The 44,436-nt window shown below is 64.7% G+C and carries 39 protein-coding genes and 1 tRNA gene (1 of these 40 cut by a window edge); 18 read left to right on the plus strand and 22 right to left on the minus strand.

The window, feature by feature from the left end; all coding sequences use genetic code 11:
- From Mspo_RS09910 to Mspo_RS09935, 6 genes are all read right to left on the minus strand, one after another.
- Nucleotides 1-401, minus strand: partial view of a glycosyltransferase gene (locus Mspo_RS09910; protein ID WP_159729278.1) — the beginning only. The gene continues 2,326 nt to the left of window position 1, outside the view; 401 of the gene's 2,727 nt are visible here — the first part of the coding sequence; it begins with the start codon at nucleotides 399-401; its stop codon lies off the left edge, out of view.
- A gap of 2 nt (nucleotides 402-403) precedes the next feature.
- Complete coding sequence (locus Mspo_RS09915) at nucleotides 404-2,647, minus strand: glycosyltransferase family 1 protein (protein ID WP_159729280.1); 2,244 nt, start codon at nucleotides 2,645-2,647, stop codon at nucleotides 404-406.
- A gap of 266 nt (nucleotides 2,648-2,913) precedes the next feature.
- Nucleotides 2,914-3,870, minus strand: coding sequence for a GDP-L-fucose synthase (locus Mspo_RS09920; protein WP_159729282.1), 957 nt, complete (start codon nucleotides 3,868-3,870; stop codon nucleotides 2,914-2,916).
- Nucleotides 3,871-4,009: 139 nt separating this feature from the next.
- Nucleotides 4,010-4,086: transfer RNA gene (locus tag Mspo_RS09925), tRNA-Arg, on the minus strand.
- Between the two features lie 52 nt (nucleotides 4,087-4,138).
- A complete protein-coding gene (locus Mspo_RS09930) occupies nucleotides 4,139-4,504 on the minus strand; it encodes a 4a-hydroxytetrahydrobiopterin dehydratase (RefSeq protein ID WP_159729284.1) in 366 nt (121 codons plus the stop codon).
- Nucleotides 4,505-4,563: 59 nt separating this feature from the next.
- On the minus strand, nucleotides 4,564-5,784 hold the full coding sequence (locus Mspo_RS09935; protein ID WP_159729286.1) for an NADH-quinone oxidoreductase subunit D: 1,221 nt from the start codon (nucleotides 5,782-5,784) through the stop codon (nucleotides 4,564-4,566).
- A 78-nt stretch (nucleotides 5,785-5,862) separates the two neighbouring features.
- On the opposite strand from Mspo_RS09935, the gene Mspo_RS09940 reads away from it, so the two are divergent.
- The 7 genes from Mspo_RS09940 (at nucleotide 5,863) to Mspo_RS09970 (ending at nucleotide 11,422) form a co-directional block, all read left to right on the plus strand.
- Nucleotides 5,863-6,039 carry a DUF1328 domain-containing protein gene (locus tag Mspo_RS09940; RefSeq protein ID WP_159729288.1) on the plus strand — a complete coding sequence of 59 codons (177 nt, stop codon included), beginning with the start codon at nucleotides 5,863-5,865 and terminating at the stop codon, nucleotides 6,037-6,039.
- Nucleotides 6,040-6,188: 149 nt separating this feature from the next.
- Entirely contained in the window at nucleotides 6,189-7,088 is a 900-nt protein-coding gene (locus Mspo_RS09945) for a YihY/virulence factor BrkB family protein (protein WP_159729290.1), read from the plus strand.
- 28 nt (nucleotides 7,089-7,116) lie between these two features.
- Nucleotides 7,117-8,004: a Ku protein gene (locus Mspo_RS09950; protein WP_244613299.1), complete on the plus strand. Its 888-nt coding sequence runs from the start codon at nucleotides 7,117-7,119 to the stop codon at nucleotides 8,002-8,004.
- Nucleotides 8,005-8,023: 19 nt separating this feature from the next.
- Nucleotides 8,024-9,637 carry a non-homologous end-joining DNA ligase gene (ligD, locus tag Mspo_RS09955; RefSeq protein ID WP_159729294.1) on the plus strand — a complete coding sequence of 538 codons (1,614 nt, stop codon included), beginning with the start codon at nucleotides 8,024-8,026 and terminating at the stop codon, nucleotides 9,635-9,637.
- Nucleotides 9,634-10,521: a non-homologous end-joining DNA ligase gene (ligD, locus tag Mspo_RS09960; protein WP_159729296.1), complete on the plus strand. Its 888-nt coding sequence runs from the start codon at nucleotides 9,634-9,636 to the stop codon at nucleotides 10,519-10,521. The genes ligD (Mspo_RS09955) and ligD (Mspo_RS09960) overlap by 4 nt, the downstream gene beginning before the upstream one ends.
- A gap of 167 nt (nucleotides 10,522-10,688) precedes the next feature.
- A complete protein-coding gene (locus Mspo_RS09965; RefSeq protein ID WP_159729352.1) occupies nucleotides 10,689-11,132 on the plus strand; it encodes a CBS domain-containing protein in 444 nt (147 codons plus the stop codon).
- Nucleotides 11,129-11,422, plus strand: coding sequence for a DUF3175 domain-containing protein (locus Mspo_RS09970; protein WP_244613300.1), 294 nt, complete (start codon nucleotides 11,129-11,131; stop codon nucleotides 11,420-11,422). The genes Mspo_RS09965 and Mspo_RS09970 overlap by 4 nt, the downstream gene beginning before the upstream one ends.
- Nucleotides 11,423-11,505: 83 nt before the next feature.
- Here the strand turns inward: Mspo_RS09970 and Mspo_RS09975 are convergent, their stop codons facing one another.
- The 5 genes from Mspo_RS09975 to rpmG all read right to left on the minus strand — a co-directional run bounded on the left by Mspo_RS09975 (nucleotide 11,506) and on the right by rpmG (nucleotide 14,967).
- Nucleotides 11,506-11,940: an HIT family protein gene (locus tag Mspo_RS09975; protein WP_159729300.1), complete on the minus strand. Its 435-nt coding sequence runs from the start codon at nucleotides 11,938-11,940 to the stop codon at nucleotides 11,506-11,508.
- A 20-nt stretch (nucleotides 11,941-11,960) separates the two neighbouring features.
- Entirely contained in the window at nucleotides 11,961-12,830 is an 870-nt protein-coding gene (locus tag Mspo_RS09980; RefSeq protein ID WP_159729302.1) for a prephenate dehydratase, read from the minus strand.
- Nucleotides 12,827-13,573 carry a 3-deoxy-manno-octulosonate cytidylyltransferase gene (locus Mspo_RS09985; RefSeq protein ID WP_159729304.1) on the minus strand — a complete coding sequence of 249 codons (747 nt, stop codon included), beginning with the start codon at nucleotides 13,571-13,573 and terminating at the stop codon, nucleotides 12,827-12,829. The genes Mspo_RS09980 and Mspo_RS09985 overlap by 4 nt, the downstream gene beginning before the upstream one ends.
- Before the next feature lie 145 nt (nucleotides 13,574-13,718).
- Nucleotides 13,719-14,126: a hypothetical protein gene (locus tag Mspo_RS09990; protein ID WP_159729306.1), complete on the minus strand. Its 408-nt coding sequence runs from the start codon at nucleotides 14,124-14,126 to the stop codon at nucleotides 13,719-13,721.
- A gap of 673 nt (nucleotides 14,127-14,799) precedes the next feature.
- On the minus strand, nucleotides 14,800-14,967 hold the full coding sequence (gene rpmG, locus Mspo_RS09995; protein ID WP_003612885.1) for a 50S ribosomal protein L33: 168 nt from the start codon (nucleotides 14,965-14,967) through the stop codon (nucleotides 14,800-14,802).
- A 362-nt stretch (nucleotides 14,968-15,329) separates the two neighbouring features.
- Here rpmG and Mspo_RS10000 point away from each other — a divergent pair, with 362 nt between their 5' ends.
- Nucleotides 15,330-16,424 carry an aminotransferase class III-fold pyridoxal phosphate-dependent enzyme gene (locus tag Mspo_RS10000; RefSeq protein ID WP_159729308.1) on the plus strand — a complete coding sequence of 365 codons (1,095 nt, stop codon included), beginning with the start codon at nucleotides 15,330-15,332 and terminating at the stop codon, nucleotides 16,422-16,424.
- 182 nt (nucleotides 16,425-16,606) lie between these two features.
- On the opposite strand, the gene Mspo_RS10005 is transcribed toward Mspo_RS10000, so the two are convergent.
- From Mspo_RS10005 to rnr, 3 genes are all read right to left on the minus strand, one after another.
- The gene (locus Mspo_RS10005) at nucleotides 16,607-17,395 is read right to left on the minus strand and encodes a hypothetical protein (RefSeq protein ID WP_159729310.1); all 789 of its coding nucleotides are present in this window, start codon (nucleotides 17,393-17,395) and stop codon (nucleotides 16,607-16,609) included.
- The gene (locus tag Mspo_RS10010) at nucleotides 17,392-18,471 is read right to left on the minus strand and encodes a GSCFA domain-containing protein (protein WP_201281669.1); all 1,080 of its coding nucleotides are present in this window, start codon (nucleotides 18,469-18,471) and stop codon (nucleotides 17,392-17,394) included. Before Mspo_RS10010 ends, Mspo_RS10005 begins: the two co-directional genes overlap by 4 nt.
- A 384-nt stretch (nucleotides 18,472-18,855) precedes the next feature.
- Nucleotides 18,856-21,069 (minus strand): ribonuclease R, encoded by a 2,214-nt coding sequence (gene rnr / locus Mspo_RS10015; protein WP_244613308.1) that lies wholly within the window; start codon nucleotides 21,067-21,069, stop codon nucleotides 18,856-18,858.
- A 357-nt stretch (nucleotides 21,070-21,426) separates the two neighbouring features.
- On the opposite strand from rnr, the gene Mspo_RS10020 reads away from it, so the two are divergent.
- The gene (locus tag Mspo_RS10020) at nucleotides 21,427-23,139 is read left to right on the plus strand and encodes a TadE/TadG family type IV pilus assembly protein (RefSeq protein ID WP_159729314.1); all 1,713 of its coding nucleotides are present in this window, start codon (nucleotides 21,427-21,429) and stop codon (nucleotides 23,137-23,139) included.
- Nucleotides 23,140-23,146: 7 nt separating this feature from the next.
- Here Mspo_RS10020 and Mspo_RS10025 read toward each other — a convergent pair whose 3' ends face one another.
- The 3 genes from Mspo_RS10025 to topA all read right to left on the minus strand — a co-directional run bounded on the left by Mspo_RS10025 (nucleotide 23,147) and on the right by topA (nucleotide 28,096).
- Nucleotides 23,147-23,803 (minus strand): RloB family protein, encoded by a 657-nt coding sequence (locus Mspo_RS10025; RefSeq protein WP_159729316.1) that lies wholly within the window; start codon nucleotides 23,801-23,803, stop codon nucleotides 23,147-23,149.
- Nucleotides 23,804-23,806: 3 nt separating this feature from the next.
- Nucleotides 23,807-25,090: an ATP/GTP-binding protein gene (locus tag Mspo_RS10030; protein WP_159729318.1), complete on the minus strand. Its 1,284-nt coding sequence runs from the start codon at nucleotides 25,088-25,090 to the stop codon at nucleotides 23,807-23,809.
- Between the two features lie 111 nt (nucleotides 25,091-25,201).
- On the minus strand, nucleotides 25,202-28,096 hold the full coding sequence (gene topA / locus Mspo_RS10035) for a type I DNA topoisomerase (RefSeq protein WP_159729320.1): 2,895 nt from the start codon (nucleotides 28,094-28,096) through the stop codon (nucleotides 25,202-25,204).
- Nucleotides 28,097-28,398: 302 nt separating this feature from the next.
- Here topA and Mspo_RS10040 point away from each other — a divergent pair, with 302 nt between their 5' ends.
- Together Mspo_RS10040 and Mspo_RS10045 are read left to right on the plus strand one after the other, a co-directional pair.
- Nucleotides 28,399-29,463 (plus strand): hypothetical protein, encoded by a 1,065-nt coding sequence (locus Mspo_RS10040; protein WP_159729322.1) that lies wholly within the window; start codon nucleotides 28,399-28,401, stop codon nucleotides 29,461-29,463.
- A gap of 150 nt (nucleotides 29,464-29,613) precedes the next feature.
- The gene (locus tag Mspo_RS10045) at nucleotides 29,614-30,327 is read left to right on the plus strand and encodes a DUF1013 domain-containing protein (RefSeq protein WP_159729324.1); all 714 of its coding nucleotides are present in this window, start codon (nucleotides 29,614-29,616) and stop codon (nucleotides 30,325-30,327) included.
- Between the two features lie 221 nt (nucleotides 30,328-30,548).
- Here Mspo_RS10045 and Mspo_RS19605 read toward each other — a convergent pair whose 3' ends face one another.
- Entirely contained in the window at nucleotides 30,549-30,719 is a 171-nt protein-coding gene (locus Mspo_RS19605) for a hypothetical protein (RefSeq protein WP_201281670.1), read from the minus strand.
- A 294-nt stretch (nucleotides 30,720-31,013) separates the two neighbouring features.
- Here Mspo_RS19605 and Mspo_RS10050 point away from each other — a divergent pair, with 294 nt between their 5' ends.
- The 5 genes from Mspo_RS10050 (at nucleotide 31,014) to Mspo_RS10070 (ending at nucleotide 38,154) form a co-directional block, all read left to right on the plus strand.
- Nucleotides 31,014-32,822, plus strand: a complete 1,809-nt coding sequence (locus Mspo_RS10050; protein ID WP_159729326.1) for an ABC transporter transmembrane domain-containing protein — start codon at nucleotides 31,014-31,016, stop codon at nucleotides 32,820-32,822.
- A gap of 226 nt (nucleotides 32,823-33,048) precedes the next feature.
- Nucleotides 33,049-34,539, plus strand: a complete 1,491-nt coding sequence (guaB, locus tag Mspo_RS10055; protein ID WP_159729328.1) for an IMP dehydrogenase — start codon at nucleotides 33,049-33,051, stop codon at nucleotides 34,537-34,539.
- 439 nt (nucleotides 34,540-34,978) lie between these two features.
- The gene (locus tag Mspo_RS10060) at nucleotides 34,979-37,252 is read left to right on the plus strand and encodes a TonB-dependent siderophore receptor (protein ID WP_244613302.1); all 2,274 of its coding nucleotides are present in this window, start codon (nucleotides 34,979-34,981) and stop codon (nucleotides 37,250-37,252) included.
- 92 nt (nucleotides 37,253-37,344) lie between these two features.
- Nucleotides 37,345-37,728: a hypothetical protein gene (locus Mspo_RS10065; protein ID WP_159729331.1), complete on the plus strand. Its 384-nt coding sequence runs from the start codon at nucleotides 37,345-37,347 to the stop codon at nucleotides 37,726-37,728.
- A 156-nt stretch (nucleotides 37,729-37,884) separates the two neighbouring features.
- Nucleotides 37,885-38,154, plus strand: coding sequence for a hypothetical protein (locus Mspo_RS10070; protein WP_159729333.1), 270 nt, complete (start codon nucleotides 37,885-37,887; stop codon nucleotides 38,152-38,154).
- A 7-nt stretch (nucleotides 38,155-38,161) separates the two neighbouring features.
- Here the strand turns inward: Mspo_RS10070 and Mspo_RS10075 are convergent, their stop codons facing one another.
- Genes Mspo_RS10075 through Mspo_RS10090 form a run of 4 tightly spaced genes read right to left on the minus strand, consistent with a single transcriptional unit; the run spans nucleotide 38,162 to nucleotide 41,094 of the window.
- Complete coding sequence (locus tag Mspo_RS10075; protein WP_159729335.1) at nucleotides 38,162-38,422, minus strand: hypothetical protein; 261 nt, start codon at nucleotides 38,420-38,422, stop codon at nucleotides 38,162-38,164.
- A gap of 8 nt (nucleotides 38,423-38,430) precedes the next feature.
- Nucleotides 38,431-38,832: a c-type cytochrome gene (locus Mspo_RS10080; RefSeq protein ID WP_159729337.1), complete on the minus strand. Its 402-nt coding sequence runs from the start codon at nucleotides 38,830-38,832 to the stop codon at nucleotides 38,431-38,433.
- 12 nt (nucleotides 38,833-38,844) lie between these two features.
- The gene (locus Mspo_RS10085; RefSeq protein ID WP_159729338.1) at nucleotides 38,845-39,918 is read right to left on the minus strand and encodes a metallophosphoesterase; all 1,074 of its coding nucleotides are present in this window, start codon (nucleotides 39,916-39,918) and stop codon (nucleotides 38,845-38,847) included.
- 45 nt (nucleotides 39,919-39,963) lie between these two features.
- Complete coding sequence (locus Mspo_RS10090; protein WP_159729340.1) at nucleotides 39,964-41,094, minus strand: cytochrome-c peroxidase; 1,131 nt, start codon at nucleotides 41,092-41,094, stop codon at nucleotides 39,964-39,966.
- Nucleotides 41,095-41,486: 392 nt separating this feature from the next.
- Here Mspo_RS10090 and Mspo_RS10095 point away from each other — a divergent pair, with 392 nt between their 5' ends.
- Both Mspo_RS10095 and acpA read left to right on the plus strand, forming a co-directional pair.
- Complete coding sequence (locus tag Mspo_RS10095) at nucleotides 41,487-42,551, plus strand: cytochrome-c peroxidase (protein WP_159729342.1); 1,065 nt, start codon at nucleotides 41,487-41,489, stop codon at nucleotides 42,549-42,551.
- A gap of 121 nt (nucleotides 42,552-42,672) precedes the next feature.
- Nucleotides 42,673-44,124, plus strand: a complete 1,452-nt coding sequence (gene acpA, locus Mspo_RS10100) for an acid phosphatase (RefSeq protein ID WP_159729344.1) — start codon at nucleotides 42,673-42,675, stop codon at nucleotides 44,122-44,124.
- Nucleotides 44,125-44,436 lie beyond the last annotated feature (312 nt).

Consider the following 44,436-nt stretch of genomic DNA (forward strand, 5'->3'; position numbering starts at 1 on the left):
GTCAGAATATAGTCGCAGCCGTCGTTCAGAGCGGCTTTCACGCCGGAATTCGTCGCCGCCGTCCAATAATGCCAGTCGGGATCGTCTATGACGACGATTTCGCTCGCGCCGAGCGCGCGGAGCGCCTGCGGCGTGCCGTCGGTCGAACCGGAATCGACGATATAGAGCCTAAAGAACGGATAGTCCTGGTTCTGCATGCTCTGCGCAAATCCGACCGTCCAGTCCCGGCGGTTGCGGACCGGCGTGACGACCCCGACGATCGGATAGACATGCCTGGATTTCCGCCGCTGGTCCGGCGCCTCCGCGGCGGGCCGCTGCGCCTCGCGCGTTTGCTCGAAGGACAATGGAGCTTCGCTCTCGGCATTGGCCGGGTCGTTGCGTCGAAGGAAGAAGTCTAGCATTCTCATTGTCGACGACCGCCGGCTCGAGAGTCTTCAGCGAATGGCGAGCGGCCCGGAAAGCGCAGACGCGTTCCCCGGGTGCAAAAGGCGCTGAGATAGGCGACATCGCCGTTATAGAGATCGCTCAGCGGGGCGCCGCGGCGGATGATCGCGTCGGCGACCATGAAGCCGCGCTTGCGGCGCTCCTCATATTGCAGAACGCCGGCCGTCTCCGAGGGCGGCGGATCGAGCGTCACATTCACGGCGTCGAAATCGATCTCCGCATAGGTCGCCGAGGGATTGAGATCGAGCGCCATCAAAATGGCCTCGACGAGGTCCGCACGATAGGCGAAGCCGCTCTGCGGCAGAGTGGTGACGAGCTGGTAGAGCGCGTCATTGTAGCGATGGCTGAAGTCCAGCGTCGCGAGCTCGCGCGCGCGGGACTGCGACGAATCGAGCACGATCAAGCGACTCGCATTTGCGAAAACGGATCGCAGCCTTTCGTCGTCCAGCAAGGAGATGTCGACGCCGATCGTGACCTTGGCCTGCGCGCCGAACAGTCTGGCGTGATGAAGATCGATGTCTTCGATCTCCTGCAGCGCGGCGATCTGCTCGGAGTCGAGCGGCTCTAGATAGAGGGCGAATACCGCGAGCCGCTCGATCACGGCGGAGCGCTTCACGCGGCGGCGAGCCGGCGCATTCGTCTCGGCGTCGCTTCTTTTTCGATCGACGAGATATTCGACGGCCTCGGTCAATTGCTCGGCCATTTTCCGCGACGAGAAATTTTCACCCCGCGCATAGCCTTTTTCGACGAGATCGCGGCGCAGATCGTCATCGAGCCAAAAGCGCTCGATATCATCCGCGACGGCCAGCGCGTTTCGTTCGTTTTGGAAATAGGCGCATGCGTCGCCGCCGATCTCTCTGATCGCCGATGAGGTCCCCGTCAGGATCGGGACGCCGAGCTTCATCGCATCGACGAGGGGAATGCCGAATCCTTCGTAGAGCGATGGGAAGACGAGGCCGGCGCTATGGACGAAATAATGCAGCAGCGTCGACTCCGGAAGGAAGGACTCGATCTGAACGAGGTCGGCCACTCCGAGTCGCCGAGCCCATCCCATCAGGCGCTCGACGCGGTCCTTCTTGGCGCCTGCGTTCGTCAGCATGATCGGAACGTCGAGACCGCGGCGGCGGAGCAGGGCGATCGCCTGCAGTAATATTTCGTGATTCTTGTGGACCCAAGGCACTGCGGGATAAATGAGATAAGGCCGATCGATGGGATTTTTGGCGCGCGTATTCTCGAAATGTGCGCGCGTCTGGCCGGAGTCCTCGGCCATGAAGCCGCTCAAATGCACCGCGCGCACTTCGTCGACATCGTAGAACGTCTCGAAGTTGCGGCGCTCGAACTCTGAATTGGCGAGGAGCAGGTCGGCGCGATCGAATACATAGCCGTATTCGCGAAGACGCGCGGCGTTCTCGGCGTCCGAGAAGAATGTCGGATGATGCATGTGCTGCAGATCGTGAATGAAGGCGAGCACCGGCACATGCTTCGGGATGTAGGTCGGACGCAGCGCGTTCAGCGGATCGAAGTAGCAGTCGCACCATTCGAGATGCTGCGTCATTTGCGCGGTGTCGTCGGCCTCGACGACGACGAATTCCGCCCTCGGATAGCGCGCCGCGAGATGGGCGTGATAGGGGGCGACGACGACGCGCAGAGAAACGAAGTCCGGGAGGTGCGTGAGATAGGCTTTGCAGACGCGACCGGCGCCGCCGGCGCCCTCGGTCTCCGGGAGCAGTCGCACCAGGTTCAGCAGCAGGCGAACGCGTCCTTCATTCTCGCGTCGGCTCCGTGCGGCCTGCCGCTCGGTCGAGGCAGGACGGAATTCGAGCCGCCGAAGCGAGAAGGTCGGCGTCGAGCCGTCGGCCGGATCGAATCGGATGCGCGTCACCGGCTTTTCAAAACGGCAATAAGCGGTGAAGCCTCCATCGGCTTCTTCGTGGAAGCGGATGGGGAGACGTTCGTCTTCGGAAAGACCCGCGCCGGTGTCGACGTAGAAACAGGCTTCGTGGAGTTGCGCTAGAGCGCCGCCGCCGATGGCGCTGACGGCGTAGGCGCCCGCGGGAAGGGGAATGGCGCCGAAGCCGGCGAGGTCGAATTGCGGATCTGGGCCGGTGACAGTCCACGCGTCGACCGCATCCGAACTTGCCTCTATGTCCAGCAGTGGGACGATCGGGAAGCTGCGACGAACAATGAACCTGCCGAGGTTCATCGATCTCAGGGCGGAAGTAACGAGATTTTTGGCCGATCCAGCTATCAATGCGCGCGCCTCGTGCAGCTGCCGATCAATGACGAATATCTCGATATATCATCAAGTCAACTGGTTGATGACAAATGAGACGGCCACGAAGAGACATGGGAAAATCGTTTGTGTCGCGTCCCTTGCCGATCGTCCGACCGATCGCGCAAGCGGCGACGCGGTCGTTTTCGGCGTCGTCTTGCGAAGCGAGCGCCGAAACGATCGTCGGCGGCTCCATGTCAACCGACGGCCTCGACGACGGACCTATCGGGCGCCTTTTCCCGTTTCAGGAACCATTGATACGCATCCGCGACGCCCTTCTCCAAAGGAATCGTCGGAGCCCATCCGAGCTCGCGAAGTCGGCTCGAATCCATCAATTTGCGCGGGGTCCCATCCGGCTTGGTCGTGTCGAACACGAGCCGACCCGAAAAACCGACGGCGCGCTGAACGGTTTCCGCGAGCTCTCGGATCGTGACTTCGGAGCCGGCGCCGCAATTGATGTGCTCATAGCCGTCATAGTTGTCCAGGCAGAACACGACGCCGCGCGCGAGATCGTCGACATGCAGAAATTCGCGCAGCGGCGTCCCCGTGCCCCAGACGACCACTTCGGGCTTGCCGGCCTGCTTCGCTTCATGAAACTTGCGGATGAGCGCCGGAAGGACATGGCTCGTCTGCAAGTCGAAATTGTCGTTCGGCCCGTATAGGTTGCAGGGCATGACCGAAATGTAGCGTCGGCCATATTGCTTGCGATAGGCCTGACAGAGCTTGATGCCGGCGATCTTGGCGACCGCGTACCATTCGTTGGTGGGCTCGAGAGGGCCGGTCAGCAGCGCGTCCTCGGTGATCGGCTGAGGCGCGAACTTCGGATAGATGCAGGAGGAGCCGAGGAACACGAGACGGTCCACCCCCGCGACATGCGCCGAATGAATAATATTCGTCTCAATAGCGAGATTGTCATAGATGAAATCGGCCGGATAGGTGTCGTTGGCGTAGATTCCGCCGACCTTGGCCGCCGCGAATACGATGGCGTCAGGACGATTTTGTTTCAGCCAGACTTCGACAGCGATTTGATTGCGCAGGTCGACCACCGAGCGATCGACCTTCATGACTGTTTCTCCTCGGCCTTCGAGAAGTCTGGTTATGGCGGAACCGACCATGCCTTTATGTCCGGCAATCCAAACTCTACGCGCGGCCATGTTCAATCCCTTCCCGGAGCCAATGCTCTGGAGTCTGATTCGGCGATTTTTAAGGCGGATCCGTCGTCGACCGCAAATGAAAAGCCGTAAACTCGCCGGAGCGCAAAAGATCGCGCCCGATGGCGCGGCCGGTGATGGGTGGCGTCCCGGAAGGGATTCGAACCCCTGACCTACGGTTTAGGAAACCGTTGCTCTATCCTGCTGAGCTACCGGGACCGCGAGACGGATATCTACTAGAGCCCGGGGCTTTTGAAAAGGCGTCGGCGCGTCACATGCGTCCCGCCGGCAGGCCCTGCCAGCGTGAGAATATGCGGTCGATCTTCGTCGCCATTATGACGTCGTTCTCATGCAGACCCTTTATCTTCTTCGTCTGCAGCGACACGGTCGCATAGCCCCAGCCGAAGGCGATGTCCGGGTGATGGCCCTCCGCCTCGGCGAGCTCGCCGACCAGGGCGACGAATTTCGCCGCCTCGCGGAAATTGGCGAAGCGGAAGCCGCGCTCGATGCGGCGCGCCTCGTCGAGCAGCGCCCAATCGGGAGCCTGCGCGAGCAACGCCTCGGCCTCGGCGCGCTCGAGCGGCGGAACGCCGCCGCGGCAGGGGGTGCAGGTCTTTTCCGCGAGCGTCATCGGCATCGTTTCTCTCCTTTAGACCGGAATCCGATCCGACTGGTTCCGTTCGAGCGGAAAGCGCTCTAGCGGTCGATCTCTCCGAAGACGATGTCGAGCGAGCCGACGATCGACGACACGTCGGCGAGCATATGGCCGGTCGAGAGGCGGTCGGCCGCGGCGAGATGGGCGTAGGAGGGCGGGCGCAGCTTGCAGCGATAGGGCTTGTTCAGCCCGTGGGAGACGAGATAGACGCCGAACTCGCCCTTGGGCGCCTCCACCGCCGCATAGACTTCGCCGGGGGGCACATGGAACCCCTCGCTATAGAGCTTGAACTGCTCGATCGTCGCCTCCATCGAGCGCTTCATGACCTCGCGCCGCGGCGGCGTGATCTTCGCGTCGAGGGCGGCGACGGGCCCCTGGCCGGCCGCCGCGCGCAGCTTTTCCACGCATTGCCGCATGATGCGGATCGACTGGCGCATCTCGGCCATGCGCACGCAATAGCGGTCGTAGCAATCGCCGTGGCGCCCGACCGGAATGTCGAAATCCATCTCCTCGTAGCATTCGTAGGGCTGCGCCTTGCGCAAGTCCCATTGCGCGCCGCATGCGCGCAGAAACACGCCCGAGAAGCCGAGGCCCCAGGCCTCCTCCAGCGTCACGGCGGCGATGTCGACATTGCGCGCCTTGAAGATGCGATTGTCGGTGAGCAGCCCTTCGAGATCGTCGCAGGTCTCGAGAAAGGGGTCGCAGAACGCCTCTATGTCGTCGATGAGCGCGGCCGGCAGGTCCTGATGCACGCCGCCGAAACGGAAGTAGTTGGCGTGCATGCGCGCGCCGGAGGCGCGCTCGTAGAACGCCATCAGCTTCTCGCGCTCCTCGAAGCCCCAGAGATTGGGCGTCAGCGCGCCGCAGTCCGAGGCCCAGGTCGTGATGTTGAGCATATGCGAGAGCAGCCGGCCGATTTCGCAATAGAGCACGCGAATGAGCTGCGCGCGCCTCGGAACCTCGAGGTCGAGCAGCCGCTCGGCGGCGAGGCAGAAGGCGTGCTCCTGATTCATCGGCGCGACATAGTCGAGACGGTCGAAATAGGGCAGGGCCTGCAGATAGGTCTTGTCCTCTATGAGCTTCTCGGTGCCGCGATGCAGAAAGCCGACATGCGGATCGGCATGGACGACGACCTCGCCGTCGAGCTCCAGCACGAGCCGCAGCACGCCATGCGCGGCCGGATGCACGGGGCCGAAATTCAGCATGAAGCTGCGCTCGCCGTCGGGATGCGGAATCGCTCGCGCTCTCTGACCGAGGCTCATCCGCGTCTCCATTCGGCGCGAAACCCGATCGGCGCGTCGGCGTTATCCCCTATCCATCCTCGAAACGGGGAGAAAGAAATGAGCGATCTTCTGCGCTGGGCCATCGTCTTCCTGGTAGTCGGTCTGATAGCGGCCTTCTTCGGCTTCGGCGGCGTCGCCGGCACCGCGGTGGAGGCGGCGCGCATCCTCTTCTGGGTGGCGGTCGTGCTCTTCGTCATCGCCCTCGTCGGCGGCCTGCTGCGGCGCGGCGTCTGACGAAGGTCAACGCTCCGCGAGGGTGAAAGTTGCCGTCGCGCGCCATGCGCGGTCGGGTCTGTTTCAACGCGTTTCCGGACGCCGGACCGGCGTCCACTTCGGCTGGAAACGCTCTATATTCCCGCCCGGACAGCGCGGGGACGAGCGGCGTGGACGAAGTCGAGAACGCGGTCTTTCGGCGCGCCCTCGGGCCGCTCGCCCCGCAGGCGGAGCGCCTGCCCGCGGTCCTGCGCGCGCCGCTCGACGCCTTTCTGCATTTCAGCGAGCGCGACGGTTTCGCCATCGCCAGCCATATCGCTCTGTCGACGCTGATGTCGCTGTTTCCCTTTCTCATCGTGGTGACGGCGCTCGCCGGCCTCATCGGCTCGAAGAGCCTCGCCGACGAGGCGGGACGGTTGCTGCTCGACGTCTGGCCGCGCGAGGTCGCAGGCCCGATCGCCGGCGAACTCCAACGCGTGGCGACGACGCCGCGCGGCGGCACGCTCACTTTCGGCGCGCTCTTTTCCGTCTATTTCGCCTCGAGCGGCCTCGAGAGCCTGCGCATCGGCTTGAACCGCGCCTATGAGACGCAGGAGACGCGCAGCTGGTGGCTGCTGCGGCTCGAGTCGATCCTCTATGTCGTCGGCAGCGCCGCGGCGCTGCTGGCGCTCTCCGTGCTGGTCGTGCTCGGTCCGCTCATCATCGATGCGGCGGCGCGCTATCTCGACTGGTTTCCGCCCTTTGCGACCATGGTCGATCTGGCGCGCTACGCCATCGCCACGCTGATTCTGGCGCTCACTCTCTTCGCCATTCACTTCTGGTTGCCGGCGGGCCGGCGGCGCTTTCGCGACATTTGCCCCGGCGTGCTGGCGACTCTCTTGCTCTGGCTCGTCGCCGGCGCCGCCTTCGGCCGCTATCTCGCGGCTTTCTCGGATCGCTACGCGCTCACCTATGCGGGCCTCGCCTCGGCGATGATCGCGCTGGTGTTCCTCTATTTCTCGGCCGTCATCTTCATCTATGGCGGCGAGCTCAACGCCGCCATCGCCCGCGCGCGCCGCGGCGCTAAATGAGGGGATAAGCAAGAAAGGTCGCGACCTCATGGCTCCTCGCGCGCGCGCCTATTGGCAGGGCTATCTGCGCCTCTCCCTCGTCTCCATCGGCGTCGAGCTCTATGCGGCGTCGGCGAGCGCCCAGACCACGGCGCTGCATCAGATCCACAAGCCCACGGGCAAGCGCGTGCGCTACGAGAAGGTTGCGCCCGGCGTCGGTCCGGTCGATGCGGCCGATATCGTCAAAGGCTTCGAGATCGGCGACGATTCCTATGTCGTTCTCGAGCCGGACGAGCTCGACGAGATCAAGCTCGAGAGCGGCAGGGCGATCGAGCTCGTGCAATTCGTCGGACGCGACGAGATCGATCCGCGCTATTTCGAGAAACCCTATTATCTCGCGCCGGAGGGCGACGTCTCGACCGAGGGCTATGTGGTGATCCGCGAGGCGCTCAGTCGCGCGAACAAGATCGGCATCGGCCGTCTCGCCATGCGCGGGCGCGAGAGCATCGTCGCGGTGACGCCGCTCGGCAAGGGCCTGCTCGTCGAGACGCTGCGCTATGCGAATGAGCTGCGCGCCTATGAGCCTTATTTCGCCGAGATCAGCGAGGGCGAGAGCGATGCGGAGATGGTCGCGCTGGCGACCGAGCTCATCGAGCGCAAGACCGCGCCCTTCGATCCGAAGGTCTTCAAGGATTCCTACGCGGAGGCGCTGCGCGCGCTGGTCGAGCGCAAGCGCGAAGGCCGCGCGATCGTCACCACGGGCGAGGAAGAGCGGCGCGGCCCCGGCAAGGTCATCGATCTCATCGAGGCGTTGAAGCGCAGCGTCGGCGAGAGCGCGCCGAGGCAAGCGCGCAAGGCGCGCGCGGCCGCCTCGCCCGCCGCCAAGCCGGCGAAGACGCCGAGCGCGACGAAGGGAGCGGCCAAGAAGCGCGCCTGACCGGCGCAAAAGGAGCGCCATGGGTTCATCTGCGCGCTCGGCGCGTCGCGCGGCGCCTGCCGCTCCTTGTCCCCGCGCGCGGGGAGAAGGCGAGGGCGAGCCGCCGCTCGCGGCCCGTCGCGCCAAGCGTGATTTTCGCCGAACCGCGGAGCCCGTCGGCGCCCTGCGGACGAAGGGGCAGGGCGCCTATGTCGTGCAGAAGCATCGCGCGCGTCGCCTGCATTTCGATTTTCGTCTCGAGCTCGACGGCGTGCTGAAGAGCTGGGCCGTGACGCGCGGCCCGAGCCTCGATCCGCGCGAGAAGCGCCTCGCCCTGCGCATGGAGGATCACCCGCTCGACTATGGGAGCTTCGAGGGAACGATCCCCGAGGGTCAATATGGCGGCGGCGAAGTGATGCTGTGGGATCGCGGCCGCTGGACGCCCAAGGGCGATCCCCGCCGCGGCCTCGACGAGGGGCGCCTCGAATTCACGCTGCGCGGCGAGCGGCTCGAGGGCGGTTTCGCGCTCATCCGAACGCCGCGCCGCCGCGGCGAGAAAAAGAAGAGCGGCGAGAAAAAGGAGAATTGGCTGCTCGTCAAAACGAAGGACGCAAATGCCGACGCGGATTTCGATCCGATGCGCGAATGGACGCGCAGCGTCGCGACGGGCCGCAGCTTCGAGGAGATCGCGGCGGGCGAGGCCGCGCGCCGGCCTCTGCCGAAATTCCGCCGGCCGCAGCTCGCGACGCCGGCCGCCGCGCCGCCCCAGGGCGAGCATTGGCTGCATGAGATCAAGTTCGACGGCTATCGCGCGCTCGTCGCCACCGCCGGCGGCAGGAGCCGCGTCTACACGCGCTCCGGTCTCGATTGGACGAGCAAGTTTTCGGGGATAGCCGAGGCCGCCGCGCAATTGCCGGCGAGAAGCGCGCTCGTCGACGGCGAGATCGTCGCTCTGGACGAAAAAGGCCGCAGCGATTTCGGTCTCTTGCAGCAACTGCTGGAGAAGCGCCCGCGCGCGCTTTTCTTCTACGCATTCGACCTGCTGGAGCAAGACGGAGAGGATGTCTCGGGAGAGACGCTGATCGAGCGCAAGTCGCGCCTCGCCGCGCTTCTAGAGGAGGCGCCTTCCGCCATACGCTACAGCGGCCATGTGGTCGGCGCCGGAGCGCGCTTTCTCGCCGAGTGCCGGCGAATGGGGCTCGAGGGCGTCGTCTCCAAGCGGATCGACAGGCCCTATCTCTCTCGGCGCACGCGCTCCTGGATCAAGGTCAAATGTCTCGGCCGCGACGAATTCGTCGTCGGCGGCTATCGACCTTCGACGAAGAAGGGGCGCGAATTCGCTTCGCTCCTGCTCGGCGAATTCGAAAATGGCGCGCTGCATTATCGCGGCCGCGTCGGCGCCGGCTTTTCCGACGGCGCGCTCGCCCGTATCGGCGCCGCGCTGCGCGCGCTCGCGCGCAAGAGCTCGCCCTTCGCCGCGCTTCCGGCCGAGATCGCGCGTCAGGCGCGTTTCGTCGCGCCGCGCCTCGTCGTCGAGATCGATTACACGGAGCGCACGAAAGAAGGCCTGCTGCGCCATCCGGTCTTCAACGGCCTGCGCGAGGACAAGCCGGCGCGGGAAGTGGGCGCGGACGCACCCGGAGGCGCGCGATGATCCGCCTCACCAATCCGGACAAGCCGCTCTATCCGGCCGCCGTCCATGTCACCAAGCTGAGGCTCCTCGATTATTGGCGGCGCGTCGCGCCGGCCGCGCTGCCGCATATCGCCGGGCGGCCGCTCTCGCTGCTGCGCTGTCCCAACGGCTCCGCGCGCGGATGCTTCTTTCAGCGTCATCACCGGCGCGGCCTGCCGAAGGGCCTCATCGCCGCGCCGATCGCCGGGAGCGATGGCGAAAGCGAAGATTTCCTCGTCATGGACGATCTCTCCGGGCTCGAAGGCGCGGCGCAGATCGACGCGCTGGAGCTGCACATATGGGGAGCCCATATCGACAGCGTCGAGCGTCCCGATCGCCTCGTCTTCGATCTCGATCCGGACGAAAAGGTGTCTTTCGGGGAGGTCGAGCGCGCCGCGCGGGATTTCCGCGCTCTGCTCGAGGCGGCGGGGCTCGCGAGCTTCGCGCTGCTCACCGGCGGCAAGGGGCTGCATGTCGTCGCGCCGCTCGACGACCGGCTCGACTGGCCGGCTTTCAACCGCTTCGCCAGAGGCGTGGCGACGCGCCTCGCCGCGGATGATCCGGCGCGTTTCACGGCAGTGGCGACAAAGGCGCGGCGCGTCGGCCGCATCTATATCGATTATCGACGCAATGAGCGCGGCGCGAGCGCGGTCGCGCCCTTCTCGCCCCGCGCGCGGGAGACGCCCTCGGTTGCGACGCCGGTCTCCTGGGAGGAGCTCGGCCGGCTCGAGCGCGCCGATTGCTATTCGCTCGACGCGGTCGAGAACCGCCTCTCTGCGCCGCGCGCCGATCCTTGGCCCGGCTATTTCGATCTGCGACAGGGCCTCTCGCCGGCGGCGCTGCGCATGTTCGCCGGGAAGCAATGATTCTTCAGGCTCCGCTTTCGCAAATTGTTCCGCCGCCCGGCGGCGCCATTCGCGTGACGCGGCCGCTCGCCTGCGGTCTCGCGGTCGCGGCGCTCGGTCGTCGAAAGCGTTCGAGGAACTTTCGCCGGCCCCGCCCGTTTTCTCATACGAAACAATGGAGGCGAATGATGAAAGTCGAAGACATCATGACGCGTGACGTCTGCCTCGTCGAGCCGGATCAGACGATCTGCGACGCGGCGCGACGAATGGCCGAGCTCGACGTCGGCCTTCTGCCCGTCGGCGAGAATGATCGCCTTGTCGGCATGGTGAGCGATCGCGACATCGCATTGCGCGCCGTGGCCGCCGGCAAGGGCGTCGAGACCAAGATCCGCGACGTCATGACCCGCGACGTCCGCTATTGCTACGCGGACCACGAGGTGGAGGATGTCGCGCAGAACATGGCCGAGCAGCAATTGCGGCGTCTGCCCGTTCTCGATCGCCGCAAGCGGCTCGTCGGCATCGTGTCGCTCGCCGATATCGCCATGGATCGCGACGCCGGTCTCTCTGGCGCGGTTCTGCGCGGCGTCTCCCAGCCCGGGGGCCATCATTGCCAGAGCGCGCGCGCCGCGTGACCGGCGCGAACGGCGGCAAGCCGTCCTATTGGTCGGCCGAGGTCGGGCGCAAGAGCAATGCGCTGGACCTCGAGCCGGACGTCTTCAAGCTCGACGAGCCTATCGCCATCGCGCGCTCGCTCAAAACTTCGGCCGAGGCGAGTGGGCGCCGCAAGAGCGCGCCATTCCGCTCGGCAATGTCCATGCTGAATTTCTACATAAATCGCGCCGGCCGCAATCTGCCGGCCGAGCGCAAACGGGTATTGGAGGCGGCGAAGGGCGAGCTCAGGAGAGTCTTCGGACGGGCTTGAATGTCACATCCGCCGCCGCCGAGCCGTCAAACACATATGAGCGACGTGAGGTTCGGCCGCGCTCGTCCTGCCGATGACGCGGCTCAGCCGTTGAAAGGGGCGAGCGCGGCTTTGATCTTCTCGGCCTGCGCCTTCAGCTTCTCGCCGTCGGCCAGGGTTCCCGGCGGGCGCAGGGCGACGCCCTCGAAACGCGGCAGAATATGGAAATGCAGGTGGAAGATCACCTGTCCGCCGGCGCTCTCGTTGAACTGCTGCAGCGTCAGCCCGTCGGCGGAAAAGGCTTGCTTGGCGGCCTTGGCGACATGCTGCACGCGGGTGATGAGCGCGGAAAGGGCGGCCGGGTCTATGTCCAGGAGGCCGCGCGCGGGGGCTTTGGGAATGACCAGCACATGGCCTTCGGCGCGCGGCATGATGTCCATGATCGCGAGCGCCACATCGTCCTCATAGACCTTTTGCGAGGGGATTTCTCCGCGCAAGATTTTGGCGAACACATTGTCTTTGTCATAGGCTGCGGCCATGGGGCTCTCCCGGCTGAAAACTAATCGCCATATTCGTAGGAACGCTTGTTCTCCATGCGGAAGCGATGCGCCGGATAGACGCCGATGATCTCCAATTCCTTGGAAAAAAAACGCAATTCGTCGAGCGCGCGGGCGAGCGGCGGCTCGTCTGGATGGCCGTCGACATCGGCGAGGAAGCGAGTCGCCGCGAATTCGCCGTCGACCATATAGCTCTCGAGCTTGGTCATGTTCACGCCATTGGTGGCGAAGCCGCCGAGCGCCTTGTAGAGCGCCGCCGGCACGTTGCGCACGCGGAAGACGAAGCTCGTCATCGTCGGGCCATTGTTGGGCGCCGGCCGCTTCGGCGTCTTCGACAGCACGACGAAACGGGTCGTGTTATGCGCGGCGTCCTCGACGTCCTCGGCGAGAATGTCGAGGCCGTAGATGGATGCGGCGAGGCGCGGCGCCAGCGCCGCCTTGCTCTTGTCGTTCCATTCCGCCACCTCGCGCGCGGCGCCGGCGGTGTCGCCCGCCGTATGGGCGATAAGGCCGAGCTCGCGGATGATCCGGCGGCACTGGCCGAGCGCATGGACATGGCTATAGACGCCGCGGAGCGTCTCGCGCGTCGCGCCGCGCGGCGCCATCAGCTGAAAATGGATCGGCAGAAAATATTCGCCGATGATGTAGAGCCCGGCGTTGGGCAGGAAATGATGAATATCCGCCACGCGGCCGGCGATCGAATTCTCGATCGGGATCATCCCCAGCGCCGCGACGCCCTCCGTGACCGCCGCGAACGCGTCCTCGAAGCTCGCGCAGGGCAGGGGCTCGCAATCGGGATAGGCGTCCCGGCAGGCGATGTCGGAATTGGCGCCGGGCTCGCCCTGATAGGCGATTTTCGGCCGCTCGCTCATCGACGGCTCCGTTGGAGTTCGGCCTGCTCATCGCGCAGGCGTTGCAGATCGGCGCTGGTATCCACCCCACGCGGGGCTTTGTCCAGGATCATGGCGTCGATGCGCATCCCGGCCTCGAGCGCCCTCAGCTGCTCCAGCCGCTCGCGAATCTCGAGCGGGGAGGGCGGCAGGCCGGCAAAGCGCGCGAGCGCCGCGCGGCGGAAAGCATAGACGCCGATGTGGTGATAATGCGGCCCCTCGCCGTGCGGCGCCGGGGCGCGGGTGAAATAGAGGGCGCGCATCCGCCGCGGGGCGACCTCCGAGCCGATCAGCTTGACGACGTCGGGATCGTCGCGCTCGCTCAGGCCGGCGGGCGCCGCGAGCGTGGCGATATCGACAAACGGGTCCGCGAGCGGCTCCAGCGCGGCCGCGAGCGCGCCGGGCGGAATGTCGGGCTGGTCCCCCTGCAGATTGACGATCACGTCATGGGCCGCCGCCGGGTCGAGCGCCGCCGCCGCCTCACTGACGCGGTCGCTGCCGCAGGCGTGAGAGCCGCCGGTCGTCACCGCGCGGCCGCCGGCCGCCTCGACGATGCGGGCGATCTCGTCCGAGTCCGTCGCGACCGCGACCGGCCCGATCGCGGCGGCGAGGGCCTTTTCCAAGACATGAAGGATCATCGGCCGGCCGGCGATCGGCGCGAGCGCCTTGCCCGGAAGGCGGGAGGAGCCCATTCGGGCGGGGATCACGACGAGCGGACGGACCATGACTTGGAACGGCTCTCCTTTGTCCGGCCGCCGCTCGCGCGGTCGGCTTTGGAACATTCGGACAAATCATGTCCGAATGTTCTAAAGCTACTTGAATTCGCATGTTCTTTTCCGAAAACCGCTTCGCACTTTTCGGGAATATGCGTCAGTAGGCGCTCTCGTCCTCGCCGACCCAGCCCTTGGCGGAGCGCACGAAGTGGAGCGTGCCCTCGGCCTTCAGCACTTCGCCCTTCTGGAAGCTCTGGTTCTGCGCCAGGCCGAGATAGGCGCAGCGCCCGCGCGAGCGCTCGTCCGCGCAATTGGCCTCATAGGCCTCGGGGAACTGCACCTCGGCCTCGTACCAGAGCTCATAGGCTTCGGCGCTCGGCGTCTTCAACGCGCGTCCATCGGTCTTCCTGAAGGAGATCAGCTTGCCGCCGACGCCCTGCTTGGAGAGCAGATTGCGCAGCACCTTGGCGCCGATTGCGTCATTGGGCTCGCGCCCGCCGCTGCAGCCGGCGAGCGCCAGCGCGACGACGCTCGCCAGCGCCAATCCGAGACCTCGCATCGTCATCTTTGTTCCTCCCGCGCCCTGGCGGCGCATTTTTGCCGCGCCCTGGCGGCGCTCTTGCCGCGCCCTGGCGGCGCTCTTCTTCGGCGGCGATGAACCGCCCGTTCTCGCGGCCCCCGGCCGGGTGGGTTTGCCACAAAGCTCGGTCCCGAGCAAAGGCGGCGTGGACGGCCATCCGCCGCAGGCGCGCGGCAACCGCCGGAGCGCGGGCGGCTCGTTGCGCAACCCGCTGTTTTCGGCTTCATATCCTGAAATTTGTAGAAAATCTTGCCAGATGGTTGCATTTTTATGCAGCTGAGCTAACTTCGGCCATGCCAAAACGAGGTGCGCGTCAGGCAGCGTCGGGGCAAGAAAAAGAAGAACCCGAGACGTGCTTTCTGCGTTCGATGCGTATCGGCAAACAACTTCGAATACCCTGCGGAGTGCTCAGGTCCGCCGCATCTCCTGGGTCCGTGGGGTTGGCCGGCTGGCGTTGGTTGGAGTGGCCTCCTTAAAGCCAGCGCCAGTCGGCCGCCTTCGTTTCGGCGGAGACGAGGCGGTCGACGGCCGGCAGGCGATGGGGGAGAAAAATCTTCCATCCTGAAACGAAACGAGCCCGGAACGGAAATCCCGTTCCGGGCTCGTTTCGTTTATCGGCGCCCGCCGCGAGGGTGGAGGCGGGAGGGCCCGCCTCGCCTCACTTGATCTTGGTTTCCTTGAACTCGACATGCTTGCGCACGACGGGATCGTATTTCTTGAACACGAGCTTCTCGGTCTTCGTGCGGGCGTTCTTCTTGGTGACATAGAACGTGCCCGTGTCGGCCGTCGACAGAAGCTTGATTTTGATCATGGCGGATTTGGCCATTGCCGTCAGTCCTGAAATCGTGAGGGGACACTCTCGCTCCGGTCCCGATCCATCACGAACCCGGCGGCGAATTGGCCGGCACCATAAGGACGCGGGCGCCTTTGTCAAGGCGGCCGGACGCGGGCCGCGTCATGCCCGCGCTTGTCGCGGGCATCCACGCCGGGACATTGCGGCGCGCGGGGAGAAGAGGCGGCATTGTTCCGCTCTTGTTCTCAGCTTTCCGGAGCGTCGTGGGTGTCGCCTGACGTCGAATTGCGGCCCTCGCCGCCAATATGGCTCCATCCTTGCTTGATGATTCACGACGGGAGCGAGGCGCGCTCGACACTTCACAAACGCGCAGCCTCGCCCTCCACCAGCGGAACATGTCGAGCGCATCATCAGATTCGGCCAACGAGCCCAATGACCTCATCGCCGGCGACGGGTCCGTGGCGGCGAGTCCGCTCGACTTTTCCGGTTCGTCGCTCGGCTTTCCGGAGAAGTCCGCGGGATCGGCGCAGCTGATGGACGAGCCGTCTCGCGCGCCAGAATTGGCGCTGGAGGCAGCCGACCTCTCCGACGCGCTCTGCGCCAAAATCGCGCCCGTTTCGTTTGGCGACCGCGTCTTCTTGTTTCACTCGGAGGCCGAGGCTTGGCGTTACGCAGTCGAGACGATCCGGCGTTACCATCGGATCGTCGGCCGTCCGAAGCGGCGCCGGCTCATCGTCTGCGCCGGAGCTTCGGATGGAGCGGGAGGCCCGCCCCCTGGCTTGGACGGCGATGGCGAAGTCTTAACGCTCCAAACCGACGATCCGGGCGCATTGGCTGCGGAAATCGACAATAAGACCGCTGGAATTCTGATCGCTCCGGTGAGGACGAAAACCGGTTTCGAGCTTGTCCCGGGAGCGCTGCTCGCCCGACTGCGCGAGACCGCGGACGAATATGGACTCGTCCTCGCTTTCGACGAAAGCTTTTGTGGCCTCGGTCGCTCGGGCATGCTGTGGGCGCATGAATGGACGGGCGTGCCCCCGGACGTGATGGTCGCCCTTCATCGGCATGGAGACGCCCCGCCGCTGGCCGCGCTGGTCGTCACGCAAAGGTTGGCGCGCGGGGCGCCGGGCCGCCCGCGCCTCGTCGATCGGGCGGCGCTCCTGACCGGGCGCGCCCTCGTGGATGCGTTGGCGACTCCGGGCCTTCTGGAACGGGTGCAGAATCGAAGTTGGCGTCTCGAAGACCGGCTCACAGAGTTGTTCTATAAGCGCCGCGGAGCGTTCACGGCGCTGGGCGGCATCGGCCTGATGCAGGGCCTGGCATGTCCCGGAGAGGCGGAGCCGATGCGCGCGATGCTCGCCGAACGCGGACTCCTCACCCGCGCCATGGGATCGTTCCTCGGCCTATTTCCTCGGCTCACGGTCGAGGAAAGCGAAATCGACGCGGCCGTATCCATCATCGACGCGGTTTGCGCGCGGGAAACGCAATGAAAGCCGCGAGGCGTTGCGAGAGCGCGCCCTGCTGCTCGACCATCTGCGCAAGGGCGACACGACGAAATATCGGGCGCTAGAGCGGTTCCAGCCGAAGTGGACGCCGGTTCGGCGTCCGGAAACGCGTCAAAACAAAAACTAAGAGTCTTTCCGTGTTTCAATGAAATACGGAAAGACTCTAGCTAGGGCGACTCGCCTCTATCGAGGACGGCTCGGGCGAGCATCGCGCCATAACGACTATTGCCGTGGAGCATGGCTCCAATTCGATCGGAGAGAGGGGCGCCTTCGGTGTCTCGCTCCGCCAGCAGGCAGAATTCGTGACGATTGAAAAGTCCGTTTTCTGCGGCGTCTTCGATGGGGGCGATGACTCTCGCGTCGTGAGCGGTGGCGAGAGCGGCGCACACCTCGCGGAAAAGCAGCGCAACCGCCTCAGCGTCGCCGAATTCCACAGCCGGATAAAATGGAGGGAATACCTCCGGCATTTCGCTTTCGGCAAGCCCTGCCCCTGGGTTTGGGGCGGCCACATAGGTGATGGGTTTGCGCGTAATCGATCGAATCATTTTGCCAATGCCGATCGCCTCGGAACGCTCCAGTATGTGCTGGCTCGTCGTTATGAAGCAAGAGTCGGACAAGAGGTAACGGCCGCGAGCGGGACCGGGCATATGGTCGCAGCAGTAGTCCCTATATAGATCGACCAGATATCCGATGTAGATGCCGTGCCCGACGATCACGAATTCGTCAAAGTCATCGATGGCGATCGAGTCACGTCCTCCGCTGAACATCGCGAGTTCGCGCCGGAGTTCGTCGGCCTCCCCCTCGATTCTGCGTCCTCGAAGCCGCAGCGCCGGAAAATGCCGAGTGTGTAGGGAGAAATAAGTCATCTCGAATCCTTGCTCCGAGATGTTATTCTCTTCGATCCCGCCCTTCAGCGCTCCGAGATGCGAATCTCCGATCAGGCAAACCTTAGTCATGGGGCGAAAGCCTCGATGAGAACCTCGTCACAGAATACCTCTTGCAGGGCATTGATCGCGGCAACGCTCGAATTGGGCGCACGAGCCTCGTCTGGCCGGCTGGGCGGTGAATCGAACGGCGCCTCGGCGGCGCCGTGTTGGCGGAAAAATGTGCGCATCACGACATCCACGCCCACGGCTGAAATAGACCGCAGGTTATTTTCATAGAAAAAGCCACGCGCCGGTGCGCCCGCGATAATTTCGTATGAGGGAAAATAGTCTATGTCTGGAAACGACATCGCGAGATAGCCAGCGACCGCGCGAAGGACGGATTTGGAATAGACCGTCGCCGCCAGAACATGCTCGCGGCCGGCGGTCGCGGTAAGCGGCACCGGCGACACTGTGAGCATGAAACGAATGTCGCTCTTGATCGACTTCAGCAAGGTTCGTAATTCGAGAAAATCTTGCAGCACTTCATCGTAGCTGAAATTCTTGAATGCGTATGACGAAGGGTCATAGCAACCGACGATCGTGCCCGGCGCTGTCGGATAGACCGTCCCGTCCGCGAGATGAATCCAAGCCTCGGTCAACCCCAAGGTAAATACGAGCAGATCGGTTCGTTCGAGCATGGATCGGACGCGAGAAAGATGCTGGCTCCGATGCGCAGCCACCGCTTCCGGCGAGGACAGCCCCTTCGGTTCGACCGAAGGACGCAGCGCGTCATAGAAGCGGCCATTTTTCTCCCAAACGCCGATCAAGGGAGCGCGAAGGCCACTGCACTCCTGGATCAATTGCAGCAGCTGACGAACGGTGTATACGTTTCCGTACCGAGCGGAATAGAGTTCGAAGCCGAATTGCTTGGCGGTCTCGCTGTCAAGGCCAGGCGGCGGCGGTTCGGCGTCGATGACCTGAAATCCGCGAAGCCGCAGCCGGTTAGCGATGTGTTGAGCGAAGCAGCTCCCCGCCGTGGCGATCCAATCGTTTCGACCGATATCGAATTTCTTTATATATAAATCTTTCAATTCGAGAGGATGTTTCTCAACGACGCCTGTTTTCCAAAAAGAACGGCTCTCAAGCCCTGAGTATGGAGAAAGCAATTTACGCTCCGAAATTATTTTGACGGTAGAGAGATTACTCGGCGACAAAAATAGCGTCAAGGGACGATGGTGTTGTTTTTTTTGTGCTTCGCGGAACTCTCTGGGCGCCGCGCCTCGTCGCGAGGAATGCCCCCGTCGGGTGTGAGATCGCTCGAAGGAGCCGCCGCTTTCTTCGGCTCGGGACTCGACCTTCTCGGGCGAAATTGCCGGAGAGGAGGCCGGAAAGCTCCGGTGAAACCGTCCGAGCTCTTTTCTGCGGCTTCGTCGTCACAATGAGAGACCGCCTTTCGGGCCATTGCGCGGCGATAGTGTCGTCGGGGCTGCGATGAGGCGCGAGTCATGGTTTGCGGCCGGCGCAGGGCGAGCCGTTCGCCGCCGCCCGCCTCACTTTCGGCGCTTCTGCTTCGCCCGTTCGACGCGGCCGCGCCCCGAGAGCCGGCCGCTCTTCATCGGCGCCGCTCTGCGTGAGCCGCCCGCCACCTCGAAACGCAGCGCGCCGGCGATCGGCGTCGCCTCGACGAGCCGCGCCTCTATGATGTCGCCGAGGCGGAAGCTCTCGCCCGAGCCGCTCGTCAGCGCATGGCCGGCCTCGTCATAGCGGAAATATTCGCGCCCCAATGTCGCCGCCGGAATGAAGCCGTCGGCGCCGGTGTCGAGCAGCCGCACGAACAGGCCGGCGCGCGTCACCCCCGAGATGCGCGCCGGAAAGCGCGCGCCGATCTGCGCGGCGAGATGGGCGGCGATGAGCCGGTCGACGGTCTCGCGCTCCGCCGCCATGGCGCGCCGCTCGGCGCCGGAGATGCGCGCCGCCACCTCGGCGAGCTCGCCGGCCGCGACATCGGGCATGGCGCCGGGGCCGAAATTCAGCGCGCGAATCAGCGCGCGATGCACGACGAGATCGGCGTAGCGGCGGATCGGCGAGGTGAAATGCGCGTAGCGGCGCAGGTTGAGGCCGAAATGGCCGTAATTCTCATGCGTATATTCGGCCTGCGCCTGCGTGCGCAGAATGATCTCATTGACGATATTCTCATGCTCCTTGCCGCGCACGCGCTCCAGAATGACGTTGAAATGCGAAGGCCGCAGCACCTGCCCCTTGGCGAGCTTCACGCCGATCGTCGCGAGGAATTCCGAGAGCGCCGCGACCTTCTCGCGCGAAGGCTCGTCATGGGCGCGATAGATGAGCTTCTGCCGGTTCTCCTCGAGGACCTCCGCCGCCGCCACATTGGCGAGGATCATGAATTCCTCGATCAGGCGATGGGTGGAAAGACGCGGCGGGACGACGACGCGATCGACCGTGCCGTCGGCTTTCAGCAGAATCTTGCGTTCGGGCAATTCGAGCTCTAGCGGCGCGCGCAATTCGCGCGCCTGATCGGCAGCCTGATAGGCGCGATAGAGCGGCTCCAGCACGCCTTCCATCAGCGGCGCGCAAATCTCGTCCGGGCGTCCGTCGAGCGCCGCCTGCGCCTGCGCATAATTGAGCTTGGCCTTGGAGCGCATCATCACGCGATGGAAGGAATGGTCGAGCTTATGGCCCTTTGGCGTGATGCGCATGCGCACGGCGAGCGCCGGACGATCCTCGTTCGGGCGCAGCGAGCAGAGATCATTGGAGATGCGCTCGGGCAGCATGGGCACGACGCGATCGGGAAAATAGACCGAATTGCCGCGCTCCAGCGCATCCTTGTCCAGCGCCGAATGCGGGCGGACGTAATAGGCGACGTCGGCGATGGCGACGGTGACGACATGCCCGCCCTCATTGTCCGGCGCCGCGTCGGGCTCGGCGAAGACGGCGTCGTCATGGTCCTTGGCGTCGGGCGGATCGATGGTCACGAGCGGCAGCTCGCGCCAATCCTCGCGATGCGCCTCGAGGCGGGCAGGCTCGGCCGCCCGCGCCTCGGCGATCGCCTCGGCGCGGAACTCGTCCGGAATGCCATGGACGCGTAGCGCGATCATGCTGATCGCTTTTTCGGTGGCGAGCGAGCCGAGCGTCTCGCGCACGCGGGCGCGCGGCGCGCCGATGCGCGTCTTGCCGATGAGATCGACAGCGACGAGATCGCCGTCCTCGGCCTCGCCGCGATCTTCCGCCGCGATCGAAAGCTCGCGGCCGGCCTGCTTCTTGTCGACCGGCTCGATGCGCGCCACGCCATTGGCGGCGACGCGCAGCACGCCGATGACGCGCGTTCGCGCCTTCGACAAGAGTTTTACCACGCGCCCGGCGTAGGGCGGCTCGTCGGGGCCGGCGTCGCGGTCCGGCTCGGCGCGCACCAGCGCGCGGTCGCCGACGCCGGGCAGGGGCTCGCCGGGCTTCGGCCGGCGCGGCGTCGATAGGCGGATGCGGGGCGGGGGGCCGAGCTCGTCGGCGTCCCATTCGGCCGGCGCGGCGACGAGCTCGCCGTCGGAATCGCGGCCCACGATGTCGGCCAGCACGACGGCGGGCAGCGCGCCGTGGCGCGTGAAACGCTTGCCGCGCCGCTCGACCGAGCCCTCCCCCTCGAGCTCGGCCAAGAGGCGCTTCAGCTCGATGCGGTCGGCGCCTTTGACGCCGAAAGCGCGCGCGATCTCGCGCTTGCCGATTTTTCCCGTATGGCCGGCGCGGCTCATCGCCTCGCGCTCGCGGGCGATGAAGGCGAGTATGTCCTCCCGCGAGGGGAGGGCGGAAGGAGGCGAGCCTGGCTCGTGCGATTTCTTGGTCAAAGTCGGTCTCGAAGGCCGCGGAATCGTCGCTCGGATCAATGTCGGGACAGCAATATATACACCGCCCGCCGCCGAACGCGCGTCGCCCGCGCCGTTGACGCTCCGTTTACGCTTTCACGAGGTTATCAAAAATTAACCCCGATCGCTCGGATCGATTTAGAGCCGGATGAGAAATTCGCCGTAAGCGTAAGCAATCGGATTTGCGCCATCGAGAGTGTCACAATGCGGCCTATGTCGGAACCGGGGCGATCGGCTCGCTCTTTCATGCAGGATCGCGGCGGCAATGTCGCGATCATCCTCGGATTGAGCTTCATGCCCGCCGTCATGATGATCGGCGCGGGAATCGACTATGGACGCATAGCGGCGGCGCGCGGCTCGCTGCAGCAGGCGGCGGACTCCGCCGTGCTCGCCGTCGCCAAAGGCATCGTCAGCTCCACCACGGATCAACAGGCGCGCAGCCAGGCGCAGGTCTATCTCTCCGCCAATTATCGCAATCCGACCGCGGCGGTGAGCTCGGCGACGATCGCCACGGATCGGCTGTCGCTCTGCATCACGGCGCAGGCGCAGATCTCGACCGCCATCATGAAGATCGCCGGGACGAGCACGATGTCGACCCAGGTGACCGCCTGCGCGGCGCTGCAAGGCGGCGTCAGCCCGACGGACACCTATGAGATCGCGCTGGTGCTCGACAATTCCGGCTCGATGAGGCGGAGCACGAGCGGCACGACCAAGATCCAGGCGCTGCAGAACGCCGCGACGAGCTTCGTGAATACGATGTTCTCCAAGGCGCCGGGGCGGGTGAAATTCTCGGTGGCGCCCTTCGCCGGCGGCGTCGTCGCGGTCGATCCTTCCGTCTCGACCAATCGCGGCCTGTCATGGATCGACCTCGCCGGCGCCAATTCGCAGCATTGGATCGCTTTCAGCAATGGCGAGGTCGACAGCAGCGGCAAGGTCGACCCCGTGAAGGCCAAGGCCGATGCGAATGCGGTCGGTTTCACCAATCGCTTCGATATTTTCAACAAGCTCAAGGCGCGCAATTCGAGTCTCGACTGGCGCGGCTGCTTCGAGGAGCCCGCCTACCCGTATAATGTGCAGGATGTGACGATCTCCTTGGCCAATGCCGAGTCCTTGTTCGTTCCCTATCTCGCGCCCGACGAACCCGACGGCGACGAAAATTACGGCAACAGCTATCTCGCCGACAACGACACCAAATCCTCGGTCTGCAGCAATACGGCGACCAGCGAATGGGGCAAGCTCACCCGCATCTGCAAATATAAGGGGAGCGCTTCGATCAGCGGCTCCTTCGGTCCGACGAGCTTCTTCGGGCCGAACCAATTCTGCCCCGACAATCGGACGCAGACGGTTCTTCAACTCTCTTCGACGCAGACGACGATCACCAACAAGATCGGCCAGCTGGCCGCCAACGGCAACACCAATCTGCATGCCGGCTTCATGTGGGGCTGGCGGACGATCTCGCCGGTCGGGCCTTTCGCGCAGGGCAATGCCTATAGCGCCGCCGGCAATCACAAGGTCATCGTGTTCATGACCGACGGTTTCAACCATTGGGGAACGCAGACGAGCACAGTGGTCGGGTCGGATTACGAGGCGCTCGGCTATTACACCTACAATGGCACGGCCAATGCGCGTCTTCCAGACGGCAGGACGGGCGACGGCGTCAATTACCGGTCGAAGCTGACGGCCTCGGCCGGAAGCAGCTCGAGCTACCTATCGACGTCGCGCGGCGCCGTGGACGAGCTGACGCTCGAGGCCTGCACGAACGCCAAGGCGGCGGGAATCGAGATTTTCACCATCGGCTTCTCGATCTCGACCGATCCGATCGACTCTCAGGGCCTGACACTGTTGAGGAACTGCGCCACCAACGCGGAGCACTATTTCGCGGCGACCGACGCGGATAGCCTCAACCTCGCCTTTTCGACGATCGGCACGGGCCTCGGCTCGCTGCGGCTGACGCAGTGAGGGGAAATCAGCGCTTCGGCCTGTGAAGCGCTGCGGCCTCGCGGATAGCGGCGGTCAACTCGCCGGCGGTGGTGGACGGGCGCCCGAAAGGCGCCCGTTCTTTTTCGCGGCTTTGCAGCTGCGCTCTGGCGCGTTGCTCGGCGATTTCGACTCGCGTGACCATTTCCTCAAAGTCGCAGGTCTTGGCGCCGTTCGGATCATATTCGGGACGTAGAAGCTTGAGATGTATGCAAACAGCGTGACGGTCGGCGGGGCTATGAAACTCTTGCTCATGCAGGATGAGCCACACCTCGAAGCAAGGGTTCGAACGGCAGACTCCGACTCCGGTCGAAATGCATAGAGCAACCGCTTCGTCGAAGCGTGGATGATCGTCGACGTCGAAGGCCGCCCAGACTTGATCGCCTTCCTCGAAGGAGTTTTTCGGCTTGCGTCGGCTTCGCTTCGCCAGCCCTTCCTCGATCGCCCGCGCGACCGCGCGTTCCGCCACGGTCATGGGCACGCCGGCCTGAATCGTCTCGACCTTTATCAGCGCGTTCCGATAGTGGCGCTCCAACGCGCGGAAATAGGACGGTTCGGTCTTCTTTCCCTCGCAATAGATGATGATGCGGCGCTTCGGCTGGCGCTTGGCTTTCTCGCGCGCGAGATCCCGGTGGTCGCGCGCCATGCGTCAGTTCGTCTTGAAAATATCGGCGGCGGCGCCGGCGAAGGGAATCGCGCCATAGCGGCCTTGCAGGTAGCCCTTCTCGAGATTGTCGCCCTTGCGCGTCTCTATGTCTGTGAGCGGATAGAGATGCGTCGCGCCGGTCTCGTCCTTCTCGGTGAACCAGACTTGATCGCGTCGGAGGGCAGGGGCGTTCAGCAGATTGGTGTCGTGCGTCGTCACGATCAGCTGGGCGCCTTTGGGGTTCGTTTCTTTGGACGCGAATAGGGAGAGAACCAGTTCAGACGCTCGAGTGTGCAATCGACTCCCGAATTCATCGATCACACAAAGGTAGCCATGTTCAAGCGCACGGAACACGTTTCCGAGAACGCCGAGCATTTGAATAGTCCCCGCACTTTCATCCGACATATCGAGAAATACGGTGCGTTCGTCTGTCGTCCTGTGACCAAATTGAAGCGACCGATGATTACCCAATACTTCGACTTTTACCTCGTTCGGTGCCTGTGATCCTACAAATTTTTCGACTGCAGTTAGCAGGGCCTCTTGGAGTTCCAGCTCGCGCTGTTCAGCGAGGCGCTCACTGACTCGAGCTTCAGTGATCCCAGTGTCAATTCCCCGAAGAAATGAAATTGCTCTCGGATCGACGCCCTGGCTAGCAAGCTTAGAAGAAAGAAACGCTATTGGTTCGACTTCCGCCAATTCAATTGTCGATGAAGAAAAAAACTTTGCGGCTTCACTCAACTCCTCATGATTATTCTGCGCCGCTGCCGACAAAAAAAGGCTGTTCGGCCGCGTCAAATCCTCGATGACCTTGTTCCGCCCCTTCAAGCTCCGCCCGAATTTGAACTCCTGACGATCGCGCTCGAACAGCAATGTGACCGGCCCGCCGCGCCACACATGCAGCGATTCCTGCGTGAACTCGTTCCCCAGCGCCTCGAAGCGATAGGCGTAGCGCGCGCCGTTCCAGACGAAGTCGATGGAAAAGACGCTCGGCTTCGTCGCATAGGCCGGATCGAGCAGGAAGGGCTTCAGCGGGATCGGCGCGCCCGGCTCGCCCTGGCGGTGCGAGTTGCGGACCAACTCCTTCATATGCGCCATCGCCCGCACGAGATTGCTCTTGCCCGAGGCGTTGGCGCCGTAGATCACGGCCGAGGGAAGGATTTTTTCCGAGCGCAGCGCGGGCGTCTCGATGAGGCCCACGGGCTCGTCCTTGAGCGCGGAGGCGATCATCGACAATTGTTGCTCGTCCCGCAGCGAGCCGAAATTGGCGGCGGAAAAGCGCAGCAGCATCGGATCGTCCTTTAGCCGTTGCGCATTCTATAGGCGATTTTCGTCGACATTTCGTGAATATGACGCCTTAAGTGCATCGAAGCAACATCGGGCGTCGCGATTTCGCGCCGCTCACTTCCCCGAGGCCGCCTTTTTCGCGGGCTTCTTGGCCGGCGCCTTGGCGGCGGCCTTTTTCACGGGCTTCGAATCCTCGAAGGGGACCTCGTCGCTCGCTTCGATCGTCTTTTTCGCGGCGGCTTTTTTCGTCGGCGCCTTGGCCTTGGACGCGGGCGCGGCCTTCTTGGCGGGCGCCTTCTTCGCCTTCACCGGCCCGCCCTTCTCCTCGATCAGCCGGATCGCCTCCTCGAGCGTCACATCCTCCACGCCCATCGTCTTGGGGAGCGTGGCGTTGACCTTGCCGAGATTCACATAAGGACCGTAGCGTCCTTCGCGCAGCGTGATCGCGCCGCCTTGCGGATGCTCGCCGAGCAGCTTGCCGCCGGCGGAGGCGGCGCCGTTCGCCTTGGCGGCCAGAAGATCGATCGCCTGCTGCACCGTCAGGCTCGCCGGATCGGTTCCCTTGGGAAGAGTGGCGTTGATCTTGCCCCAGTTCACATAAGGGCCGAAGCGTCCGCTCTTGACCGTGATCGCGCCGCCCTGCGGATGCTCGCCGAGCGCGCGTCCCGGGTCCGAGGCGCGGCCGAAGCGCGAGCCGCCGCCGCTCTCCTTGGTGACGATGAGGTCGATGGCGCGATTGCCGCCGATCGAGAGAATATCGTCGTCACGGCCGAGATTGGCGTAGGTCTTGCCGTGCTGGACATAAGGGCCGAAGCGGCCGACGCCGGCGACGATCGGCTCGCCGGTCTCAGGATGTTTCGCCACCTCGCGCGGCAGAGACAACAGCACGATCGCCTGCTCGAGGGTGAGCTCGTCGGGCTTTATCGTCTTCGGGATGGAGGAGCGCTTGGGCTTCTCGCCGTCCTCCGCCTCGCCCTCCTGCACATAGGCGCCGAAGCGGCCGTCGCGCAGCGTGATCTCGGCGCCGCTCTCCGGATCCTGGCCCAGCGCCTTCACGCCCGGACGCGCGCCTTCGGCGGCCTCGCCCGTGGGCGGGGAGAGGGTGCGGGTGAAGCGGCATTCGGGATAGTTGGAGCAGCCGATGAAGGCGCCGAACTTGCCGAGCTTCAGCGACAATTGGCCGGCGGCGCAGGCCGGGCAGGCGCGCGGGTCGGAGCCGTCCGCCTTGGCCGGGAAAACATGTGGCCCCAACAGGTCGTTGAGGCTGTCGAGCACCTGGGCGGTGCGCAGCTCCTTGGTGCCGTCGACCGCGCCGGAGAAATCGCTCCAGAAGTCGCGCAGCACTTCCTTCCAGTCGATCTCGTTGTTGGAGACCTTGTCGAGCTTCTCCTCGAGATCGGCGGTGAAGTCGAATTCGACATAGCGGGTGAAGAAGCTTTCCAGAAAGGCGGTGACGATGCGGCCCTTGTCCTCGGGGACGAGGCGTTTCTTGTCGAGCCGCACATAGTCGCGCTCGCGCAGCACGGCCAGCGTCGAGGCGTAGGTGGAGGGGCGGCCGATGCCGAGCTCCTCCATGCGCTTGACCAGAGTGGCCTCGGTGTAGCGCGGCGGCGGCTCGGTGAAATGCTGGCTCGCCTCGATCTTCTCGCGCGTCGCCGGCTCGCCGGGAGCCATCGGCGGCAGGCGGCCGCCGTCCTCGTCGGCGTCGTCGTCGCGGCCTTCCTGATAGAGCTCGAGAAAGCCCGAGAAACGCACCACCTGGCCCGAGGCGCGCAGCTCCAGCTGGCGCTTGCCGACGAGCGCGTCGATGTCGACGGTGGTGCGCTCGAGCTCGGCGGACTCCATCTGGCTCGCTATGGTGCGGGTCCAGATCAGCTCATAGAGCTTCGCCTGCTCGGGCTCGAGATGCTTGGCCATCTGCTTGGGCAGGCGGGTCAGATCGGTCGGCCGGATCGCCTCATGGGCTTCCTGGGCGTTCTTGGCCTTGACCGTATATTTGCGCGGCGCCTTGGGCACGAAGCGCTCGCCATATTCCTTGGCGATGACTTGCCGCGCCGAGGCGATGGCCTCGGGCGCCATATCGACGCCGTCGGTTCGCATATAGGTGATGAGGCCGGCGGTCTCGCCGCCTATGTCGACGCCCTCATAGAGGCGCTGGGCGATGCGCATCGTCTGCGCCGGGGCGAGGCCGAGCTTGCGCGAGGCCTCCTGCTGCAGCGTCGATGTGGTGAAGGGCGCGTAGGGGTGCCGCTTGACCGGCTTGGCCTCCACCGAACGAATGGTGAAGGCGGCGCTCTCCAGCGCCTTCTTGAAATCCTCCGCCTCCTGGCCGGAGCCGATGTCGAGGCGCGTGATCTTCTTGCCGTCGGCGCCGACGAGCCGGGCGGTGAAGGGGTCGCTGGCCTTGGTCTTCAGATGGGCGACGAGCGACCAATATTCTCTGGAGACGAATTTCTCGATCTCCAGCTCGCGGTCGCAGACGAGGCGCAGCGCCACCGACTGCACGCGGCCGGCCGAGCGCGCGCCCGGCAGCTTGCGCCAGAGCACCGGCGAGAGGGTGAAGCCGACGAGATAGTCGAGCGCTCTTCGGGCGAGATAGGCGTCGACGAGCGCCTGGTCGATCTCGCGCGGATGCGCCATCGCCTGCTTGATCGCGTCCTTGGTGACGGCGTTGAAGACGACGCGCTCGACGCGCTTTCCCGCGAGCGCCTTCTTCTTCTTCAATATGTCGAGCAGATGCCAGGAGATGGCCTCCCCCTCGCGATCCGGGTCGGTGGCGAGGATGACCTTGTCGGCGTTCTTCACCGCATCGGCGATCGCCGAGACGCGCTTGGCGGATTTGGCGTCGCTCTCCCATTTCATGGCGAAATCTTCGGCCGGATCGACGGAGCCGTCCTTGGGAGGCAGGTCGCGCACATGGCCATAGCAGGCGATGACATTGAAATCGCGGCCGAGATATTTGTTGATCGTCTGCGCCTTGGCGGCCGATTCGACGATGACGACGTTCATCGAGCAGTCCTTTTAGAAATCCGGTCGCGGGCGGCCCGCCTCGAGGCTTCGCCGGGGGGCCCCGGCCCGCGTGGGGCGCGAACATGGGCAAAACCGAGGCGTCCTGTCAAATAGGGGGTGAGACTGGCCAGGGCTCCCCCTCCCGGCCGCAACGTCGATCGACGGTTGCGCCGCCACACATTTTCGTCCCGATCCGCGCGCTATGCAGGGGCGAATTCGGGGTGGGAGGGCTATAGTCGGGCGCAGCGCGCGGCCGAGGCCGCGTCCGATCCCGAGGCTTCTCCGGACGGGAAGAATTGGCCATGGCCCGATCGAAATTCACGACCGACGATCTCGCCGCGGCGCTCGACGCCGGAGTGATCGACGCCGCCGCCCATGAGCGGCTCGCGCGATTTCTCGGCGAGCGCGGCGCCGCGGAGGCCGCGCCGCGCTTCGATGTCGTCAATGTGCTCTGGTACATGGGCGCGCTGATCGTGATCGGCGCGATGAGCCTCTTCAGCACCACGGCCTTCGGCCTTTGGGGCCCGCGCGCGCTGATGCTCACCTCGCTCGCCTATGGCCTCTGCTTCGTCGCGGCGGGGGCTCGGCTGTGGCGCCGCCGCGGGCTGCGCACGCCTGCGGGGCTCCTCATGACTTGCGCCGTCTCCATGGCGCCGCTCTTCATCTTCGCGCTGCAGCTGCTCGGCGGCCATGATCCGACCGAGCCGGCCCCCTATCATGATTTCTACGTCTGGGTGCGCTCGAGCTGGCTGCCCATGGAGCTCGGGACGATCGCCGCGGCGCTCGCGGCCCTGGTCTTTTTTCCTTTCCCTTTCCTCACGATGATTATCGCCTTCGCTCTGTGGCTCATGTCCATGGACCTGACGCCCTGGCTGGTGACGGAGGCGCATTTCACCTTCGAGCAGCGCGCCAATGTGAGCCTCGCCTTCGGCGCGCTGGTCATCGCCGCGGCCTGGCTCGTCGACCTCAGACGTTGGCGGGGAGGGGACTTCGCCTTCTGGTTGCATCTTTCGGGGCTTTTGGCCTTTTGGGGCGGGCTGACGGCGCAGCACAGCGGCGACGAGATCGGCAAAGCGGCCTATTGCGCGATCAATCTCGGCCTTCTCCTGCTCTCGCTGGCGTTCATGCGGCGCGCCTATGCCGTCTTCGGCGCTTTCGGGATCACGCTCTATCTCGGCCATCTGGCGTCGGAGGTCTTCAAGGACTCGATTCTCTTCCCCTTCGCCCTGTCGGGAATTGGCGTCGCGGTCATCGCCGCCGGCCTGCTGTTCCATCGCCATGGGCCGAGGCTCGGCGCGGCGATCGGCGCTATTCTGCCCGAATATGTGCGCAGCCTGCGGCCGGCGCATGCGCGGGAAGGGGCGTGACGCGTCGAGCCGATCGGCGATTGCGCTTCGCGGTCGGCCGGTCTATATGAGGAACATTCCCCGCATGGTTATCCGTCAATCTCGCGGCCTCGGCCCCGCGGCGCGGGAGCGGCTTATCTCGCGCGCGGACCTTCGAAGGAGAATCGATCGATGAGCAATGCTCCGCTCATGCCCAAGGCGACCGCCGTCTGGCTCGTCGAGAACACGTCGCTCGCCTTCGACCAGATCGCCGATTTCTGCAAGCTGCATCCGCTCGAGGTGAAGGGCATCGCCGATGGCGAGGTCGCCGCCGGCATCAGGGGGCTCGATCCGATCACCTCCGGCCAGCTCACCCGCGAGGAGATCGCGCGCGGCGAGAGGGACCCGGCCCATCGGCTGTCGCTCTCGGTCTCCAAGGTCAAAGTGCCGGAGGTCAAGCGCGCCCGTGGTCCGCGCTACACGCCGCTGTCGCGGCGCCAGGACCGGCCCAACGCCATTCTCTGGCTGGTGCGCAACCATCCAGAGCTCAAGGATGCGCAGGTCATGCGCCTCGTCGGCACGACGAAGAGCACGCTGAAGGCGGTGCGCGAGCGCACCCATTGGAATTCCGCCGCGCTCGCGCCCATGGATCCGGTGACGCTGGGTCTCTGCTCGCAGATCGATCTCGATTTCGAGGTCAATCGCGCGGCCAAGGACCGCCCCGCCGCGCTCGAGGAGCAGGGCCAGACGCTGCAGCCGGCCGAGATCACCACCGCGCCCTATCACGAGCCGACGACGACGGAAGATGTGTTCGGCAAGAGTCCGCCGGCTCCGGTCGAGGAGGAGGATCAGTTCGACGCCGACCGCGTGTTCGGCCGGCTGAAGAATGTCGATTTCGACGACTGAGGAGGGGCGCGACAATCTGGCGCATTTACGCGAAGCCGCGCCTTGTGGTTCTACTTGCGTCTAGATCGCGTCCGATAGCGCCTCTCGCAGGCGGCGGGCAAAAAAGTAACGCCAGCGACGGGCGGTCGCCGGCGTTACATATGGACGAATTCGTCAGGGAATCTGCGGACTAGACCCCCCGACTTTCACGCCCGACGGGGGAGAAACGAACGGCTTGCAGCTTATTTGAAATAGAAGCCGAGGATGCCGCCGGCGAGGCCGCCGACAACGGCCGCGGAGATCGTGTTGGCGACGCCGCCGAGGCCGGCCGCGCCGAGGCCGCCGAGCAGAAGAGCGCCGACGCCGGCGAAGATATAGACGTTGGTGGTGATTTCGAATTCGCGTTCAGCCATTGGTGTCACTCCTTTGGTTTCCAGAACGCCCCGCCTTATCGTTCGTCGGTGACGGGTGCGCTCGCGCCCCTCTCTGCGGGGCTGTCTTGTGGACGGTGACGAGCCTAACATAACCTTGTCGACTGTCCAGATCGGTCTCGGAGCCGATTTCCGAGAAATTGCGGCGTTTTTCGCCATATCCAGACGATTCAACCGCTTGGCGCGGCGCGCGGCGGGGCGGATCGAGCAGCGAAATCACGCGCCGCGCGCGATCTTGGTTGGAATGAGCCCGTATCGGCGCTTATATCGGCTCGCATGACAGCCGAGAACGCCTCTCCCGACATTCGCTCCTGGCGCCGCGCCTTCGACGCGCTGGAGCCGCTCCTTCCCTACGCATGGCGTTACAAGGGCCGCATCGCGCTCGCCCTGGTCGCGCTCGGCGTCGCCGCCCTCGCGACGCTCGCTCTGCCGCTCGCCGTGCGCGGCATGATCGATCATGGATTTTCCACCGACGATCCGTCCGCTGTGAACGCCTATTTCGGCGCGATGGTGGGCGTCGTCGCTATTCTCGCGCTCGCTTCGGGATCGCGCTACTATCTGGTGATGACGTTGGGCGAGCGAATCGTCGCCGATCTGCGCGCCGATTTCTTCCGCCATCTCACGACTCTCGACGCCGCCTTCTACGACCGGACCAAGACGGGCGAGCTGACCTCGCGCCTCACCGCCGACACGACGCAGCTCAAATCCGTGTTCGGCTCCTCGGTGTCGATCGCCCTGCGCAATCTCTTCATGTTCGCCGGCGCGGTCGTGATGATGATTCTGACCAGTCCGAAGCTCACCGGCGTCGCGCTCACGGCGATTCCCTTCATCGTGCTGCCGCTCATCGGCTCTGCGCGGGCGATGCGGCGGCGCTCGCGTCATGCGCAGGACCGCCTCGCCACGGCGAGCGCCTATGCGGCGGAAAATCTCGCCGCCATGCGCACCATGCAGGCCTGCAATGCGCAGAATGTCGCGACCGCGCGATTCGGGGAGGCGGCGGAGGGGGCCTATACGGCCGCGCGCGACGCCACGCAGACGCGCGCCCTCGTCACCTCGGTGACGATTTTTCTCGCCTTCGGCAGCGTCGTCGCAATGTTGTGGCTCGGCGCGCAGGATGTGCTGGCGGAACGCATGACGACGGGCGTTCTTTCCCAATTCGTGCTCTACGCCGTGCTGGCGGCGAGCTCGCTCGGGGAATTGTCGCAGGTCTGGACCGAGGTCTCCGCCGCCGCCGGCGCCGCCGGCCGCATCGGCGAGATTCTCTCCATTCGTCCCGCCGTCGCGCCGCCCGCCGAGCCGGCGCCGCTGCCGAAGCCCGTCCGCGGGCGCATCGTCTTCGACAATGTCCGCTTCTTCTACCCAGGGAGCCCGGGGCCGGCCGCCGTCGACGGTCTGAGCTTTTCCGTCGCGCCGGGAGAGCGCGTCGCCATCGTCGGCCCGTCCGGCGCCGGCAAATCGACCGTCTTCCAGTTGCTCGAGCGATTCTACGACGTGTCGTCGGGCGCGATCACGATCGACGGCGTCGATCTGCGCGCGCTCGATCCGGTCGAGTTGCGCGCCGCTATCGCGCTCGCGCCGCAGGATCCGATCGTCTTCGGCATGAGCGTCGCCGAGAATATCGCCTATGGCCGCGAGGGCGCCTCGCGAAGCGCGATCGTCGCGGCCGCCGAGCGCGCGCAGGCGGCGCAATTCATCGACGCGCTGGCCGACGGCTATGACACGCAGATCGGCGAGCGGGGCGTCACGCTCTCCGGCGGCCAGCGCCAGCGCCTCGCCATCGCGCGCGCCATTCTGGCCGACGCGCCGATCCTTCTGCTCGACGAGGCGACCTCGGCGCTCGACGCCGAGAACGAGGCTCTGGTGAAGGAGGCGCTGCATGATGTGATGCGCGGCCGCACCACGCTCGTCATCGCCCATCGCCTCGCCACTGTGCTCGAAGCCTCCCGCATTCTGGTGATGAGCGGCGGACGCATCGTCGAGGAGGGAACCCATGCGAGCCTCGTCGCGGAGGGCGGCCTCTATGCGCGGCTCGCGCGGCTGCAATTCGATACGAGCGCGGAAGCGGCGGCGTTGGAAATTGCTTGACGCGCCTCCCTACCATCACTGCGCGGCGCGCGCAGCGGGAGAGGGCCGGGGGAGGGGGCTTTCAGGGGCTTCGATCGAGTTTTCCACCGGCGGAGCGCGGAAATTTTGCCTTCCGTCACATTGGTGCTATGAGCACCCGCCAACCCGGAAGACGGCCAATGGCGCCGTCTCTTCGTCGTCCGGCCTCGAGCATGGCCGGATTTTGCGCCCCGAGGGAGTTGGCTCCATGACATCTTACGCACGACCGCCGTTGCACGAGGCTCTGACCTTCGACGATGTGTTGCTGCGCCCCAGCCATTCCCTGGTCATGCCGTCGCAGGTCGATATTTCGACGCGGCTGACGCGCGACATCACGCTCAATCTGCCGATCGTCTCCTCGGCCATGGACACTGTGACCGAGGCACGCCTCGCCATCGCCATGGCGCAGGCGGGCGGCATCGGCGTCATCCATCAAAATCTCACCCCCGCCGCCCAGGCCGCCGAAGTGCGCAAGGTCAAGCGCTATGAGAGCGGCATGGTCGTCGATCCGATCACCATCTATCCGGACGAGACGCTCGCCGACGCGCTGGCGCTGATGGCGCGCTACGGCATTTCCGGCATTCCGGTCGTCGAGCGCGGCCATGGCGAGAAGCCCGGCAAGCTCGTCGGCATATTGACCAATCGCGACGTGCGCTTCGCCGACAATATGCGCGAGCCGGTCGCCGAGCTGATGACGAAGCAGCTCATCACCGTGCGCGAGGGCGTCGATCAGGACGAGGCGCGCCGCCTCTTGCATCAGCACCGCATCGAGAAGCTGCTCGTCGTCGACGCCGATTATCATTGCGTCGGCCTCGTCACGGTGAAGGACATAGAAAAGGCGACGCTGCATCCGCACGCCGCCAAGGATGCGGAAGGGCGGCTGCGCGTCGCCGCCGCCGCGACGGTCGGCGACCGCGGCTATGACCGCGCGCTGCAATTGATCGACGCCGGCGTCGATCTCATCGTCATCGACACGGCGCATGGCCATTCGCAGGCGGTGCTCGATCAGGTCGGCCGCATCAAGAAGATCTCCAACAAAGTGTCGATCGTCGCCGGCAACATCGCGACGCGCGAAGCGGCGAAGGCGCTGATCGACGCCGGCGCCGACGCGGTCAAGGTCGGCATAGGACCGGGCTCCATCTGCACGACGCGCATCGTCGCCGGCGTCGGCGTGCCGCAGCTCACCGCCATCATGGATGCGGCCGAGGAGGCCTTCAAGGCCGGCGTGCCGATCATCGCCGACGGCGGCGTCAAATATTCGGGCGATCTCGCCAAGGCGATCGCCGCCGGCGCTTCGGCGGTGATGATCGGCTCGCTGCTCGCCGGCGCCGAGGAGGCGCCGGGCGAAGTGTTCCTCTATCAGGGCCGCTCGTTCAAATCCTATCGCGGCATGGGCTCCGTCGGCGCGATGGAGGCGGGCTCCGCCGCCCGCTATTTCCAGCAGGATGTGAAGGAGAGCCTGAAGCTCGTGCCGGAAGGCATCGAGGGTCAGGTGCCGTTCCGCGGGCCGGTCGGGCCGATTCTCTATCAGCTCGCCGGCGGCCTGCGCGCGGCCATGGGCTATGTCGGCGCGCCGACGATCGCCGAGTTCCAGACAAAGGCCGAATTCGTGCGAATCACCAATGCGGGCCTGCGCGAGAGCCACGTCCATGACGTGACGATCACGCGCGAGAGCCCGAATTATCCGACCGGCGCGTAAGTCGCGGCCGGGAATTCGCCGAAAACGCGCATCCGAGCGGGGGCCGCCGCCGCGGCCGCCCGCGTCGTGTTTCTTTGCCGCGCCGAGCGAGTGATTTTTCTAGACGAACGCTGCGCGGGTCATTCTATCTCCCGTTTATTACAATATTTCTGATCTATTGGCCGATCGATTGACGATGCAGCGCCCAGCTCCGTAAAAACACGCACAAAGCGGGTTCTCGGCCGTTCGCGGCCGCAAAGAGCCGATGCGAATTTACGGAGCAGAAACGATGAGCGGAGTCGATGGAAGGTCCAGGATCGAAGGCTTGCGAGACGGAGGATCGGCTCGCAGGAGTCGAGGCTCCGCTTACCGGAATTTGCTGAATTCGGCCGCCGCATTCGTGCTCGCGGGCGCAGCCATCGGCGCTCGGGCGGAGCCGTCGACGACATCGCTTCCGGCGGTGAGAGTTGACGCGCCGAAGGAGACGGCGCGTCCGGCGACTCGGCCCGCCGCCCATGCGAGCGCCCATGCGCGCAGCATTCGCCGCGGCGCGCAACCGCCGCGCGCGCCGGCGCAGGCGTCCGTCCCCGCGCCCGTTGCGGCGGGCGGCGAGAAAAGCTCATGGGAGGCGGCCGCGGCGCGCGGCGAATCCTTCGGGCGCGGCCCGATCGGCGTTCAGGGCTATGTCGCGACAGGCACGTCCACGGCGACCAAGACCGCCACCTCCATCATGGACATTCCGCAATCGGTCACGATCGTCACCAAGCAGCAGATGCAGGATCGCGGCAGCGTGAGTCTCGGACAGGCGCTCACCTATGTGCCGGGCGTGACGGTCGCGCAGGGCGAAGGCAATCGCGACCAGATCACCATCCGCGGTCAAGACACGAGCGCCGACTTCTTCACCGACGGCGTCCGCGACGACGCGCAATATTACCGCGATCTCTACAACATCAGCGCTGTCGAGGTGCTGAAGGGCCCGAGCGCCCTGATCTTCGGTCGCGGCGGCGGCGGCGGCGTGGTCAATCGCGTCACCAAGAAGGCGGACGGCGAGACCATTCGCGAGCTCGGCTTCAGCACCGGAAGCTGGGGCCGCAAGCGCGCGACGCTCGATCTCGGACAGGCGGTCTCCGATACGGTCGCGCTGCGCCTCAACGCGCTCTATGAGCAGTCCTACGGCTTTCGCAATTTCTTCGATCTGGAGCGCTACGGCGTCAATCCGACGCTGACCTGGCGTCCGGAAGAGAAGACCTATATCACGCTGAGCTACGAGCATTTCCGGGATCACCGCACGGCCGATCGCGGCGTTCCCTCGATCGGCGGCCTGTCGGTGGGCGGCAATCCGGTCATTCCCGCCTATCCGGCTTCCGTGCCGATCAATTCGTTCTTCGGCAATCCGGACGCGAGCTATTCGAAAGTCGATCTCAATCGCGCCACGCTGGTCATCGATCATACGACTGATTTCGGCCTGAATATTCACAACCAGACCGTGTACGCCGATTACGAGAAACGTTATCAGAACACTTTCCCGGATCAGCCGGTGAGCATGGCGACGGGTCTCACCAGAATCGACGGCTACGTCAGCTCCAATCCGCGCCAGAATGTCTTCAACCAGACGGACTTCACCTATAAGTTCGAGATGACGCCGGATATCCGGCATACGCTCCTGTTCGGCGCGGAAGTCGGCAATCAGAAGAGCGGCGACAATCGCGATCTTTCGCGCTGGAACAATTTTTTCACCGGACCGCAGCGGATCAACACGCCGTTCTGGGCTCCGACGGTCTATAATTCGGTGTTCTTCAGCAATCCGAACCGCCGGCGGCACACCGATCTCGACCTCGCGGCCGGCTATGTCCAGGACCAGATCGAGATCACCAAATATGTCGACGTCATCGCCGGCGTCAGATTCGACAGCTTCGATCTGAAGTATACGGGCTTCGATTTCGGCGCGGGCGCTTTCCAGGGACAGTTGAGGCGCGTCGACAATGTCTGGTCGCCGCGTTTCGGGGTCGTCGTGAAGCCGCTCGAGCAAGTGTCGCTCTACGGCAGCTACTCGCGTTCGTTCCTGCCGGTGGCCGGTGACCAGTTCAATCTGCTGGCCCCGTCGCTCGCCGGGCTCGCGCCGCAGAGCTTCGAGAACTTCGAAGCGGGCTTCAAGGCGCAGATTCTCCCCCGTCTGTTCTTGACCGGCGCCCTCTATCAATTGAACCGCTCGAACCAGGCGCTGACCTCGACGGCGACCACCGCCGTTCTGGCCAACACGCGCACGAACGGCGGCGAGATCGGCCTCGTCGGCTATCTGACCGACGCGTGGCAGGTCTCATTGGGCTACGGACATCAGGGGGCCTATGTCGTAAAGTCCGACCGGCTCGCGGATATCGGAAAGATCGTCCCCTCCGTGCCCAAGGACACGTTTTCGTTCTGGAACAAATACGATCTCTCGCCTTGTCTCGGCCTGTCTCCCGGCTTTCTGGGCGTCGGCGCAGGCGTCGTGCACAATGCGAAGTTCTACGCCGCGATCGACAATGCGGTGCTCGTCCCCGGATATACGCGCGTGGACGGGGCCGTGTTCTTCAGCCCGGGCAAGAACTTCTTCGGCTACGGCGAGGAGCTGAGCGCGCAGGTCAATATCGAGAACCTGCTCGGCGCGACCTATTACGCCGCCGCCCATAACAACAACAATATCATGCCGGGCGCGCCGCGCTCCGCCTATGTGACGATCAATGCGAGATATTGAGCAAAGCCCTCCGCGATGAGCGGCGACGGCACAAAATTCGCGTAGTTCCCGGTCTGCTCGGCGAAAGGCGCCGCAGACCGGGGACAACACAGATGACCGATCCGAGCGCGAGCCTCGCCAGGGCGGAAGAACAGGTGCTCGCCGATGCGCGGCGGAATTTCTCCAGCTTCTTTCGCTGGGTCGCTTTTCTCGACGATATGATCAAAAAGGACATCGGCTCGAAGTTCGGCGTCGATCTCTCGCTGAAGGCGAGCGCCGTCGAGCAGAAGGCCTTCGGCCTGCTGTTCGTCACGCGCCCGCTGAAGGAGCCGCTGCCGCTCCCCTTCGAGATCGAGGGGACGACGATCCGATTCGGTCATCCGAAATTCGAGCGCGACGACGAGGCGACGGGAGAAAAAACCAGCAGCTACGACCTCTCCACGCTCGACGATGTGAACCGCATTCTGGGCGACGTGGTGCAGGATTACATCGGCTGAGCCGGCCAGCGCATGGCATGTCGATTGCTATCTAATTCTGAGACAAGCAATCAGACGGTTTCCGCATGATCGCTTCGCGCGGCGCCTGCCGCCCCTTGTCCCCGCTCGCAGGGACAAGGGATGAGGCGGTTGGAGGCCCTTTGTCGGAGATCGGACATGCTGCCGCAAGTCGTCCTGGTCGATGGCGTTCCCAGATGCGTCATTCGCCCGACCGATCAGAAAGCGCTCGATCGTTTCGTGCGCAACAGCAAGAGATGGCTCCAGGCCGGCAATTCGGACGCCAAATGCACCTACCGGCCGGCCGATGAGGTGGAAACCGCCGTCTGGAAGGACGCGTTCGAGCTGCACAAGGCCGCGGGCGCCGATGACGAGAGCTTTTTCGGCATTCCGCTCGTCGCCGCGACGGCGGCGGCGCCGTCGGAATAGAAGGGCCTCAGTCGACGCTGCAGCGGATCGGCGCGGCGGGAGCGGACGCCGCGCTCTCCAGCGCCGCCGCGGCTGCGAGCGCCAGCGGACATTTTGCGCAATCATGTCCGGCGCAGCCCGCGCAGGGCGAGGGCGCCGCCACGGCCTCGGCCGGAGCGGATGCGCCGGCGAGACCGGCCGAAGCGGCGCGCGGCTCGTCGCCCGCCGCGGCGAAGGCGGCGCCGGCGATCAGCAGAGCGGGCAGGGCGAGGGCGAAGCTCTTCGGCATGGCGATCCTCAATGCTGGCCGGGCGCGAGCTTCACGCCGCGCCGCTCGAATGTGATGTAGGAGACGAGCGCCGTCATGCGCGGATCGTCGGGCGCGAGATTGGAGCCTTGCAGCGGATTGCGAATGCACCAATTCGCCATTTCGAAGAGCTGCGCCACCTTGCCGAGCTGTTTCTGGAACTTCGGATAGGTTTCCGGATGCGTATTGGCGGCGTTGGGATGACATTGGCCGCAGGCGACGCCATTGGTTCCGAGCGCGCCGCTCGTCCATAATTCGCGGCCCTTGGCCGCGACCTGCTCGAACTCCTTCTGATAGCGATCGACATCGGCCTTGGTGAATTCGTCGGCGCGCGCCGCCGGCGCGCCGATCGCCGCGAGGCCGAATGCGAGGAGCAGTGTCGAGCGAAGCATGGCGAACTCCGGTCAAAAGTGGTTTTGCGGCAGACGGCGCTGCGTCGGCTCCTGATAGGCGACATCGACCGGATGGCCGGCCTTGTGATCGAAGGCGACGGTGCGCGAATCATTGTCCCAGAGCTGATAGCGCGCCGTCACGCGGCCCGAGCCTATGTCGATCAGCTGCCAGCCGGTGGCGTCGCGCTCGAAGAAAGGATCGGCCCGGTTCATCGGAATGGTGAGCACGGGAAGATGGCTCTCCGCCTGCGCATAGCTCTGCGGATAGGGCCAGGGCCAAGCGGTCGCCATCACCGAATTGAAGCTGATGTTGCCGATCTGATTGTACTGGATCTGGTGGACGTGGCCATAAATGACGTTGACGCTGTCGAAAGGTCGCAGAAGCGCCTGCACCTCCTCCGCATCGTCGGTCCAGAAGTTCCAGCCCTTGTAGATTTTCTGCAAGGGCGAGTGGGAGAAGACGACGAGCGGCGTCTTCTTGTCGACCTTGGCGAGATCATTGGCGAGCCATTTGCGCTGCTTGTCTCCGACCATGAAGGGCGAGCCGTTGGGATTGTCGAGCCCCGCCATCTCCAGCATTCGCTGCTCTGCCGTCGGCCAGCGATGGAAGGTCCATTGCTCGCTGGTGAGAATGGAGTTCAGCACGACGAAATGCACGCCCTTGTGGTCGAAGCTGTAATAATGCGGGCCGTAGAGCTTGCTCCAATAATCGCCGAGGTCGAGATAAAAATCATGCTCGCCCATCACCGCATGGAGCTTGCCTTTGAGATGCGAGAGCATCTCGGCGCCGTGGTCGAGCTCCTCGCGCTTGCCGAGCTGGCCGAGATCGCCGCCGAAAATGACGAAATCGGATTCGGGCTTCATCAGATTGGCTTCGGCGACGGCGCGCTTCAGCCCCATGTCCCAATTGCGCACGAAGCTCGCGCCCTTGATCTGCTGGATATGCGCATCGGAAATATAGGTGAAGGTGAAGTCCTCGCGCGTTCCGCCGAAGGCGAGCGTGACCATGCTGATCGGCAATGTCGTCAGCGCCGCGCCGGCGCCGGCGCCCGCGAGCACGCTTCGCCTGGTGATCAACTCGCTCATCTGCTCGGCTCCCTCGATGCGTGACCGCGCTGCTCGGCGTTCGTCCTACTTGGTCTTGGCCCCGAAATAGGCGGGGGTGGTGAGCGTCTCCATGAAGGCGACGAGATCGTCCATCTGTTGCACGGAGAGGTTCAGCGGACGTATGCCGCCGGAGAGATAGTCGTTCACCTGCGCCGGATCGCCCTCGCTGCGGCCGCCATTGTTGTAGTGCTTGACGACATCCTTCAGCGTCTTCAGCGAGCCGTCGTGCATATAGGGCGCGGTCACCGCGACATTGCGCAGCGTCGGCGTCTTGAATGCGCCGATGACGTCGAATTGATCGGTCACGGCGAAACGTCCGAGCTCCGAGCTCTTGGGATCGGCGAGCACCACTTTGTCGACGTCCGCGCCTTTCGCCTTGGCGGTCAGGAATTCCGCGGAGAGGCGCGGCACATCATATTGAATGCGGTTGATGCCGACGCCGATGTTGTGGAAGCGATTGTCGGTGAAGAGCGCCTGATCCTGCTCGATCACATGGCAGGAGACGCAGCGCCCCTCGGCGACGAAGACCTCGAAGCCGCGCTTGGCGGCTTCCGAGATCGCATTCTCCTCATTCTTGAAGCGCCAGCGGTCGAAGGGCGAATCGCCGGCGATGATGGTGCGCTCGTAGGAGGCGATGGCTTTCTTGACCTCCTCCATCGTGACGCCGGTCCCGGTCTTGCCGAAGGCTCTCTTGAAGAGCTCGACATAGAAGGGGTCCGTGCGGACGATGTTCAAAATCGGCTCATGCGACGGCAGACCCATCTCGACCGGATTGAGGAAAGGATGCTGCGATTGATCCTCGAGCGAGGATGCGCGGCCGTCCCAGAAGAGCGTCGTGAAATAGGCGGCGTCGAGGACCGTCGGCGCATTGCGCGCGCCGGTCTTCTTGCCGATTCCCTCCGATGTGCGCAGGGGGCTGTCGGTGAAGGCCTTCTCGTCCTTGTGACAGGTCGCGCAGGCGACCGTTCCGTCGGAGGAGAAGCGCAGATCGTGGAACAGCTTGTCGCCGAGGGCGATCTTGTCCGCGGTCTGCGGATTGTCCTTCGGGACGGGAACCGGCGGCAACCCCAGCGGCTCGGCGAGGCCGAGGCCTGGAAAGCCCGAAAGGCTGAGCATTGCCGCGAGCGTCGTCGCGACGCGCTTGCGCACGGCCATATCTCCCTCCCCGTTCGCCGCGCCCTCGTCGGATAGAGCCGCTTCTTTCGATCGGCGCGATCGTCACGATCCTGCCTGGAATTTTTCTAATCGGCAAGGCGTCTCGCACAGGGCCATGCGTTTTTGTCTTGGCCTTCGCCAGTAACGTGATCTGTGCAGCGCAGCAAATATTTCGGATCCTCGCCGCACGAAAAATATCTGAGGACCGGATGATGTCATCCACTCGAAATAACCGGGAAAATGGTGAGGCTATAGTTATAATTACATGATTTCTCCCGGTTTGGCGCATTATCGCCTTTGCCCGTCGGCCCAGCTTGTGGTAGGCGGGCGGCGGTTCGGGCCGCGGCTGTTCGCAGCAAGAGCTCGATCTCCATCGGAGGAGCCCTGGGAAAATGTCACGAGCATTCATCGCTGCGCTGAGCGCGATGGCGTTGGTCCCGTTCGCCGCGATCGCGAGCGATCTGCGGACGGACGCCAACGCCGTTTTCAAGCCGATCACCCCGGCTGCGGCCGCCAAGGCCGTGAAGAACAACGACGCCACCCCCGCCAAGATCGAGCTCGGCAAGCAGCTGTTCTTCGATCCGCGCATTTCCGCGAGCCAGCTCATCAGCTGCAACTCGTGCCATAATCTGAGCCTCGGCGGCGTCGACGCCGGCTCGACCTCCATCGGCCATGGCTGGCAGAAGGGCCCGCGCCGCGCGCCGACCGTTCTCAACGCCGTGTTCAACGTCGCCCAGTTCTGGGACGGCCGCGCCGAGGATCTGAAGGCCCAGGCCAAGGGCCCGGTGCAGGCCGGCGTCGAGATGAACAACACGCCCGCCAATGTCGAGGCGACGCTGAACAGCATCCCCGGCTATGTCGCTTCCTTCCAGAAGGCGTTCCCCGGCGACAACAAGCCGGCGAGCTTCGACAATTTCGCCAGGGCGATCGAGGCTTTCGAATCGACGCTGGTGACGCCCGGCTCGCGCTTCGACAAATTCCTCGGCGGCGACGAGGCGGCGCTCGACGCGACCGAGAAGAAGGGCCTGCGCCTCTTCATCGACAAAGGCTGTAGCGGCTGCCACGACGGCGTGAATGTCGGCGGCGGCAATTACACGCAGTTCGGCGCGGTCGAGAAGCCGGCCGCGGCGGTTCTGCCGGAAGGCGACAAGGGCCGCTTCGCCGTCACTAAGAGCCCGGCGGATATCTACTCCTTCCGCGTCGCGCCGCTGCGCAATGTCGCGTTGCGCGCGCCTTACTTCCACACCGGCCAGGTCTGGACGCTCGAGGAGGCGGTGTCGATCATGGCGAAATCGCAGCTCGGCGCGACGCTCGCGCCCGATGAGACCGCGGCGATCGTCGCCTTCCTCGGCGCGCTCACCGGCGAGCAGCCCCGTGTGGACTATCCGATCCTGCCTGCGCGCACCAATGCGACGCCGAAACCGCAGCAGGAGGTCGCTCAGAAGCACGCCCATTGAGCGGCGTCGCCCGGCGAAAAACGCAGCCTCCGCGCTCATGCGCGGAGGCTTTTTTTTTCAGTCGGCAAGTCTCGGCTTCGCCTTTGCGCCTTTGGCATGATTATTTCGAAAGGACCCGCTCATGACGCTCGCAAAACTCTTCGCCGGAGCGTCGCTCTGGCCGCTGCTCGTCGGCCTCGCCGGTCCGGCGCTCGCGCAAGAAGCTGCAAATCCTTTCGCCGCGATCGGCCACATTGTCGTGATCTATACGGAAAACCGTAGCTTCGATAATATCTTCGGCCTCTATCCCGGCGCCGATGGGCTCGGCGTCGGCGCCGATCGCTTCGTCCAGGTCGACACGAATGGGAAGCCGTTCGAATCCTTGCCGCCCATCCGCGGCGGGAAGGGCGCCGACCGCCGCTTTCCCGCCGTTCTCCCCAACGCGCCTTTCCCGATCGACGCTTTCCTTCCCGCCGCGCAGAAGACGCCGGATCTGACGCATGACCATTTCCAGGAGAAGGAGCAGATAAACGGCGGAAGGATGGATCGCTTCGCGGCGGTTTCCGGAGCCGGCGGGCTGGTCATGGGCTATTATGACGGCCGCAGGCTGGCGCAATGGCGTCTCGCCGAGGAGTTCACGCTCGCCGATCATTTCTTCCACGGCGCCTTCGGCGGCTCCTTCGTCAATCACATGTTCCTCGTCTGCGCCTGCACGCCGAAATTCCCCGGCGCGCCGTCGTCGCTGATCGCGGATGTCGACGAGACGACCGGCCTTCTCGCGCGCGCGGAGGATTCTCCGCCGAGCGCTCATATCGCCCCGCCGCGCTATCGAAAGTCCGGCCCTGTGACGCGCGACGGCTATGCGGTGAGCACGTTGCAGCCGCCGACGCCGCTCTCGCCGCTCGACGCGCCGACGCCCGCGGGACACGGCCTGCCGCCGCAGACGCAGCCGACGATCGGCGATCTCCTCTCGAAGAAGGGCGTGTCATGGGCGTGGTATGCGGGCGGCTGGAACGATATGCGCGCGGGGCGCATTCGCCAGCGCCAAGCGCCGGAGTTTTTCCAGACCCATCACCAGCCCTTCCTCTATTTCGCCAATTTCGCGCCGGGAACGCCGGAGCGGGAGCTGCATCTGAAGGACGCCGAGGATTTCTTCGCGGCGGCGGACGCAGGGACGCTGCCGGCCGTGTCCTTCTACAAGCCGATCGGCAAATTCAATCAGCACCCTCATTACGCCGACCTCGAGAGCGGCGACGCGCATCTCGCCGAGGTCGTCGCGCGGTTGCGGCGGAGCCCCGACTGGAAGGATATGCTGATCATCGTGACCGCCGACGAGAATGGCGGCGCCTGGGATCATGTCGCGCCGCCGACGATCGATCGTTTCGGCCCCGGCACGCGCGTGCCGACGCTGATCCTCTCTCCCTTCGCCAAAAAGGGATTCGTCGATCACACCGTCTATGACACGGCGTCGATTCTCGCGACGATCGAGACGCGTTTCGGATTGGCGCCGCTCACCGCGCGCGACAAGGGCGCCGCGGATGTGAGAAATGCGCTCGAGACCGGCGCGACGGCGCAGGGAAGCGCCACCCGCTGAGCGGCGCCGCGCTGCGGCTGAAGTCATTCTGTCACAGCCCTGAAGGGGAGGCGATCTCATGGCGGCGGCGCCGAGGCCTCCGGCGTCGCCCATAGCTTAAATCGCTATTCAGCAATGGTTTCGATCGCGTCCCTGCGGCGCCGCAGCGCGCCTGCGAGGGTGGGAGGGCTCACATTTGCGGCGCCGCATGATCCGCCTTTTGGAGCGCTTACAACTATTCTATAGATTATCGTAGCCCACCCTATTGGATATTGTCATTGGGAGGCGGAACGGAAATGGTTGCGGCTCGCCGAACGGGGGCGTTTCGGATGT

Source organism: Methylosinus sp. Ce-a6, assembly GCF_009811655.1.
In the GTDB taxonomy this organism is placed as follows: Bacteria; Pseudomonadota; Alphaproteobacteria; order Rhizobiales; family Beijerinckiaceae; genus Methylosinus.

Bases quoted from the DNA above. Each gene is read 5' to 3' on its own strand.
- Mspo_RS09915 (WP_159729280.1), bottom strand. From the start codon at position 2,647: ATGAACCTCGGCAGGTTCATTGTTCGTCGCAGCTTCCCGATCGTCCCA.
- Mspo_RS10030 (WP_159729318.1), bottom strand. From the start codon at position 25,090: ATGCTGCTGCGCTTTTCCGCCGCCAATTTCGGCTCGCTGCGGGACGAG.
- guaB (WP_159729328.1), top strand. From the start codon at position 33,049: ATGACATCTTACGCACGACCGCCGTTGCACGAGGCTCTGACCTTCGAC.
- ligD (WP_159729294.1), top strand. From the start codon at position 8,024: ATGGGTTCATCTGCGCGCTCGGCGCGTCGCGCGGCGCCTGCCGCTCCT.
- Mspo_RS09920 (WP_159729282.1), bottom strand. From the start codon at position 3,870: ATGGCCGCGCGTAGAGTTTGGATTGCCGGACATAAAGGCATGGTCGGT.
- Mspo_RS10080 (WP_159729337.1), bottom strand. From the start codon at position 38,832: ATGCTTCGCTCGACACTGCTCCTCGCATTCGGCCTCGCGGCGATCGGC.
- Mspo_RS09975 (WP_159729300.1), bottom strand. From the start codon at position 11,940: ATGGCCGCAGCCTATGACAAAGACAATGTGTTCGCCAAAATCTTGCGC.
- ligD (WP_159729296.1), top strand. From the start codon at position 9,634: ATGATCCGCCTCACCAATCCGGACAAGCCGCTCTATCCGGCCGCCGTC.
- Mspo_RS10005 (WP_159729310.1), bottom strand. From the start codon at position 17,395: ATGACTAAGGTTTGCCTGATCGGAGATTCGCATCTCGGAGCGCTGAAG.
- Mspo_RS10075 (WP_159729335.1), bottom strand. From the start codon at position 38,422: ATGCCGAAGAGCTTCGCCCTCGCCCTGCCCGCTCTGCTGATCGCCGGC.
- Mspo_RS10045 (WP_159729324.1), top strand. From the start codon at position 29,614: ATGAGCAATGCTCCGCTCATGCCCAAGGCGACCGCCGTCTGGCTCGTC.
- Mspo_RS09950 (WP_244613299.1), top strand. From the start codon at position 7,117: ATGGCTCCTCGCGCGCGCGCCTATTGGCAGGGCTATCTGCGCCTCTCC.
- rnr (WP_244613308.1), bottom strand. From the start codon at position 21,069: ATGAGCCGCGCCGGCCATACGGGAAAAATCGGCAAGCGCGAGATCGCG.
- Mspo_RS10040 (WP_159729322.1), top strand. From the start codon at position 28,399: ATGGCCCGATCGAAATTCACGACCGACGATCTCGCCGCGGCGCTCGAC.
- Mspo_RS10050 (WP_159729326.1), top strand. From the start codon at position 31,014: ATGACAGCCGAGAACGCCTCTCCCGACATTCGCTCCTGGCGCCGCGCC.
- Mspo_RS09980 (WP_159729302.1), bottom strand. From the start codon at position 12,830: ATGAGCGAGCGGCCGAAAATCGCCTATCAGGGCGAGCCCGGCGCCAAT.
- Mspo_RS10000 (WP_159729308.1), top strand. From the start codon at position 15,330: ATGTCGAGCGCATCATCAGATTCGGCCAACGAGCCCAATGACCTCATC.
- Mspo_RS09935 (WP_159729286.1), bottom strand. From the start codon at position 5,784: ATGAGCCTCGGTCAGAGAGCGCGAGCGATTCCGCATCCCGACGGCGAG.
- topA (WP_159729320.1), bottom strand. From the start codon at position 28,096: ATGAACGTCGTCATCGTCGAATCGGCCGCCAAGGCGCAGACGATCAAC.
- Mspo_RS09965 (WP_159729352.1), top strand. From the start codon at position 10,689: ATGAAAGTCGAAGACATCATGACGCGTGACGTCTGCCTCGTCGAGCCG.
- Mspo_RS09930 (WP_159729284.1), bottom strand. From the start codon at position 4,504: ATGCCGATGACGCTCGCGGAAAAGACCTGCACCCCCTGCCGCGGCGGC.
- Mspo_RS10085 (WP_159729338.1), bottom strand. From the start codon at position 39,918: ATGAGCGAGTTGATCACCAGGCGAAGCGTGCTCGCGGGCGCCGGCGCC.
- Mspo_RS10065 (WP_159729331.1), top strand. From the start codon at position 37,345: ATGACCGATCCGAGCGCGAGCCTCGCCAGGGCGGAAGAACAGGTGCTC.
- Mspo_RS10025 (WP_159729316.1), bottom strand. From the start codon at position 23,803: ATGGCGCGCGACCACCGGGATCTCGCGCGCGAGAAAGCCAAGCGCCAG.
- Mspo_RS09940 (WP_159729288.1), top strand. From the start codon at position 5,863: ATGAGCGATCTTCTGCGCTGGGCCATCGTCTTCCTGGTAGTCGGTCTG.
- Mspo_RS10095 (WP_159729342.1), top strand. From the start codon at position 41,487: ATGTCACGAGCATTCATCGCTGCGCTGAGCGCGATGGCGTTGGTCCCG.
- acpA (WP_159729344.1), top strand. From the start codon at position 42,673: ATGACGCTCGCAAAACTCTTCGCCGGAGCGTCGCTCTGGCCGCTGCTC.
- Mspo_RS19605 (WP_201281670.1), bottom strand. From the start codon at position 30,719: ATGGCTGAACGCGAATTCGAAATCACCACCAACGTCTATATCTTCGCC.
- Mspo_RS10090 (WP_159729340.1), bottom strand. From the start codon at position 41,094: ATGGCCGTGCGCAAGCGCGTCGCGACGACGCTCGCGGCAATGCTCAGC.
- Mspo_RS09985 (WP_159729304.1), bottom strand. From the start codon at position 13,573: ATGGTCCGTCCGCTCGTCGTGATCCCCGCCCGAATGGGCTCCTCCCGC.
- Mspo_RS10070 (WP_159729333.1), top strand. From the start codon at position 37,885: ATGCTGCCGCAAGTCGTCCTGGTCGATGGCGTTCCCAGATGCGTCATT.
- rpmG (WP_003612885.1), bottom strand. From the start codon at position 14,967: ATGGCCAAATCCGCCATGATCAAAATCAAGCTTCTGTCGACGGCCGAC.
- Mspo_RS10020 (WP_159729314.1), top strand. From the start codon at position 21,427: ATGCAGGATCGCGGCGGCAATGTCGCGATCATCCTCGGATTGAGCTTC.
- Mspo_RS09990 (WP_159729306.1), bottom strand. From the start codon at position 14,126: ATGACGATGCGAGGTCTCGGATTGGCGCTGGCGAGCGTCGTCGCGCTG.